This is a genomic window from Amycolatopsis lurida (genome assembly GCF_900105055.1).
Classification (GTDB): Bacteria; Actinomycetota; Actinomycetes; order Mycobacteriales; family Pseudonocardiaceae; genus Amycolatopsis; species Amycolatopsis lurida.
This window is the reverse complement of sequence record NZ_FNTA01000003.1, coordinates 398,546-455,448: the sequence shown is the minus strand read 5'-3', so window position 1 is coordinate 455,448 and position 56,903 is coordinate 398,546. Positions and strand designations below refer to the sequence as shown.

Sequence of the window (56,903 nt, the reverse complement as noted above, 5' to 3'; positions counted from 1 at the left end):
GCGAGCAGGTGAAGACAGGTGTCGATCCCGGCGGTCGCGCCCGCGCCGGTCACGATGTCGCCTTCGTCGACGTACAGCTCCTCGGGGCGCAGCTGCACCGAAGGGAAGCGCTTCCGGAACGTTTCGACCCATTTCCAGTGGGTGGTCGCGGCGCGCCCGTCGAGGATGCCGGCGTCCGCGAGGGCGAAGACCCCGAGGCAGAGTCCGACGACGAGTGCTCCGCGTTCGTGCGCGGCTCGCAGTGCGGCGACAACGGGCGCGGGCGTCGGGGACTCCGGGTCGGACCACCACGGCACGACGACGATGTCGGCCTCGGCGAGCGCGCCGAGCCCGGCGGGAACGTCGATCGAATAGCCGGCACTCGTGGGGAGGCTGCCCGGGACGACGGCGGCGACCGTGATCGGCCACGGTTCCATGTCACCTGCCGGGGATTCGGGGCCCCACACCAGTGACGGCACGGCGAGATGGAACGGGCTGATCCCCTCGAACGCCAGGACGGCCACACTCGGAGCGCTCATCGATCCCTTTCCGCGGATGTCGGCCGATGTCGACCACAGCTGACCCGAAACCATATCTCACTATCGGATCGGGTCAACGATCATGGTGACCGTACCGACCGGAAAGCGAAGGAACACACGATGACCAGCACCACCCTCCGCGAAATCAATACCTTGCCGACGACCCCCGCGACGCTCTCGGACGCGACCGTGATCCTCGTCGACTACCAGAACACCTACACGCGCGACGTGATGGAACTCGACGGCTGGGAAGCGGCGCTGGACGAGGCGGCCACACTCCTGGCGCGCGCTCGTGCCGAGGGGGCGACGGTCATCCACGTCATGCACGACGGCGGCGAGGGCAGCCCGTACGACCTCGGCCAGGACATCGGCCGGATCCACGAGCGTGTCGCCCCCGGCCCGGGCGAGGAGGTCGTGGTGAAGACCGCGCCGAACTCGTTCGTCGGGACCAGGCTGGGTGAGCTGGTCGATGCCGCCGGGCACCAGAACGTCGTCGTGGCTGGGTTCATGACCCATATGTGCGTCACGTTCACCGCGGAGGGCGCGTTCCTGCGCGGGAACGCCCCGACCGTCGTGGCCGGGGCCTGCGCGACCCGCGCGCTTCCCTCTGTCGCCGGTCCAGTGACCGCCGCGGACCAGCACCGCGCGGCGCTCGCCACGATCGGTGACCTCTACGCCGTCGTCGTCGGTTCCTCGGCCGAACTCGGCTAGGACCGGGCGTGCCTTCGAGGTGCGCACTGCGGGCATCGGTCCGGTCTCGTGAGTGGCAAGGACGGTTCTCATAAGGGGCTAGGGCAAAGGTGTCGCGTCGGTGCGGGCGGGGGGTCGTGAGTGATAAGTGTCGTTCTAACGCTCCTTACCACTCACGACCTTGCGCCGAACTGTCCATATGGGCATCAAACGGACATTCGGCGACCAAGAATTGTCCTATGTAGATGCTCGGGATGCAGCGGGCCCGTCAGTCCCGCACGTCGCCACGAAGGCCTCCTTGCGCGTGGTCCCGCCCACGACACCCTTGCCCACCCCTGAATAACCGTCTCTACCACTCACGAGGAACCCGCCCGAGTGACGCGAAAGCCACTTTCGCGACGTCTGGTGTCCCGAAAGTGGCTTTCGCGTCACTCGGGTGGCCGACCGGCGGCCGGTCGGACGGGCGACACGCGAGATCAGCGCGTGCGCCGAGGTCCTTGGTGAGCCCGCTCCCACCGCTGCCACGATCAGGCCATATTCGCCTTACCTCTCACCTGGACCTGCGATGTGGGGCTCGCGCGTGGATCATGGGGTATTCCGCCGCCGAAGCATCGAAGGGGTCGTGATGGCCAAGCCCAACGTCGCCGAGCAGTTCGTCCAAGTCCTGGTGCAGGCCGGGGTGGAACGGATCTACGGCGTGGTCGGGGACAGCCTGAACCCCGTCGTCGACGCGATCCGCCGCACCCCGGGGATCGAATGGGTCCATGTCCGAAACGAGGAGGCAGGTGCCTTCGCCGCGGCCGCCGAGGCCCAGCTGACCGGGCGGCTCGCGGTATGCGCGGGTAGCTGCGGTCCCGGCAACACCCATCTGGTGCAAGGGCTCTACGACGCGCACCGCACCGGCGCCCCGGTGCTCGCGCTCGCTTCGCACATCCCGTCCGGCCAGATCGGGACCGGGTTCTTCCAGGAGACCCATCCCGAACGGCTGTTCGTCGACTGCAGTGGATACTGCGAACAGATCAGCGGGCCCGCTCAGATGCCGAGGGTGCTGCGGATCGCCATGCAGCACGCGGTGTCCCGCGGCGAGGTTTCGGTACTGGTGCTGCCCGGTGACGTCGCGCATCTCGATGCCACCGCCCCCACCGGATTCGGAGCGCCGATCACCGAGCACGGGACGATCGTGCCACCCGAGGCCCAGGTGACACGGCTCGCCGAATTGATCAACGATGCCGAGACCGTCACCTTGTTCGCGGGCGCCGGGGTGCGCGGCGCGCACGCGGAGGTGATGGAGCTGGCCGGGACCGTGCAGGCACCGGTCGGCCACAGCCTGCGCGGCAAGGAATGGATCCAGTACGACAATCCCTACGACGTCGGGATGAGCGGGCTGCTCGGCTACGGCGCCTGCTACCGGGCCATGCACGACGCGGATCTGCTGGTCTTGCTGGGCACCGATTTCCCTTACGACTCCTTCCTGCCTCAGGCACGGACCGTGCAGGTCGACCATGACGCGACCCGCCTTGGCCGACGCACCCCGCTCGAACTGGCGGTGCACGGCGACGTCCGGGAGACCCTGCGGGCCGTGCAGCCGCTCCTGCGCCGCAAGGCCGACCGCACGTTCCTGGACCGCATGCTGCGTGATCACTGCAAAACGCTGGAACAGGTCGTCGACGCCTACACCCGCAACGTCGAGCGGCACGTGCCCATCCATCCGGAGTTCGCCGCGGATCTCCTCGACGAGCTCGCCGCGGACGACGCGATCTTCACCGTCGACACCGGCATGTGCAACGTGTGGGCGGCCAGGTATCTCACCCCCAACGGGCGCCGCCGGGTCATCGGGTCGTTCTTGCACGGCACGATGGCCAACGCCCTGCCGCACGCCATCGGCGCGCAGTTCGCCTATCCGGGACGGCAGGTCGTGTCGATGTCCGGCGACGGAGGGCTGGGCATGCTGCTGGGTGAACTGCTCACCGTCGCCTTGCACGACCTCCCGGTCAAGATCGTGACGTTCAACAACTCCTCGCTGGGCATGGTGAAGCTGGAGATGCTGGTGGACGGGCTGCCCGATTATCAGACCGACCACCGCCCGGTCGATTTCGCCGCCATCGCCAGTGGTGCGGGTCTGCGCGCCGAGCGGGTGACCGATCCGACCCGGCTGCGCGCGGCCCTCAAGGAAGCGCTGAGCCACGACGGCCCGGCGCTGGTGGACGTCGTGACCGACCCGAACGCGCTGTCCGTCCCGCCGCACATCACCGCCGGTCAGCTCGGTGGGTTCGCCTTGGCCGCGGGCAAGGTCGTCCTCGAAGGCGGGGTCGGCCGGATGATCGACCTCGCCCGGGCCAACCTCCGCAACATCCCTCGGCCGTGAGACCGCTCGCTCAGCGCAGCGGGCGGAACGTGGCACGCAGGTCTTCGATCCACGCTTCCGGATGCTCCCACGGCCCGAAATGGCCGCCCTTTTCGTGGACGTTCACCTGCCGCACGTCGGCGTACACGGGACCGGCCGCTTCCTTGAACGCGGCGATACGACGTTCGCGGTCGTGGGCTCCCGGCGGTGCGGCGTCGCCGAGGTGGAAGGTGAACCCGGTCGGCGCCTCGACGGCCGGGGTCCGGTCGTGCGACGGCCGCCACGGATGGCGGTTGACGTTCTTGTAGGCGCGGATCGACGAGCCGATGGCCTGGTTGACCCAGTAGATCGTCGCGTTGGTGAGGATGTGGTCCAGCGGATAGGAATCTTCGAAGACCCCGTTCTGGTCGCTCCACTTCTTCCACCGCTTGAGGATCCACGCGAGCATCCCGATCGGGGAATCGTTCAGGCCGTGCGTGATCGTCTGCGCGTCGAGCATGTGCGTCGCGACATGGGAAGCGTAGGTGTCGGCGAAGTTGACCATGTCGGCGCGCGGGCCCACGGGGAGGTCGTCGATCGGTGCGCCGCCGGTGAGATCCCAGTGGCGCGCGCCCTGGAAGATCGTCAGCGGCATCTCGTTGCCGAGGTGGAGACCGTGGAGCGAGCCGGCGTACTTGTGGCCGAGTTGCGCCCCGACCAGCGCTCCGTAATCGGCCGCGCCGACCCCGAATCGCCGATGGCCGAGCACATCGGTCATCAGCGTGTGGAACCGGTCGGCCATGCTGACGAAGTTCTCCTTGCCGTTCGTCAGCGGAGTCGAGAACGCGAAGCCGGGCAGCGAAGGGACGATGACGTCGAAGGCGTCCGCGGGGTCACCGCCGTACGCGGCCGGGTCGGCGAGCGGTCGGATGACCTTGCTCCAGTCCCAGAAGGTCCACGGCCAGCCGTGCATGAGCAGCAACGGAATCGGCGCGGGGCCCTTCCCCGGCTCGCGGAGGAAGTGCACCGGGGTGCCGTCGACCTCGACGCGATGGTGCGAGTACTCGTTCAACCGGGCTTCGACGGCTCGCCAGTCGAAACCGTCGGCCCAGTACTCCACGATCGGCTTGAGATAGGCGGTACTCAATCCGAAAGCCTCGTCTTCGTTGTCCAGGTCGGGTGCGAACCTGGTTGCTTTCAGCCGCCTCCGGAGATCGTCGAGGACGTCCTGTTCGACGTCGATCACGAACGGTTCGAGAGTCATGGTCGGTTCTCCTTGTCCGGGTGGGTCCAGTCCAGGCGGAGCCTGGTGATACGAAGTTCGGCGATGAGCCAGTGGCCGTCCGACCGGGTGAAGCGCACCCGGTAATGGCCGTAACCGTGCATTTCGCCGTCGTGCGGTGTGGCGACGATGTCCTCCATGGCCCAGACACCGGCCGCCGAATCCTGCGACTCGATGTCGATCTCGCTGGAGAACAGGTGATGTACCAGCACGGAATCGGCTTGGTTGCGGGCTTTGAGCCGGTCGGCGATCTCGTCGCGGCCGGTCATTCGCGCTTGGGTCGATCCGTCCACTGTGGAGGCGATGAACGGAGCGTCGGGCGTGAACAGGGCGGCGAGGTCGTCCCATCGATGATGGTCGGCGCTGTAGACGTAGCGAGCCATCACGCGTCGCACGTCCTCCACCGCCACCAGCCGGGTGAGGTCGTCCATCGGCTTTCCTTCGTTCGGTGAGGTTGACCCGGCCGAGAATGCCGACGAAAAAATGTACCGGCAAGTACAGTCTTGCCAGGCGGGTTCTGTACTTGCTGGTACATTTTCGTGGACCTACGTTGGCCTCATGCACGCGATTCACATCAGCGAGTACGGCGGCCCGGAGGTCATGACCTGGACCGAGTTCCCGGACCCGGTGCCGCGCGCCGGCGAGGTCGGCGTGCTGCTGAGGGTGGCCGGGGTGAACTTCATGGACACCGGCGCCCGCAAGATGCCGCTGCCCACCTGGTCGGTGCCCACCGTGCTGGGTGTCGAAGGAATGGGCGTCGTCGCGGCGCTGGGGCCGGGCGTCGAAGACTTCGCCGTCGGCGATCGGGTCGCTTGGCGTTACCACAAGGGCAGCTACGCCGAACGGCTCGCCATCCCGGCGGCGTCGCTGGTGCGGGTGCCCGATGACATCGACGACGAGATCGCGGCCGCCGTCCTGATGCAGGGTTTGACCGCGAACCATTTCACGACGGAGACGTACGCGATCAAGCCGGGGGACACGGCCGTGGTGCACTCGGCCGCGGGTGGGGTCGGGACCATCCTGACCCAGCTGATCAAGGCTCGCGGCGGCGCCGTGATCGGGCTGGTTTCGCGTGAGGAGAAGATCCCGGTGGCGAAGAAGGCCGGCGCGGACCATGTGCTGGTGTCCGCCGGGAGCGGCTTCGAACGACAGGTCCGGGAGCTGACCGGCGGCGAGGGTGCACAGGTCGTGTACGACGGTGGCGGCTCGGCGACGTTCCACTCGTCCCAGCTGTCGCTGCGCCGTCATGGCGTGCACGCCTACTACGGCGTGGTGAACGGGAATCCCGTGTTCCGTCCCGCGGACCTGCCGAACAGCATCCTGCTGTCCTATCCGTCCGTCGTCGACCACGTTCCCACCCGTGAAGCGCTGGTGCGGCGAACGGACGAGCTGTTCGAGTTCATCCGAAAGGGGCAGGTGGCTCCGTTTATCGGCGGCCGCTACGCCCTCGCCGACGCGGCGCGTGCCCACCGGGACATCGAGTCCCGTCGCACCTCGGGAAAGCTGCTGCTGATGCCGTGACCGCGGCGCGGACCGGACGCGGCACAATGGACCGCCGAGTACATTCCGGGAGGCTTTCGTGCTCACGAAGAAGGGCGCCGCGACGCGGCAGCGGATCATCGAAGCCGCGGCGGACGAGATCCGTGACCACGGCGCCGGGGCCGCGACCCTGGACGACATCTGCCGCCGTAGCGGAACGGGCAAGAGTCAGCTGTTCCACTACTTCCCGGAGGGCAAGGAACAGTTGCTCCTCGCCGTGGCCGAATGGGAGGCCGGGCAGGTGATCGAGGATCAGCAGCCCTACCTCGGGCGGTTGACCACGTGGGAGGCGTGGGAGAAGTGGCGTGACGTGGTGGTCCGGCGCTACCGGCGGCAGGGGGTGCACTGCCCGCTCGGGGTGCTGATCACCGAGATCGGCAGGCACACCCCGGCCGCTCAAGCGGTCACGAGGCAACTGCTGGAGCAATGGCAACGTCAGGTCCAGGCCGGCATCGAGGACATGCGGGAAAGCGGGGACATCGGCCGTGACGTCGACCCGGTCCGCGCCTCGGCCGCGTTGATCGCCGCGATCCAGGGCGGGGTGACGATCCTGATGTCCACCGGATCCGCGGACCACCTCGAAGCGGCACTCGACCTGTACCTGGACTATCTGCGCGGCGGCGTGCCGGTGCCCGGCTGACTCCGTCCACTGTGGATGGTCAGGCCCGGCCGGTACCCATCCCGTGCCACAGCAGGTCGAGCAGGTTCGCGACGTCGCGCCGCCATTCGCCTTTCGGATCGAGATAAAGCAGTCCGCCCAGTCCACGCAGGACGGTCTCCGGCGCCAGGCCCGCGCGGACGGTGCCCGCGTCGATGTTGGCTCGCAGGAGGGTGGCGACCGCGCCGACCATGTCCTGGTAGGCCCCCGCGGGCAGCTCGCCGCGGGCGGAGGTCGCGACGCGCAGAGCGTCGGCCAGACCGCGTTTGGTCATCATGTAGTGCGCCAGGTGGTCGGTCGTCCACACGCGGAACGCCTGCTCCGGCGGGTACTTCTCGAGCAGGCTCGGCACGATCTCGACGAGCTGGCGCACCTCGCGCCGGTACACCGCCAGGATGAGGGCTTCCGGCGTGGGGAAGTGCCGGTACACCGTGCCGACGCCGACCTCGGCCTCCTTCGCTATGGCGTTGAAGGAGACCTCGCCGGAACAGGCCAGCGACTTCGCCGCGGTGGCGAGGATGCGCTCGTGGTTGCGGCGGGTGTCCGCACGCCGGGGATTGACCGATCCCGTCGTCATGGTCCCTCCTGTCCGCCGACCCGTTCTCCGGAGAATGTAGCCGAGCAATCCGTCGGACCTGGAGCGACTCCAGGGCGAGTATCGACCTTGCCGAGCGGATTGTATTCCGCTAACTTGAAAATCGAAGCGGATGAATATCCGTTTCGCCTCGCGAACAGACTCCCCACCACCTCAACCTACGCCGTCGGGCCCCGGCCCGGACGATCTGCGGAAAGAGATCCAGTGGACATCTCACTCGAAGTCAATGGCAGGACGGAACATCTCGGTGTCGATCCCGGGGTGACCCTGCTGGACGCGCTGCGGGAGCGGCTCGCCGTCACAGGCCCGAAGAAGGGCTGTGACAGAGGGCAGTGCGGCGCCTGCACGGTGCACGTCGGCGGACGGCCGGTGCTCTCCTGCTTGACCCTGGCGGCCACCGTGAAGCAGCCGGTGACCACGGTCGAAGCACTGTCCACTGAGGACGGTTTGCATCCGGTTCAGCAGGCGTTCGTCGATCAGGACGCCCTGCAGTGCGGATTCTGCACGTCCGGGCAGATCATGTCGGCCGTGGCCGCCATCGAGCAAGGCGTCGAGGACGTCCGCGAGTTCATGTCCGGCAATCTGTGCCGATGCGCGGCGTATCCGAACATCGTCGCCGCGGTCGAGCAGGCGAGGAGGGTCGATGCGTCCCTTTGAGCTGCTCGCCCCCGAGACCGTCGAAGACGCGGTCGGCTCGTCCGGCACGTTCCTGGCGGGCGGGACCACACTCGTCGACCTGATGAAACTCAATGTCCTGACACCGCAGCGGGTTCTGGACATCAACGCGGTACCGCTGCGCGGCATCGACACCACCGACGGGCTCCGTTTCGGCGCGCTGGAGCGGATGGCGGACATCGCCGGGCATCCCGGGGTGTACCCGGCGATCTCCCGTGCGCTGCTGCTCAGCGCCTCCCAGCAGATCCGGAACATGGCGAGCATCGGCGGCAACCTCCTGCAGCGCACGCGCTGCTCGTACTTCCGCGACGTCGCCGTGCCGTGCAATCGGCGAGCCCCCGGCAGCGGCTGCCCGGCGATCTCGGGTGCCAACCGGATGCACGCGGTGCTGGGCACGAGCGATTCGTGCGTGGCGACCCACGCCAGCGACGTCGCCGTCGCCTTGGTCGCCCTCGACGCGCGGCTCCGCCTGGTCAGCGAGACCGGAAGCCGCACCGTCGAGCTGGGCTCTTTTTATCGCCTGCCCGGCGACACTCCCGAGGTCGAGAACGATCTGCGGTCCGGCGAACTGATCGCCGAGGTCGTGGTCCCGCGGCTGGACTGGGCGTCGAACTCCACCTACGTCAAGGTGCGGGACAGGCAGTCCTACGAGTTCGCGTTGTGCTCCGCGGCGGTAGCGCTGCGAGTGGAAGGCTCGCGCGTCGTCGACGCCCGCGTCGCGGCCGGCGGCGTCGCCACCGTGCCGTGGCGGCTGCCCGCGGTCGAGGAGGCCTTGCGGGGTGCGCCCGCGACGGTCGCCGCCTTCGAAGACGCCGCGGCGCTCGCCGGCGAGGGAGCGCGCCCGCTGGCCGCGAACGGATTCAAGCCGTCGTTGCTGCGGCGGACCATCGTCCGCGCGCTGCTCGAACTGACCGAGGGGAGCCGCTCATGAGCAGCAGGGTGGACGGGCCGCTGAAGGTCACCGGCCGGGCCGAGTACGGGGCGGACCACACCTTCCCCGGACTGGTCCACGGTTACGTCGTGCTCAGCACGATCGCCCACGGCGAAATCGACACCATGGACGTCACGGCGGCGAAGGGCGCGCCCGGCGTGATCGGCGTGTACACGCCCTTCGATCCGCTGGAGCTGCGCACTCCGACCACGCCGTTCATGGGTGAGACCTGGGTTCCTTTGCAGGACAAGGAAGTCACGTACTACGGCCAGCCGATCGGATTCGTGGTCGCCGAGACCTACGAGCAGGCGCGCGACGCGGCGATGCTGGTGGAGGTCTCCTACCTGACCCGGCCCGCGCGGACTTCGCTCCAGGAGGGCCTCGCGTCGGCCGAGGACGCACCGGAATCGCGGGGCGTGCCGTCTGCCCTCGCCGTCCTCGCTGAGGGCGTCGAGTCCATCGAGGACGCGCTCGCCGAGAGCCCGGTGGTCGTCGAGGCCACGTACACCACCGCGCCTCAGCACCACGCCGCGATGGAACCGCATTCCGCGGTCGCGGTGTGGGGCCCCGAGGGCTTGACGGTCCACAGCGGCAACCAGGGTTCGAACCTCCAGGCAGCGGAACTGGCGATGGCGCTGGGCGCGGAGCCGTCCGAGGTGCACGCGGTGAATCCCTTCGTCGGAGGTGCGTTCGGGGGCAAGGGCCGCACGTCCACCCCGGCGTTCCTCGCCGCGGCGGCGGCCAGGGTGCTGGGCAGGCCGGTGAAAGCCGTGCTCAGCCGGGAGCAGGTCTTCACCGCGACCGCCGGCCGCGCCGCGACGGTGCAGAAGATCGCCCTCGGCGCGGAGCACGACGGCACGCTGAACGCGCTGCGGCACGATTCGTGGTGCAGCACGCCCATGGACCGGTCGTTCGTCGAGCCGACGTCACACGGCACGTCGCGCGAGTGGTACGCCACGCGGAACCTGGCCATCAGCCAGAAGATGGTGCCGCTCAACATCCCGCCGACCACCTTCATGCGGGCGCCGGGCGAAGCACCGGGATCCTTCGCGCTGGAGAGCGCGATCGACGAACTCGCCGTCACGCTGGGTATGGACCCGATCGAGCTACGGCAGCGGAACAATTCCACCGCTCCGCCGGGCAAGGATCTGCAGTGGTCGAGCAAACACCTCGACGAATGCTTCCGCATCGGCGCGGCGCGGTTCGGCTGGGCGGAGCGCGCACCCCAAGGGCGCACTGACGGCGACTGGCTCGTCGGCATGGGCACGGCCACCGCGATGTTCCCCGCACTGCGGTTCCCGGCCACGGTCGGGATCACCCTGCTGCCCGACGACACGGCCGTCGTCGCGACCAGCGGGGCGGATCCTGGGACGGGTCTGCTGACCGTGCTTTCCCTGGTGGGCGGAGAGTCGCTGGACATCCCGTCGGATCGGGTGCTGCCGCGGCTCGGCGACTCGGCGCTGCCGCCGGGAGGGATGTCCGGTGGGTCCACGGCGACCGCGAGCACGGGCACGGCCATCATGGTCGCCGCGGCCAGTGCGATCGATGAGCTGCTCGCACTGGCGTCGGCGCCGGGCGCGCCGTTCGACGGCATGGACGTCTCCTATGCGGACGGCCGGGTGCTGGCGGGAGACCGGACGATGTCCTTCGGGGAACTGTTGCGGGCATTGGACCGCCCGTCGTTGTCCGTGACCGGCTCCTCGGCGCCCGGCGAGGAACTGACGAAACATTCGTTCAGCTCGTTCGGTGCGCAGTTCTGCGAAGTCCGCGTGCACAAGTGGACCCGCGAGATCCGGGTGTCCCGCATGCTCGGGGTGTTCGACGCGGGCCGGATCATCAACCCGGTGGCGGCGCGCAGCCAGATCCTCGGAGGCATGATCTGGGGTGTTTCGGCCGCCCTGCACGAGGGGTTGGAGGTCGAGGAGAACGGGCGGCTCGCCAACGGTGACCTCGCGAGCTACCTGATCCCGGTGAACGCGGACGTCCCCGAGGTCGACGTCCACTTCGTCGAGTACCCGGACACCCTGCACAACTCTGTCGGTGCGAAGGGGCTGGGCGAGATCGGCATCGTCGGGATGGCGGCGGCCGTCGCGAACGCCGTGCACAACGCCACCGGTATCCGGGTCCGGCACATCCCCATCCTGATCGAGGACCTCCTCGACGAGTCCTAGGGGATCGTGGGGATTCGGGACACTTGCCCCGAATCCCCACGGTCGCCTCCGCCGTACGGCATCATGTCCGCTGACGGCGGTTCGTTCCTACGGAATCGGGAATCAGCGTGAGCGGCTTCGGCAAGTGGAATCTCGGCATCGGCGCCGTCCTGATGAGTGCGGCCGTGCTGTGCTCCGTGCTCGACCTGATCCCCGCCGCGGTGATCACCGGCATCCTGGGCCTGCTCGGGCTGGGCATCGCGGGGTACGACCTGATCGACGGCTGGGCGGAACGCGCCGACCTGCGCCGCCGAGAGGCGCGCGTTCTCCGCGAACGTGAAGAGCGCCAGGGCCGCTGAGCCCCGTCACATCGGGCATGTCCGCGGTATCTGGGCGACCGCGCCGTAGCCGTCCGGGGAGGACACCTCCACCGGAATCGACGGCGGCCGGTCGAACGTCCGGATCCAGACCGAGTCGATCCACTCGGCGACCGTGTCGACGAGGACGTCCGCCGAGATCCCGTGCGGGAGTGGCGGTACGTCGGGTTCCCAGCCTGTTTCATGGTGGACGACGCCGAACAAGTGGCGGTGGTCGTCGATCGGCTTGTTGAGGACGTAGGAATCCGGGCCCTCGAAGCGGGCCCAGACGTCGAAGGTGCCCTCGCCGTCCTGGTCGGGGAAGACCTCGATCTGCAGGCTCTCGACGTTTTCACCGATCGCCTCGACGATCGCCCTCAACCGCGTGGCGACGTCTTCGGAATGCGCGCCGAGGACGTCGCGAAGTCGGCGGCGATACTCATCTTGGTCCACACAGGACAATCTAGCGGGATCGGTCAATGCGCCGTTTCCCGATGCCGCCCGTAAGGCTTGGCGTCGAGAAGCGTGACGCGCACCGCCCCGCCGCTGGGCACGCCGTACTCCCGCGTGTCGCCCGGTCGCGCCCCGTTAAGCGCGCGGCCGAGCGGGGATTCGGGGGAGTAGACCTCGAGTGCGCCGTGGCCTGCCTCATCCCGCGTGCCGAGCAGGAAGGTCTCGGTGTCGCCGTCGTCGTACCGGACGGTGAGCACCATGCCGGGCTCGGCGATCCCGTCGTCGGGCGGATCCTGTCCGACGACGGCGCCGCGCAGCATGTTCTCGATCTGGCGGATCCGGGCCTGCCGGTGGATGTTGTGCGCGATTTCGTCGTCGCCGTACCGGTCGGCGGTGCCGGGGCGCCGCAACGTCGCGAGTTCCCGCACCAGCCGCGTGTGCGCTTCCTTGGTCAGCCAAGGGCCTGACATGGTGATGATCGCCTTTCGGTGGATACGTCCGCGGGGGCCGGGCGCGGAAAGGACCCGACCCCCACAGACCTTCGGGGAGTCCCGCGTCGGTCAGCGGGACTCGGGTTCGTGGGACCGCCGCCGGAAGACGCCCGCGTCGGTGGCGAACCCGATCGCGGCCTTCAGGAGAAGGTCCTTCTCGGTGCGCAGCAGGGCGTTCTCGGCGCGGAGACGGTCCACTTCGGACTGCTCGTCGAATGAGGTTTCGTCGTCCGGAGTCATCGGCGCAGGGGGTCGAACGGGCGCAGGGCTTCCGGTTGCTTGCCGGTGGTGATGTGTTCGGCCAGGAGCCTTCCGGTGATCGGACCGTGGGTCAGTCCCCACATCCCGTGCCCGCCCGCGACGTAGAGCCCGGGTGTGCTCGTCACGCCGATCACGTGCCGCCCGTCGGTGGTGACCGGGCGGGAGCCCACCCATTCGTCGATGCGCCCGTCCCAATCCAGGCCGGTGAGGAAGGGCCGTGCCGACGCGATGATCGAAGCGACCCGCGCCGGATCCAGCGGCGCGTCCGGTTTCCGGAACTCCATGGTCCCGGCGACGCGGAGGCCTCCTCGGTACGGCGTGCACGCCACGCGGATGTCCGGCAGGTAGAGCGGGCCTGGCACCGGACGGTCGGTCGGCACGGTGAAGGAGTAGCCCCGTCCGGCGCGGACGGGGACCTTGACTCCCCACCTCCGGCCCAGATCGCCCAGCCAGGCACCGGTCGCCAGCACGACCGCGTTGGCGTTCACCGTCTGACCGGTCTTCGAGCGCACGCTCAACGCGTGCGGGTACGCGCGCAGGGAAGCGACGTCGAACTTGTGGCGGATCGTGCCGCCCCGGCCGACCACCGCCCGTGCCAGCGACTCGACGAACCGGCCCGGGTCCACGTAGCGCTGCCCGTCGATCCGGACGGCTGTGCCGAGCCGGGCCGTGGCCTGGGGAAACCGCTCGGCGAGTTCGGCCGCGGTGAGCTGTGTCCAGGAGATGTCCTGTCCGGTTTCCGCGATGCGTCGCAGTTCGGTGATCAGCCCCGCGGCTTGGTCCGCGGTCTCGAAAGCCGCGGTGATCGGCGCTTCGATGGTCGGTGCGTCCACCCCGTTCGCGGTGAGGACGTCGAAGGCTTCCAGGCACTCGTCGTTCAGCGGCGAATTCGCTTCGACCGCGCGGGTCCACGAGCGTCCGGTGCAGTTCGCGGCGAAGCGGGCGAGGAACGACCACAGCCGCGGATCGGGGGACGGCGGGACGTGCAGCGGTGCCTGCCGGTCGAGCAGTGTCCGGAGTCCGTAGCGCAGGACGCCGGGTTCGTTGAGCGGGATCGCGAGGCCGGGGGAGAGCCAGCCGGCGTTGCCCCACGACGCTCCCGCCGCGATGCCTTCGCGATCCAGCACCGTGACTCCGACCCCGCGTTCCTGCAGGAACCACGCCGTCGACAGGCCGACCACGCCGGCTCCGATCACGATCGCCGAACGCGGGCCGCCGTCGATCCGGTCGAGCTCGCCCATGAATTCCTCCGCTGCACGAGTGGTGCTGTCGCGGTCAGGATGGCTCGGATCCGGGCGGCGGAGATTGTCCGGATCCGACAATCCGGGCGGATCGTTTTGGCCGGAACGGTCAAGGGGCCGGATCGGACACGGCCAGCTCGATGATCATCGCCAGCCGTTTCGCGGGCTGGTCGAGGCCGAGTTCGGTCACCTCCGCCATCTTCCGGAGCCGGTAGCGGATCGTGTTGGGGTGCACTTCCAGCCGCTCGGCGGCCTCCGCGAGATCTCCCTGCGCCTCGAGCCAGGCTCGCAACGTCGCGACGTAGCTGGTGGCGTTGGCGCTGTCGTGCCGCCGCAACTCGGTGATCGGGCCGCGGGCCGGCGCCCTGCCGGACGCCGCGGCGGCCCGCAGCCGTTGCACGAGGATGTCGTCCCAGGCCTCGTCGTAGGCGATCGCGGACTTCGTGCCCGGCCGTACGGCGTGCAATGCGAGACATTCGTCGGCTTCCAACCTGCTGGCCGGCAGCTCCGCCGACGCCGCGCCCGCGCCGATCCCGGCCAGCATCGTCACCTGCCGGGGCAGTGCCTCGCGGATCGAACGCACCCACGCCCTGGCCGCGTCGACGTCGTCCCCGGGCAGGACGGTGTAGACGGTGTTGCTGAACAACGTGCTGCGGCCCGGCCGTGACCAGCCGAAACCGGTGGTCGCCCGCTCGAACGCGAGCAGGAGCGCGGCGTGGCGTTCGTCGCCGATGTGGGCCTGCAGGGCGATCACCCGGAACCGGCCGGGAGGCAGGCCGAGCCTGCTGAGCACGGCCGCCGCGTCCGGCGTTCCCTCCACCAGCCGGATCACGAGATCGGATTCGACCTGCCGCTCCAGGTCCGCGCTCGCCCGGGAGCGCAGGAGGTGCAGGCCGACCGTGCGCGAGCTGTCCCGCAGGACGGCGCGCAGGACGTCGGTCAGTGGCCGGTCGCATTCCACCCAGATCGAACCCAGCATCTCCCGGCCCGCGCGAACGGCGACGACCATGCGCCCAGTCAACCCGTGTTCGGGATCGGCTTCGACGAACAGCGGCTCGTCGGATGCCGCCAGGTGGCCGAACACGCCCCGCCGTTCGAACAGGTCGCGGACCGGTTCCGGGACACGCCTGCCGAGGATCGTCTCCAGCCGCGCCCGGTCGGCCAGGTGCTGCCTGCTGGAGTACGCCAGGACCCGGGAGAGCCGGTCCTCGATGGTCACCGCGCTGCCGAGCGCGTCCGCCAGACTGTCGGCCAGCGCGAACAGGTCGGTCGGACCGCGGCCCGATTCGGTCTCGCGGCCTTCCAGGACGAGCCCGTAGACCACGCCGGCGAGCTGACCCCAGGACACGTCCGGGTCCACCAGCAGCACGGCGACGTCGCCGGTCTCGGCGCGCTCGTCCGGCGCCGATCCGCGGACCAGGACGACCGAGGCGTGTGCCGCGACGGCCAGGTCGACGGCTGTCGCGATCGAGTCCGTCCCGACGGCGAGGAAGACGTCTCCGCGCAGGTCGCGGGGGTCCGCGGCGTCGTGCATCACCACGTCGCGCAAGGCCGTCTCGCGCGACACCGGGCAGCACCACAGCCGCGCCCCGTATCCACCCAGGACGTTCACGAGCCGATCCAGCGTCACCATGGCCGCGACCCTGCCATCGAATGGTGCCGGGCACGACGCGTTCCCCCGTTGACTGTGAGTTAAAGAACCTTTTACACTGCGATCGTTAGGAAACTTACTTAACTAAGCGACTCCGGCTGACAGTCGCCGCCCACCGCCGGTACTCGCCGACTCCGCAACGTCGAGGAGTTCGCATGAAACGGAGAACACCCCTGGCCGGTGTCGCGGTGGCGACGCTGGCCCTGCTGGGCCAGACCTTGATCTCTTCGGGTACCGCCGCGCAAGCGGAATCACTGCTGTCCGCCGGCAGACCGACCACGACCTCGTCGGTCGAGGCCACCGAGTTCGGCGGCGCCAACGCCGTCGACGGCAACACCACGACCCGGTGGGCGAGCGAGGAGATGGTCGATCCGCAGTGGATCGCCGTCGACCTCGGCGGTACCTCGACCATCACCAAGGTCAAACTGAACTGGGAAGTCGCCTACGCCAAGACTTACACGATCCAAGGCTCGGCCGACGGCAGGACCTGGACGGACATCAAGGCGGTCGTCGGCGGCGACGGCGGTATCGACGAGCATGCGGGCCTCAACGCCACCGCGCGCCATATCCGCGTCCACGGTACGGCGCGCGGCACGACCTACGGTTATTCGTTGTGGGAGCTGGAAGTCTACGGTGACCGCGTCGGCGGTGGCGACACGCAGGCGCCGACGGTGCCCACGGGTCTCTCCGCGACCGCCACCACGACGGACAGCGTCACCCTCGGCTGGACCGCCTCCACCGACAACGTCGGGGTCACCGAGTACGAGGTGCTCCGCGACGGGAACGTCGTCGGAACCTCGGCGACGACCACCTACACCGACAGCGGCCTGGCGTCCGGAGTGGAGTTCGGCTACTCCGTGCGGGCACGGGACGCGGCGGGCAACGTGTCCGCGGCGAGTCCGGCGATCAGGGCCGCGACCCAGCCGGGCGGCACCGGCCCCGTCACCCTCGCGCTGGCGGGTGACATCGCCAACCCGGAGCTCTTCTCCACGCACCAGGGGACCGCGAACCAGGTCGCCAGGATCAACCCGAAGTACGTGCTGACCGTGGGCGACAACCAGTACCACAAGGGCACCATCTCGGAATACCGCTCGCACTACGACAAGACGTGGGGCAAGTTCAAGAGCATCACCAAGCCCACGACGGGCAACCACGAATGGGACGACCAGCTCCGGGGCTACAAGGAGTACTTCGGCTCGATCGCGTACCCGCAGGGCTTGCCGTACTACAGCTACGACATCGGTGACTTCCACTTCGTCGCGATGGACTCGAACCCGATCTACACCGGCGGCGGGTCCGATCAGGTGACCTGGCTGCGCAACGACCTGGCGAAGAACACCAAGTCCTGCGTCATCGGATACTGGCACCACCCGCGTTTCAACTCGGGGAACTCCGGGGACAAGAAGCAGATGGCGCCGCTGTGGAACGAGATGGCCAGGGTGAAGGCGGACATGGTGATCACCGGTCACGACCACCATTACGAGCGGACGAAGCCGCTGAACGTCGACGGCCACGTCGACGAGGCCAACGGCGTGCGGTCGGTCATCGCCGGCATCGGTGGCGACTACCTCTACACGGACTACAGGGCACGTGAAGGGGTGGAGAAGATCCTCGCCAAGCACGGGGTGATGAAGCTGACGCTGAACGGGAAGTCCTACTCCTGGGAAATCCACGACACCAACGGGAATGTGCTCGACAAGGCGGGTCCGTACACCTGCCGCTGACGGCCGGGGTCCGGTGCCGCACCGCCTGCGGGCATCAATGGAGGTCATGAGTGATAACGACGGTAGAGAGGTAGGGCAAACGTGGCGTGTCGCCTGCCGAGGGCTCGCCTGCTGGACCTGACGCGCCCATGACTGTCCACAAAGGATGCCAATTCCACCATTTGTGTCTGATTTGGGTGCTTTGCGCGGGGGTCGTGAGTGGTAATGGTCGTTCTAACCCTCTTTACCATTCACGACCCCTGCGAGAACCGGTCATCGAGACATCAACCGGGCGGACATCGACGTAAATTGTCCCTTGTGGACACTTCAGGTCGGAGTGAGCCCGCAAACCGATCCGGAACCCTGCTGTCCAGGGTGGCCCATCTCATCGCGAAGTCGACGAAGACGGCCTGTGCGACAGGGATCCGATCACACGACTCATTGCTTACCCCTCGACATCCACGACGACGTAGGTCCATTCAGGAGTATCAGGTGAAGCGAATGGTGAAGCCGGGCACCGCCGCGATCGCGGCGATCGTCCTGCTCGCTCAGCCCGTGACGGCTTCCAACGCCACGGCGGAATCCCTGCTGTCGGTCAACAAACGGACCACGACCTCCACCGTGGAGAGCGAGGGTTTCGGTGGCGCGCTCGCCGTCGACGGCGATTCGACGACCCGATGGGCGAGCCTGGAGGGTGATCCACAGTGGATCGCCGTCGACCTCGGCGGTCCGGCGGACATCAGCCGGATCAAGGTCTTCTGGGAATCGGCCCACGCGAAGGACTATCAGGTCCAAGCATCCGACGACGGCCAGAACTGGCGGGACGTGAAAACCGTCGTGGGCGGCGACGGCGGCCTCGACGAGTTCACCGGTCTGAACACCTCCGCCCGGCACGTCCGGATCCACGGCACAGCACGGGCGACCGTTTACGGGTACTCACTGTGGGAACTGGAGGTCTACGGCGTCCGGACCGGGGACGGCGACATCCAGCCACCGTCGGTGCCGACCGGGCTCCGGCAGGCGTCGTCCACCACCGAGAGCATCACGCTCGGCTGGACCGCGTCCACCGACAACGTCGGGGTCACCGAATACGAAGTCCTGCGCAACGGCAACGTGATCGGCCGGTCCGCGACGCCTTCCTACACCGACACGTCCCTGGCGTCGGGATTCGACTTCCAGTACGCGGTGCGGGCACGGGACGCGGCGGGGAACCTGTCCGGGTCGACCACGCCGGTGAAGGCGTCCACCCGGCCGGCGGCGTCCGACGGCATCGTCATCGCGCTCGCCGGTGACATCGCCAAGGCGGAGCTGCCGTCGGAACACCAACGGACGGCGGAACTGGTCCGCAAGATCAACCCCCGGTACGTGCTGACGGTCGGCGACAACCAATACGTCGACGGCACGATCGAGGAGTTCCGGTCCTACTACGACAAGACGTGGGGCAAGTTCAAGAACATCACCAAACCCACGCCGGGCAACCACGAGTGGAACAACGAGCTGGCGGGATACAAGCAGTACTTCGGGAAGATCGCGACCCCGAAGGGTAAGCCGTACTACAGCTTCGACGTCGGCGCGTTCCACTTCGTCGCGCTCGATTCGGACCCGGTGTACAACGGCGGCGGCGCCGAGCAGGTGGCATGGCTGCGCAAGGACCTGGCGAAAACGAAGAAGTCCTGTATCGCCGGGTACTGGCACCACCCACGTTTCAACTCGGGGAACTCCGGCGACGCGAAGAGCATCGCGCCGTTGTGGAACGAGCTGGCCAGGGCCAAGGCGGACGTCGTGTTCGCCGGCCACGATCACCATTACGAGCGGACGAAGCCGCTGGACGTCAACGGGCATGTCGACGAGGCCAACGGTGTGCGGTCGGTCATCGCCGGTATCGGCGGCGACAGCCTCTATCTCGATTACAAGGCCCGTGAAGGTGTCGAAAAGATCCTGGGCAAGCACGGGGTGATGAAGCTGGTGCTCAAGGGGAAGACCTACTCCTGGGAGATCATCGGCACCAACGGGGAACTGCTCGACAAAGCGGGCCCGTACACCTGCCGGTGACGAGGAAAGGGGACGGGGTGAAGCTCCCGGTGAAGTTCATCGTGGCGCTGGCGGGTGTCGCCGCGCTCGCGGCCGCCTCGGTGGTGTACGTGGTGCAGGCGAAGGCGAACAGCCCCGAGCGGCGGACGGCCGACGCGGCGGTCGCGGTGGATGCCTCGGGGCCGGTGGTACTGGGGGAGCCGGGAAGACTGCTGTTCCGCAACGGCGCGCCGGGGCCGGGGTACGGGAATGTCGCGTCGGTCCCCGTTTTCGAACCCGGGGGCCCGCGGCGGATCAGTTCGCTCGGTTGCGAACGGTTCTACACGTCGGTGGACGGCGGCCTGTGCCTGGCGAAGGAACCCACTCCGCTGCCGGGGGCGGTCGCCAAATTCGTCGACTCCGCGCTCGGCGAGGTCAAGCGCGTCGACGTCCCCGGCATCCCCAACCGCGCGAAGCTCTCACCCGGTGGCCGGATGGGCAGCTGGACCACGTTCGTCACCGGAGACTCGTACTCGACGCCCGGCACCTTCTCGACGCGTACGGCCATCATGGATCGCGAACGGAACGAGCTCTCGAGCAACATCGAGGGCATCCCGCTGCGGATCGGGGACGCGGTCCACCGGGGCGAGGACGTCAACTACTGGGGCGTCACGTTCGCCGCCGACGAGCGGACGTTCTTCGCCACGGTCGCCACCGGCGGGCGGACCTATCTCGTGGAGGGCGACAACGAGGCGTGGAAGGCGCGCACCCTGCGGGAGAACGCGGAATGCCCGTCATTGTCGCCGGACGGCACGAAACTCGCGTTCAAGAAGCGGGTGGCCGACGGCGACGTCCGGCCCTGGCGGGAGCATGTGCTGGACCTGACCACGATGCGGGAAACCCCGCTCGCGGAGGCGCGCAGCATCGACGACCAAGTGGTCTGGCTCGACAACGACACGATCGCCTACGGCCTGCCGCGCGCGGACGGCAAGGAAAGCGACATCTGGTCCGTGCCCGCCGACGGCACCGGATCGCCGCGCCTGCTGGTTCCCCTGGCGTCGTCGCCGTCGGTCACGACGGCTCGTCGATGACGGCGAACCTGCCGTCCTCCCGGTACAGCCAGTACCGGCGCAGCATGCGCAACACCACGGAGACCTGCAGGGCGGTGATCCCGGGCAAGGGGGCGAGGTCCCTGGTGAGGAAGTCGGCCATTTCGTCCTCGTTCCGGAACACGCCCTGGTGGATGACCGAAGCGGTGCCGGCGACGATCGACACGTACCGCGCCGACGGATGCCGCGCCAGTTCCGCGGCCACGGCCTGGATGGCGCCCGGAGTGATGGTCAGCGCGATGACCGCCTCCAGTTCGTAGCCGAGCTGCGCGGGTTCCACCTCGACGCGTGGCCGGACGATACCGCGCCGCAACGTCGACTGGATCAGCCGATACGCGGTGGACTGGCTGATGCCGAGGCTCCGGCCCGCTTCGGCCGCGGTGATCCGCCCGTTCCCGGCCAGGAGCCCGATGAGCCGTCGTTCGTCCGGCCCCACGTCGTCGGCGTCGAAGCCGTCCGGCGCGGCAGGCACCACCTGTTCGCGGGACAAGATCCTCTGCTGGTCTTCGCTCAGCCGGTGCAGCCGCCAGGAATCGGCCCTGGTCAGTGCCCGCAGCACCAGCTCCGAGTGGGTCCCCGCCACGCCCGGAACCCCGGGGATGCGCTCGGCGAGCAGTTCGCGCGCCTCGGCTCGGTCCGGAACGTGCACGGCCAGGTAGACGTCCGACCGGCCCGCCGTCTCCGCCGCGAGCTGGACCTCGGGAAACCGTGCGAGCGCCTTCGCCGCCGAACCGGACGCGCCCGGTTCGGTCGTGACCCAGACATGCCGCGGGTTCCCGCGCGCCCTTGCGGTCCACTCGACCTGGCCGATCACCCGGAGGATCCGCTGTTCCTCGAGGCGGACCAGTCGTCGTCCCACCGTGCTGGCGGAGACGTCGAGCGCCTCGGCGAGCGTCGCGACCGAGGCGCGCGGGGCGATCTGGAGCGCCGCGATCAGGTCGAGGTCGGGTTCGGCCAGCATCTAGTGAATGTATCAGTCACGTGAAGGTACTACATGACTGATCCGTGCAGAATTCAGTTCAGGGTTGCACTATTCGTTCGTTTGAGTTTGTAATGGGCCTCCGATCAGGAAGGAGCCGCGCCGGTGAGTTCCAGCCAGGCCAGAACGACCTCACGTCCTATGAACCTCCTGCTGCGCGCGCTCGACGGCGTCGAGCGGCTCGGCAACAAGCTGCCGCACCCGTTCTGGCTCTTCGTCATCCTGAGCGCGGTGCTGGCACTGGCCAGCTGGGGACTCAGCGCGGCCGGGGTGTCGGCGGTGAACCCCGCCACGGGCAAACCGGTCGAGGCCAAGAACCTGCTGTCCGCCGACGGCGTGCGGATGATGGTGACCGACGCGGTCAAGAGCTACACGTCGTTCCCCCCGCTGGGCACCATCCTCGTGGTGATGCTCGGTGTGGCGGTCGCCGAGCGATCCGGTCTGCTCGCGGCCGTGCTCCGGTCCGGCGTTTCGAAGGTTTCGCCGCGATGGGTGACCTTCGCGCTGGCGTTCACCGGAATGGTGTCGCACGTCGCGTCCGACGCGGCCTACGTGGTGCTGATCCCGTTGGGAGCCCTGGCCTTCCGTGCGGTGGGGCGCAGCCCGATCCTGGGCATCGTGGTCGCGTTCGTATCCATCTCCGCCGGATACGACGCGAGCCCGCTGGTCACGCCGACCGACGCCATCCTGTCCGGGCTGACCACGGCGGCGGCACAGACGATCGATCCGGCCTATTCGGTCACCCCGCTGGCCAACTACTTCTTCTCGCTCGCCTCGTCGATCGTGCTGGCCGCCGTGATCACGCTCGTGACCGAGAAGGTCCTCGCGCGGCGTGCCGAAGCGATGCCGGTCGATGACGACGCACAGGAGGACGATCTGGGCTCGCTGCAGCTCAGCCGTCAGGAACGACGGGGCCTGGTCGCCGCGCTCATCGCGCTGGCCGTCTTCGTCGTCGCCCTGGTGCTGGCGGTGCTGCCCGCCTCGTCGCCCTTGCGCGGCAAGGGCGGAAGCATCATCGAGTCACCGTTGCTGACGTCCATCTCGATCTTCCTCGCGCTCGGCTTCCTGGCGGCGGGCTGGGCCTACGGCAAGGTCGCCGGGACGGTGACCAGCAGCCGCGACATCCCGGGGTTCATGGCACACGGATTCCGTGAGATGGCGCCGATCCTGGTGCTGTTCTTCGCCATCTCCCAGTTCCTGGCCTACTTCAAATGGACCGGTATCGGCGAGATCACCGCGATCAACGGCGCCGGTCTGCTCAAATCCGCCGGCGTCTCCGGGCCGGTCATCATGCTGGGCATCCTTGTCGTGGTGACCTTGGTGAACCTGATCGTCACCAGCGGCTCCGCCCAATGGGCGCTGATCGGCCCGGTGTTCGTGCCGATGCTGATGCTGCTGGACATCCCGCCGGAGACCACGCAGGCGCTGTATCGCATCGCGGACTCGTGCACTAACGCGATCACCCCGATGAGCCCGTACTTCGTGATGGCGCTGGGTTTCCTGCAGCGCTACCGGCGTTCGGCGGGGATCGGCACGCTCTTCTCGATGACGGTCCCGCTCGCGTTCACCCTGCTGGTGGTGTGGACGTTGCTGTTCTTCGTGTTCTGGGTGTTCGGCATCCCGCTCGGACCCGGCGCCCCCGTTCGCTAGGAAGGAATTCCCTTGTCACACACGGATTGGGCCCGGCAGGCACTGCCCGCCATGCTCGACGATCTGCGGACCATCGTCGAACTGGAGACGCACAGCTACGACAAGCCGATGCTGGACAAAGGCGTCGACACCCTCCGGTCCTGGGTCTTCGGCTGTCTCGGCGCTCCCGGCACCGAGTCCCGGCACACCGACACGGTTCGTGGTGACGTGCTGGAACTGAGCTATGCGGGGACGGTGCCGGGAACGGTGCTGCTGCTGAGTCACTACGACACGGTCTGGCCGACCGGCACACTCGCCGGGTGGCCGTACGCCGACGTGGACGGCCGCGTCACCGGGCCGGGCGCGTTCGACATGAAACTCGGTCTGGTGCAGTCGGTCTGGGCGCTGCGTGGCCTCCGCGAACTCGGCCTTCCGCATCCGTCGGTCAAGTTCCTCTTCAACGGTGACGAGGAGATCGGCAGCCCCCACTCGCGGCCGTACATCGAAGCGGCCAGTGAAGGCGCGCTGGCCACCCTCGTCTTCGAGGCGTCGCTGGACGGGAAGCTCAAGACCGCGCGCAAGGGGGTCGGCCTGTTCGACGTGACCGCCACCGGCGTCGAGGCGCACGCGGGCCTGGACCCGTACGCGGGAGCGAGCGCGATCCATGCGCTCGCCGCGATCGTCGGAGAGCTGGCGTCCGCGGGTTCGCGCGAACTCGGGACCACGGTCAACGTCGGCACCATTTCCGGCGGTACCGGCCGCAACGTCACCGCGGGTGGCGCGAGCTGCGGCGTCGACGTCCGCGTCGCCGAACTGTCCGAAATGGACCGGATCGACAAGGTGTTCGCCGGTCTGGAAGGCGGCGATCCTCGCGTGACCGTCTCGGTCGAAGGGGAGTGGAACCGACCGCCGATGACACCGAACGACCCGTCACGGGCGCTGTTCGCGACCGCGCGGAAGGTGGCCGCCGACGAGGGCTGGGAGCTGGAGGAGACCGCCGTGGGAGGCGCGAGCGACGGCAACTTCGTGTCCGCGCTGGGCCGTCCGGTGCTCGACGGGCTCGGCGCCGTCGGAGGCGGCGCCCACGCACGCGACGAACACATCCTCGTGCGGCACATCCCGGAACGGACGGCGCTGGCCATCGGACTGATCGCGGCGCTCGCCTGACGAGCATCGGTCGTCTTTCGCGCGGGTGGAGACGAGGAGGTCCTCTCGCTGCTCGAGGTTTCGGTGACCGCCGCACGTGGTAGTACTGGCGGTGTCAGGGCGCGCGGAGCTGGGAGTGACGCCATGACGGTTCCGGTCTCCGCCAGGCTCGTGGTCTTCGCGCAGGGACCGGGAAGCTCGCGGCACAGCAGCCGAAGAACCGGGAGCGTCGGGCCGAAGCCGGGGTGACCGGCAGGACGTGAGCAGTGATGTCAGCACCGGAATCCACAATGGACAAGGGAGCCGTCGTCGCGGGCTACGACGGCTCCGAAGAAGCACGGAAGGCCGTGCGCTGGGCCGCGGGGGAAGCCGCTGCTCGCGGCCGCGGATTGGTCGTCGCCCAGGTCGTCGGGTTCCCGCCCGTGCCCGAGGCGGTCCCGGGCGGGGCGTGGCCGAGACCGGGGTTCCTCGTAGCCGGTCAAGAAACAGCACAGCGGCGCGCCGAAGCCATGCTCGGTGACATCGCGCAGGAATGCCGCCGGGCCTGGCCGGATCTGGCCGTTTCGACCAGGCTGTTGTCCGGCCGCGCACCCGACGCGCTGGCCGGCGCCGCGGAAAACGCGGAGCTGCTGGTCGTCGGGTCGTCGGGGCTCACCGCGCTGCCCAGGCTTCTGGTCGGCTCGACGGCCGACGAGCTCCTGCACGAGTACCACCGGCCCATCGTGGTGGTACGCGCCGGTGACGAACCGCCGGCGGACGACGATCGCAAGGTCGTGGTCGGCGTCGACGGATCCGAGACCAGCAGGGAAGCCATCGGGTTCGCCTACGACTTCGCCGACCGGCACGGCTGCGCGCTGGTGGCCTTGCATGTCTGGTCAGATCTTCCGCTCGAAGCGATGGCGGTGACTCCTACCGAGCACGACAGGGAGATCATCGAGGAACGGGGAAAGCCCCTGATCGACGAATCGCTGGCCGGATTTCGGGAACGGTATCCGGACGTCCGCGTCCACCGGGTGATCGCCGTCGACCGGCCCGCCCATGCGCTGGCGGAGCAAGCCGAGGGTGCCGCGCTGCTCGTCGTCGGCAGTCACGGACGCGGGCCGCTCCGCCGCGCTTTGCTGGGATCGGTCAGCCGAGCCATGGTCCACCACGCGCCCTGTCCCGTCGCCGTGGTTCGTCGCCACAAGGGCTGAGGCCGTGGTCAGGGCTCGGAACCACTTCGATCCGCGGAGTGGGCCGGCTTCGTCCGGAACGTGTTGTGCGTCCACACGAGTGCGCTCGCGGCGGCGACTCCGCCCAGGAACACGAGGCCACTGTCGCTGAAGAGACCCACCATGATCATGAGGATCGCGGTGACGTCGGCGACGACGAGCACGACCCACCAGGCCTGGAGGCTCGCGGGTGGCTTCACCTGGTCGAAGGCGGCCACGAGGTCGGGATCGCTCGCGGTCAGGTCTTCCTCGATTTTCTGCAGGACGCGGCGGTCTCGGCGTAGCACGATGCCTCCTTTGTCGTCGTGTACCGCGCTTACCCGCCGGGGCCTGGGGCAAACGGTCGGTTCGCGGCGCCCGCTGCCTGATTCATTCACCGCGACCACACCGACGCCGTCCGTCCGCCGCATCGGCTCCGGTCTGTCGTCGGCTCAACCAGCGGTCGGCCCGGTGCCAGATGAGTCGCGCATCGACGCCGGTGGTGTGCCAGGTCGTAGCGCGGGTGGTGCCGAGCTCGCGGTACTCACGCATGATCGCGACGTGTGCCGGCAACCCGACGAAACCGCGCAAGCCGTCATGGTCGCGCCACACGGAGACCGAGCCCAGTCGCCGACGCAGCGGTTCGGCCCACAGCCACTGGCCGACCGCGCCGGGCAGCCGGGGCCACTCGCGGCTGAGCAGGTGACCCGCCCGGTAGGCGCCCGGCGTGCTCCGGAAGCCGTCGAGTGTCAACGCGGTGACGCTGACCAGCACGTCTCCGGAGAAGTCCGCGTCCTGGCCGGGGATCCACTTGCTCTTGATCATGTCCGCTCCTCGCGTCAGCGCTTATGATACGCATATGCTTACGATCGCGGATCGCGCCCACTACCCGAAGATGCGCGGATGAATCCCGCGCGACCGGGTGAACGACCAAGTACACGCTTCCCGGTGGCAGGGCCCCGGTGACGTTGCCGACCGCGTGATCCCGTCCACAGAATCGGTCATGAAGTTCATGTACCGTCTCATGATCCTCGTCGTGGCCATGGCACTCGTCGCGTCGCCTCCGGCCATCGCGATCGGCACGCCACAGCTGCTCATCGAACAGGACTTCCCGGACCCCGACATCGTCAAGACCGACTCCGGCTACTTCGCCTTCTCGACGAGCACCGGTGCGGTGAGAGTGCCCTACGCGCACGCTCCGGCGCCGGAAGGTCCGTGGCGGGTAGTCGGCGACGCTCTCGCGTCCGTACCGAAGTGGGCGAAGCCGGACGGCGGGTTCTGGGCTCCCGATGTGACCCGGCTTTCCGACGGGACGTTCCTGCTCTACTTTTCGGTGGCGGTGGCGCCCGGCGGCGAGATGTGCATCGGTGTCGCGACCGCCGCGAAGGTCGAAGGGCCGTACACGCCTGCCGGTGACGGCCCACTGATCTGTGTCCCCGGAGACGGCGGTGACATCGACCCGCAGACCTTCGTGGACTCGGACGGCTCGCGATACCTGCTCTACAAGAGCGACGGCGCGGCGGTCGGTCCTCCGGCCGCGATCTGGTCGCAGAAGCTGCGCTCCGACGGACGGACACCGGACGGCGCGCGGATCGAGCTCCTGCGTGCCGATCTCGCGTCGGAGAACGCGGTCGTCGAGGCACCATCGGTGGTGAAGACACCGAGCCGGTACTTCCTGTTCTACTCCGCCGATACGTTTCAGAGTTCCGGCTACCACACGGGATATGCCTCCGCGCCCGCGTTGAGTGGGCCGTTCGTGAAAGCCGGCGCCCCGTTGCTGTCCACCGATCTGCTCGGCGGCAAGGTCGACGCGCCGGGTGGGGCCGACGTCGTCGACGGCCATATCCACTTCCACGGCTGGCTCGGCGGTGGCCGCACCGCTCGCGGGATGTACCAGCTGCCCATCGCATTCCCGGACGATCGTCCGCAACTCGGCTGACAGGGTTTCGACGCTCGCGTTCGGGTATCCGCAGGATGAGACCGACCGAAGGAGTATCGGCGATGACAGCCCAGCCGCCCGACCCGGAACCCGAGAAAACCCGTCGCGAACCTGGAGGTGGTGTCTCGCCGGGTGACACGCCGCCCGACTCGGCTCAGACGTCAGGGCTTTCGCACCCGCAACCGATGCCCTCCAAGGCGATGCCCATCGCCTGGCTGATCCTCATCGGTGTTCTCGTCGTCCTGGCGAGCGGATTCGTCGTCGCGCTCGCGTTGGGATGGCTCAAGCTGGGCTGATCACGGGCAGGCATTCGTCGAGCAGCCCGACGACGTCGCGCCACGCCCGTTCCGCGTGCCGCGCGTGGTAGGCCACTCCCGGGAGCACGGCGTGGTCGACCGTGGGGTGGTGGAAGGCGTGCTGGGCGCCGCCGTAGACCACGAGCCGCCAGTCGACGCCGGCTTCCTGCATTTCGGCGGTGAACGCCTCCCGCTGCGCGGGTGGCATGATCGGGTCTTCGGAGCCGACTCCGGCCCAGACCGGGCAGCGGATGCGCGCCGCTTCGCCCGGACGGCCCGTGGTCAGCGCGTTGACCGTCCCGATCGCACGCAGGTCGACGCCGTCCCTGCCGAGTTCCAGCGCGATCGCGCCGCCGGTGCCGTAGCCGATGGCGGCGATCCGCTCCGGGTCTGTCCGCGGCTCCGACCGCAGTACGCCGAGGGCCGCGTGGCCGATCTCCCGCATCCGGTCCGGGTCGGCGAGCAGAGGCATCGCATACGCCAGCATTTCGTCGGGGTCCGAGAACCAGCGTCCGCCGTTGATGTCGAAGGCCAGCGCCACGTACCCCAACTCGGCCAAGGCGTCGGCCCGGCGTCGCTGGAAGTCGTTCAATCCCGGCCCTTCCGGCCCGATCAGCACCGCGGGACGGCGGTCGGTGCCTTCCGGGAGCGCGAGGTGCCCGACCATCGTCAGTCCGTCGGCGGGGTACTCGACCGTGCGTGTGGTGACCGGCATGAATCGGACTCTAATGATCGTCGAGCCCCGCCGGGCGGGTGTTCACGGACAGCGGAACCGCGTCGCGGTCGCGGGGTCCGTCCACTGTGGATTCCACCGCACGGGACGGGATCAGGCGGAACAAGGCCATCGCGCTGATCATGCTGACACCGCAGATCGCGGCCAGATACCAGGTGATGCCGGTGGTCGAGCCGGTGGCGTTGAGCACCGCGGTGGCGATCATCGGGGCGAGCCCGCCGCCGAGGATCGCGCCGCCCTGCAGAAGGAGTGACATACCGGAGAACCGGACGTTGACCGGGAAGGTGTCCGCGATGATCGCGCCCTGTACGCAGTGGGTGATCGGGACGACCAGGCCCATGCCGGCCAGTGCGAGCATCGCGAGCCCGGTGTTCCCGGTGTTCAGCAACGGGAAGAACGCGAGGCACCACAGCAGGAGCGCGGCCGACCCGGCGACGAACATGGTGCGCCTGCCGTGGCGGTCGGCGATCCTTGTCCAGATGGGAATGGTGGCGAACCACAGCGCGGCCGATCCGGTCACCGACAGGATCAGGAACTGCCGGTCGTAGTGCAGGTTCTGGGTTCCGTAGGACAGGGTGAAGACCATGAACACATAGGCGACCGCCGAGTTCGCGACGCCGACCAGCAGGGTCAGCGCGAGTCTGCCGAAGCCGACCTTGAGCGCCGCGCCGAGCGGGAACCGGACCACCTTGTCTTCCTGAGCCGCGCGGGTGAACGACGGTGATTCGGTGATCCGCAGCCGGATCATCAGGCCGATCGCGACCAGCACGAAGCTCAGGAGGAACGGAATCCGCCAGCCCCACGCGGCGAACGCGCTCGCGGGCATCACCGCGCTGCTGCCGAGGAACAGCAGATTCGCCAGCACCAGACCGGCGGGTGTGCCCATCTGCGGGAACCCGGCGTACCGGTTCCGTTGATCGGCGGGCGCGTGTTCCATCGACATCAGGGTCGCTCCAGCGCCCTCTCCGCCGAGCCCGATACCCTGCACGATCCGCATCGCGACCAGCAGGATCGGCGCCCAGATGCCGATCGCCTGGAAGTTCGGGATCAACCCGATCAACGTGGAGCCGACGCCCATCAGCATCAGCGACACCACCAGCGTGGACTTGCGGCCGATCCGGTCGCCGAAGTGGCCGAAAACCAGACCGCCCAGCGGGCGGGCGATGAACCCGACGGCGAAGGTGCTGAACGCGGCGAGGGTGCCGACCGTGGGGCTCAGCGAGGGGAAGAACTGCTTGTTGAAGATCAGCGCGGACGCGGTGCCGTAGAGGAAGAAGTCGTACCACTCGAGGGTGGTCCCGGCGAGCGTGGCGGCGGCGATTCTGCGGGGCGCGGGTGCATTCATCTGCGAAAACCCAATCGACTCGGGCGACAGCCGATCGCGGCTGCTGGCGATTGGGCAGAAGCCTGACACCGTGAGGCATAGGCCACAAATGCCGAATTGTCGGTCTGCCATGCCTGAACAGGTATAGCTCAACGAGACTGGATGGACGACACGTGTGACTGGATGGACGACACGCGTGATCAGACGGACGACACGCGTGACTGAATGGACGGCACACGCGGTGCCGGCTCCAGCCGCGTGTCGTCCGTCGAATCACGCGTGTCGTCCGTCTGATCACGCGAGTTCCCCTTTGCGGCCTGGGAACGCACGCCAGGAGATCCACTCCGGTATGCCTTTCTGGATATAGCTAACGAGCGGATACGCATTTGTTCCGCATGGCGCGGCCCGCCAGAGTGAACGGCATGACGCAGTCAGTGCGGTGGATCCGCAACTTCGTGGACGGTGAGTTCGCCGATCCGGACGGGCCGGGGTTCCCGGCGGTCGATCCGGCGACCGGCGCGGAGTTCGCCCGGGTGCACGAGGCCGACCGGGAGCTGGTGCACCGCGCGGTCACCGGCGCCCGCGCCGCGTTGCACAACGGCTGGGCGGACACTCCGGTGCGCGAGCGGACCGCGTTGCTGCGCCGGGCGGCCGATCGGATCGAGGCCCGGTTCGAGGAGTTCGTCGCGGCCGAGGTCGCGGACACCGGAAAGCCCGTCACTCAGGCTCGCGAACTGGACGTGGCCCGCGCGGTGGCGAACTTCCGCACGTTCGCCGACCTGATCGCGGCGGCCGGACAGGAATCGTTCGTCACCGATCTGCCCGGCGGAGCTCAGGCACTGAACTACGCGGTGCGCAAGCCGCTCGGCGTGGTCGCGGTGATCGTGCCGTGGAATCTGCCGCTGCTGTTGCTGACCTGGAAGGTCGCGCCCGCCCTCGGCTGCGGCAACGCGGTCGTGGTCAAGCCGAGCGACCAGACCCCTTCCACCGCGACCCTGCTGGCCGAGGTATTGGCCGAGGTCGGTTTGCCCGCGGGTGTCTACAACGTCGTGCACGGGTTCGGCGGAGATTCGGCGGGACAGTACCTGACCGAGCACCCCGGCATCGACGGGGTGACGTTCACCGGCTCGTCGGCGACGGGAACCCAGGTGATGCGCACGGTCGCGCCCCGGGTCCGGCCGGTGTCGTTCGAACTCGGCGGGAAGAACGCCGCCATCGTGTTCGGGGATGCCGACCTCGACGAGACGCTCGCCGGGCTGACCCGGTCGGTGTTCGCGAACACCGGGCAGGTGTGCCTGTGCACCGAGCGGGTGTACGTGCAGCGCTCGGTGTTCGAAGACGTGGCGGCCGGGCTGGTGGAACGGGCGCGCGGACTGCGGCTCGGCGACCCCTCGGCGGAGCGGACCAACACCGGCCCGCTGATCTCGCCGGAGCACCGGCGCAAGGTGCTGGACTACCTCGCGCTGGCCGAGGAGGCCGGCGCCGAAACCCTGACCGGCGGCGGGATTCCCGAGCTCGGCCCGGAACTCGATGGTGGCTCATGGCTGGAGCCGACCCTGTGGACCGGCCTGACCAACAAGGACCGGCCCGTGCGCGAGGAGATCTTCGGCCCCGTGGCCGCGCTGATCCCGTTCGACACCGAGGACGAGGCGATCGCGTTGGCCAACGACACCGAATACGGGCTCGCGTCCTCGGTGTGGACCCAAGACCTGCGCCGGGGACATCGCGTCGCGCAGGCCATGCATGTCGGCATGTCCTGGGTGAACACCTGGTTCCTGCGCGACCTGCGCTCGCCGTTCGGCGGGATGGGGCTTTCCGGGATCGGCCGGGAGGGTGGCGCGTCTTCGCTGCACTTCTACACCGAGCCGACGAATGTGTGCGTGCGGCTGTGACCGCGGCGATCGAGGCGGCCGCCGATCGGCTCGCGACGGCGGCGAGCACCGCGACCCCTTGCCCGCCGGTGCGGGAATTCCTGGGCGCACAAGATGTCGACGCAGCCTACGCGGTGCAGCGAAGGCTGCGTGACCAGCGGGTTGAGGCAGACGCCAGGGTGGCCGGGGCGAAGATCGGGCTGACCGCGCCTTCGGTGCAGCGGCAGTTCGGCGTGTACCAGCCGGACTTCGGTGTGCTCTTCGACGACATGCTGTACGCGCACACCGAACCCGTTCCGTACCGGCGGCTCCTGCAGCCTCGTGCGGAGGGTGAGATCGCGTTCGTGCTCGGCCGCGATCTGGACGTGCCGGGCGCCTCGGTCGCCGACGTGCTGCGGGCGACGGAGTTCGTGCTGCCCGCGATCGAGATCGTCGACTCGCGCATCGGCGCCTGGGATCTCTCCATTGTGGACACGGTGGCGGACAACGCGTCCAGCGGCGCGGTGGTACTGGGCTGCACGCCGTTCTCGCTGACCGGCCGGGATCTCGCCGCGACCGGGATGACCTTGGAGCTGGACGGTGAACCGGTCTCGTTCGGCGCGGGCCACGCCTGCCTCGGCTCGCCGGTGGCCGCGGTCGCCTGGCTTGCCCGTGAGCTGGCCGCCCGTGAGCAGCCGTTGCGCGCGGGCGACGTGGTGATGTCCGGGGCGCTCGGCCCGATGGTGCCGGTCACGGGCGCGGGCCGGTTCCGGCTTCGCCTGGACGGACTCGGCGAGGTCGACGCGGTGATCGAGGAGGAGACTCAGTGACAGCAACGGTTCCGGTCGCCGTCATCGGCTCCGGCAACATCGGCACCGATCTGATGATCAAGGTGCTGCGGTTGTCGAAGACGCTGCGGATGGCCGCGATGGCGGGTATCGACCCGGCCTCGGACGGGCTGGCCAGGGCGGCCAGGCTCAAGGTGGCCACCACCCACGGCGGTATCGACGGCCTCGCCGGGCTGCCGGAGTTCGCCGACGTGCGGGTGCTCTTCGACGCGACCTCGGCCGGTGCGCACCGGCGGCACGCCGAGGTGGCCGAGGCGCACGGCAAGCTGATGATCGACCTGACCCCGGCCGCGCTCGGCCCGTTCGTGGTGCCGCCGGTGAACCTGGACGAGCATCTCGCCGCGCCGAACGTGAACATGGTGACCTGCGGCGGACAGGCCACGATCCCGGTCGTGGCCGCGGTGTCCTCGGTCGCCCCGGTCGCGTACGCGGAGATCGTCGCGTCGATTTCGTCCCGTTCGGCAGGGCCCGGGACCAGGGCGAACATCGACGAGTTCACCGAAACCACCGCGGCCGCCATCCGCGAGGTTGGCGGCGCCGCGATGGGCAAGGCGATCATCGTGCTGAACCCGGCCGACCCGCCGATCGTCATGCGGGACACGGTGTACTGCCTGGTCGAGGGCGAGCCGGACCGGGAGAAGATCGCGGCGTCGGTCCGGCAGATGGCCGACCGGGTGCGCGAGTACGTGCCGGGCTACACGCTGAAACAGGAAGTGCAGTTCGACCCGGTGACCCGGCAGTGGGTACCCGAGCTCGGCCGGGAGATCTCCGGGCTCAAGGTCTCGGTGTTCCTCGAAGTGCTCGGCGCTGCCCACTACCTGCCGGATTACGCGGGAAATCTCGACATCATGACCTCGGCGGCGCTGCGCACGGCCGAGCGGATCGCCGAACTGAGGGGATGGCTCGGATGAAGGTCTATCTCCAGGACGTGACCTTGCGCGACGGCATGCACGCGATGGGGCATGCGTACACAGTGGACCAGGTCCGGCGGATCGTGTCCGCCGTGGACAAGGCGGGCGTGGCGGCGATCGAGGTCGCGCACGGCGATGGGATCGGCGGGTCCAGCGCGACGTACGGATTCGGCGCGCACACCGACGAAGAGTGGATCTCCGCGGCCGCGGAGGTGATCGAGAACGCCACGCTGACCACGTTGCTGCTGCCCGGTATCGGCACGATCGGACAGCTGCGCCGCGTCCGCGACCTCGGGGTGCGCAGCGTGCGGATCGCCACCCACTGCACCGAGGCCGACGTGGCCGCGCAGCACATCGCCTGGGCACGCGAGCACGGCATGGACGTGTCCGGATTCCTGATGATGAGCCACCTCTCCACGCCGGCCGCGCTCGCCGAACAGGCCAGGCTGATGGAGTCCTACGGCGCGCACTGCGTGTACGTCACCGATTCCGGCGGTCGGTTGACGATGAACGGGGTCGCCGAACGGATCGACGCGTACCGGCAGGTGCTCGACGAGCGGACCGAGATCGGCATCCACGCGCACGAGAACCTCTCCCTTTCGGTGGCGAACAGCGTGACCGCGGTCGAGCACGGCGCCTACCGGGTGGACGTCGCGCTGGCCGGGCAGGGCGCGGGGGCGGGCAACTGCCCGGCCGAACCCTTCGTCGCGGTCGCCGACTTGCTCGGCTGGGAGCACGGCGCGGACCTGTTCGCGTTGCAGGACGCGGCGGACGACCTGGTGCGCCCGCTGCGTGAGCGGCCGGTCCAGGTGGACCGGGAGACGCTGACCCTCGGTTACGCCGGGGTCTACTCGAGTTTCCTGCTGCACGCCGAGCGCGCGGCCGCCCGCTACGGACTGGACACCCGGCGGATTCTCACCGAGGTCGGCAGGCGGAAGCTGGTCGGCGGGCAGGAGGACATGATCGTGGACATCGCACTCGACCTGGTACGGAGCGGCACATGATGGCCCCCGAGGAGATCTCGGCGCTCGCCGATCGGCTGGACACCGCGCAGACGTCGCGGGTGGACACGCTGAGCCTCGCCGACGATCACGCGTTCGACATCGCCGACGCGTACGCCATTCAGGCCGAGCTGCTGGCCCGCCGCGAGAGTCGTGGGGAGCGGGTGCTCGGGGTCAAGCTGGGGCTGACCAGCAAGGCGAAGATGGCGCAGATGGGCGTGTCCGAGGTGATCGCCGGCAGGCTCACCGACGCGATGAGGATCGCCGACGGCGGCGAAGTCTCGCTGGCGGGCTTCATCCATCCCAAGGTGGAGCCGGAGGTCGCGTACCGGCTGGCGCGCGACATCGATCTCGCCGACCCGGCGTTCGACGTGGAGTCCGCGGTGGACGCGATGGCCCCGGCGATCGAGATCATCGACTCCCGATACCGGGATTTCCGGTTCACCCACACCGACGTGGTCGCCGACAACACTTCGGCTGCCGGGTTCGTGCTCGGCCCGTGGCGCGCGTTCGGCGAGGTGGCGAACCGGGCGGTGCGGCTGCGCTCCGGGGACCGCGAGGTGATCGGCTCGACGTCGGCGATCCTCGGCGATCCGGTGCGCGCGCTGCACGCGCTGGTCGAGCTGTGCCGGAAACGGGACATCCCGCTGCGGGCCGGGCAGGTCGTGCTGGCCGGAGCGGCGACCGAAGCGGTGCCGTTCGTGCCCGGAGTCGCCGAGGCGGACATCGCCGGGCTCGGCCGGGTTTCGGTGCGGGGGCTGGCATGAGCGGGCGGGTGATCTCCGGGCTGGCCAAGCCGAGGGGCCGGTTCCCGCATGTGAAGGTCGCGGGAGACCTGATCTTCGTGTCCGGGACGAGTTCTCGACGCCCGGACAACACGTTCGCCGGCGTCGAGGTGGACGAACTCGGCACCACGAACCTGGACATCCGGACGCAGACCCGCGCGGTGATCGAGAACATCCGCGGCATCCTGCACGAGGTCGGCGCCGACCTCACCGACATCACCCAGATCACCACCTTCCTGGTTTCGATGAACGATTTCGGCGGCTACAACGAGATCTACGGCGAATACTTCGACGAAACGGGCCCTGCCCGCACCACGGTCGCCGTGCATCAGCTGCCGCATCCGCACCTGCTGATCGAAATCCAGGCGATCGCCCAACTACCGAAATACACGGAGGTTCCGCGATGACCGGCATTCCCGAGGTCGTCAATTTCCAGGCCTGGATCGCCGAGCACGAGCATCTGCTCAAACCGCCGGTGAACAACCGGACGATGGCGCTGGGCAAGGATTTCATCGTGCAGATCGTCGGTGGGCCGAACCAGCGCACCGACTTCCACGTCGACCCCTACGAGGAATGGTTCTACCAGCTCAGGGGCAACATGCACGTGAACGTCATGACCGACGAAGGCCAGAAGACCGTTCACATCTCCGAGGGCGACACGTGGCTGCTGCCGGGCGACATCCCGCACTCGCCGCAGCGTCCGGAAGCCGACTCGATCGGCCTGGTCATCGAACGTGTCCGTGAGGAGGGCACGCTGGAGAAGTTCCAGTGGTACTGCCTCGAATGCGCCTCGCTGGTGCACGAGGTGGAACTCCAGGTGCGCGACATCGTCGAGGATCTGCCGCCGGTCTTCACCGCCTTCTACGGTGACGAGCAGGCCCGCACGTGCGGTGGCTGCGGTGCCCTTCACCCCGGGAAGGGCTGAGATGACCGGACTGATCGACATCCACACGCATTACGTGCCGAACGGCTGGCCGGATCTGCGCGCGGACGCCGGGCCGGACGCACCGTGGCTGCGCGCGGAGACCGAGTCCGAGGCGATGATCATGATGGGGGACAAGGAGTTCCGCCGGATCGCCGCGGACTGCTGGGACGCGGAGACCCGGCTGCTGGACATGGACGCCGACGGCGTGCGCACCCAGGTGGTCTCCCCGACACCCGCGTTCTTCAACTACGGCCGGACCGGCGAGCAGGCGGGCCGGATCGCCCGGATCTTCAACGATCTGGCGCTGGAGATCGTCGCGCCGGCGCCGGACCGGCTGATCCCGTTCTGCCAGGTCCCGTTGCAGGACACCGACGCGGCGTGCCGCGAACTGGAACGCTGCCTGGCCGCGGGGCATCGCGGGGTGGAGATCGGCAACCACGTCGGCGACCAGGACCTCGACAGCGCCGGGGTGGAGACCTTCCTGCAGCACTGCGCGTCGCTCGGGGTCCCGGTGTTCGTGCACCCATGGGACATGGCCGATTCGCCCCGGCTGGACCGATGGATGGCGCGGTGGCTGACCGCGATGCCCGCGGAAACGCATCTGTCGATCCTGGCGCTGGTGCTCGGCGGGGTCTTCGACCGGATCGACGCGAGCCTGAAGATCTGCTTCGCCCACGGTGGCGGGTCGTTCGCGTTCTGGCTCGGCCGGATGGAGAACGCCTGGCATCGGCGGAACGACGTGATCGGCACCTCGGAGTTCCCGCCTTCGCACTACCTCGACCGATTCCACGTCGACTCGGTGGTCTTCGACGAGCGGGCGCTGCGACTGCTCGTGGACACGCTCGGTGCCGAGCGGGTGATGGTCGGCAGCGACTACCCGTATCCGCTCGGCGAACGTCCGGTCGGCGAGGTGGTGCGCAAAAGCGGCTTCCTGAGCGAGACCGAGCGGCAGCTGATCACCAGCGGGAACGCCGAGCGCTTCCTGTCCCTGTCGTGACCGTCCTAATCGGACATGCCGGTGGCGACGTCGGTCAAGCTGCGGATCAGCGCGTCCACCGACGGGCTGAGTGTGCGCTGGGCGGGCAGGGTCAGTCCGACGCTGTGCCCGATCGGCTCCAGCGCCAGCGCGACCCTCGTGATCCTCGGGTCGTCCTTGGTGATCAGGCTGGGCAGCGCGGCGATCACGTCGGTCTCCAGCAGCAGCTGCCGCACGGTGAGGAACGACGTGGTCTCCACCCGGTTCGCGGGCAGTGGGAAGCCGTTGCGGGTGAACAACTGCTCCAGCTCGCGGCGCAGCGCGGTCTCCGCTCCGGGCAGAATCCACGGGTACTCGGCGAGGTCGGCCAGCTCGACGCCGGTCGCGCCGGCCAGGGGATGTGCGGTGCGCACCACCAGATCCACCGACTCGTCGTACAGTTTGCGCCGCTCGATCCGCTCGTCCGAAGGCGCTGTCAGCCTGCCGATGATCAGATCGACCCGGCCTGCCTCCAGTTCCACCAGCAGGGCTTCGGGAGAACCCTCCCGGACCACGATCGTCAGGTACGGCCGCTCGGTCTTGATCGCCGCGATCGCGCGCGGCAACAGCATGTTCGACCCCGCGAGATGGGTGCCGACCACCACCGTGCCGCGTTCGGCGTCGGCCAGCTCGGCGACGTGCCGCCCGGCCTGCTCGAGCTGGGCGAGCACCGCGCGGGCGTGCCCGGTGAACGCCTCGCCGAACACGGTCGGGGTGATGCCGCGCGGGCCGCGCTCGAACAACCGCACGTCGAGGATCTCTTCGAGTTCGTGCAGACTTCGGGTCGCCACCGGCTGCGTCACGTGCAACTCGGCGGCGGCCCCGACCACGGTGCCCTGCCTGGCCAGCGCGTCGAGCAGGACGAGGTGGCGGAACTTCAGTCGGCCGTCCAGCAGGCGAGGCAAGATCACCAGCCGATCCTACCCGCGAGGTGTGTATGACCACGATTGTCCGAACCGGACCGATTCGCTATGCCACAGCGGCGCGGTTCGCGCCGCCGGTCGCCGTTTCGGAGCAAACGCCGTCCAGCGGGGAGATCAGCCCGCAACCGCCGTCCCGGCTGGACCGGGTGATGGGACCGCCGGGCGATCGCCTGCCGCAGGGCGAGGACTGTCTCAACCTGACGATCAGCACCCCGGGTCTGGATGACGGACGCAGGCCGGTGCTCGTGTGGCTGCACGGCGGCGGATTCTCCAGCGGCGGTGGGTTGCTGAACTGGTACGACGGCGGTGCGCTGGCGGCCGAGGGCGACCTGGTGGTGGTCGGCGTCAACTACCGGCTCGGCGCGCTCGGTTACCTGTACTTGGACGGCGTCAGCCCCGGCAACCTCGGGCTGGCCGACCAGCTCGAGGCGCTGCGCTGGGTGCGGGCCAACATCGCGGCCTACGGCGGTGACCCGGACAACGTGACGGTCGCCGGGCAGTCGGCGGGCGGCATTTCCATCCGCCTTCTGATGGACCTGCCCGAGGCTCGCGGTCTGTTCGGGCGGGCGATCCTGCAGAGCGCGCCGCTCGGCCTCGGCGCCCGACCGCCCGGGCAGGCGGAGAAACTCGGCGAGGTGTTCGCCGACGCGCTCGGCAGCGACCCGCGCACAGCCGGCATCACGGAAATCCTCTCCGCGCAGAAGGAAACCGCGCTGACGAACCTGCGGCTCACCGGCGACCCGATGGAGCCCGCGTTCATTCCGGTGGACACGCTGGACAAGGCGTCCTTCCCGGACAACGTGTGCGATCTCGACGTGCTGTACGGCTGGAACGCCGACGACATGACCGCGTTCCCCGGCGCCGCGGGCACCGACGAGATCTACGTCGAACCGCTGGCCGCTTTCGGCGACCGGCTGCGTTCGGCCGGCGCCGGCGTCTGGTCGTACCGCCTCGACTGGCGGCCCGAAGGGTCCGAATTCGGCGCCACCCACTGCCTGGAACTGCCTCTGCTGCTCGGCACCGAGCAGGCCTGGCAGGACAGTCCGATGCTCGGCAAGGTCCCGTGGCCGGAGGTCGATGCCTTCGGCACCGCCCTCCGCGCCGTCTGGGCGACCTTCGCCCGCACCGGCACCCTCGACCCCACCCCGGTCGCGGGCCACCCCATCGGCTTCAACCCCGAACACGCGTGATCAGAGGCGCAACTCGCGTGATTGAAGGCGTAACTCGCGCATCGCGTGTGTTACGGCTCCAGACACGCGAGTTCCGTCTCCGATCACGCGAGTTACGGTTCTACGCACATGCACAGGCCTGGTGAAAAGGGCCTGACAGTAGAGGTGGGAGCGCGCCCGGTCAAGACGTTGTGCTGACCGGGCGCGCAGTCCTATCGTGTCCATCGAAGCGCTTCGACAGTTCGGATCACCGCGGATTCCGAGGGAGGCCACGATGGCCGGCGGGTATCACCGACTTCTCTGGAGGGACCTCTGATGTCGAAGCGAGTAGTGGCTGCCGCGATGGTCGCGATGCTGGCCATCGCGGGCTGCGGGTCCGGATCCGGCAGCGGTGACCCGAAAACCCTGAAGTTGTGGCACTACGAGGCGCCGGACAGCGCGATGGGCGTGGCCTGGGCCGAGGCGATCAAGCAGTTCGAAGCGAGCCACCCCGGCGTCAAGGTCGCCTTCGAGGAGAAGGGCTTCGAACAGATCCAGAAGACGGCGCCGATGGTGCTCAACTCGGGCGACGCGCCGGACGTCTTGGAATACAACAAGGGCAATGCCACGGCGGGACTGTTGTCCAAGCAGGGACTTCTGACCGACATCAGCGAAGAGGTCACCGAACGCGGCTGGGACAAGCAGCTCACCCCGGCGCTCCAGACCACCGCCCGTTACGACGAGAACGGCGTGATGGGATCCGGGAACTGGTACGGCGTCCCGAACTACGCCGAGTACTTGAAGGTCTTCTACAACAAGGACATGTTCGCGCAGCAGGGGCTCGAAGAGCCGAGGACCATCGAGCAGCTGACCGCGGCCATGGACAAGTTCACCGCCGCCGGGATCACCCCGCTGGCCGTCGGCGGGTCGGAGTACCCGGCACACCAGATCCTGTACCAGCTCGCCCTCACCAAGGCCGACCGCGGCTGGGTGGACCGCTACCAGCGCTACACCGGCAAGGTGGACTTCCACGACGCCGCGTGGTCCTACGGCGCGACGACCTTCGCCGACTGGGTGAAGAAGGGGTACATCAGCAAGGAATCGGCCGGGGTGGACACCGAGGGCATGGGCACGTCGTTCATGCAGGGCAAGTACCCGATCATGATCAGCGGGAGCTGGTGGTACGGCAGGCTGGTGCAGAGCATCAAGAACTTCCAGTGGGGTTCTGTGCCCTGGCCGGGGATGACCGCGGGTTCCGGGGGCAACATGTGGGTCATCCCCAAGGGAGCGAAGAACCGGGACCTCGCGCTCGACTTCATCGCGATCACGATGTCCCAGCCGATCCAGGACAAGCTGCGGGAGGCCGGTGGGGTCCCGGTGGTGAACAGCCCCACGCCGCCTGCCGATCCGCGGCTGAAGGATCTGGTCGAGGACTTCACCGCTCTGTCCGCACAGGACAAGCTCGCGTTCTATCCCGATTGGCCGGCTCCCGGGTACTACGACGTCCATGTCTCGGCGACGCAGAAGCTCATCACCTCGAGCGCCTCGCCGTCACAGGTGCTCGACGAGCTCGCCAAGCCCTACGAGGAGAACCTGGCGAACGTCGGCAAATGACCAGGGGACGGGGCAACTACCTGCTCTTCCTGATCCCCGGCGCGCTGCTGCTGATCGCGGTGATCCTGGTGCCGTTCGCGATGAACATCGGCATCAGCTTCACCCAGTGGTCCGGCGCCGGCGATCCGAAGTGGACAGGACTGGACAATTACCGGCGATTGTTCGCGGACGACGTCTTCTGGGCGTCGTTCCGCCACAACGTCGGGCTCGTGGTGGCGATGGCCATCGTGCCGACCGTGACGGGACTGGTGATCGCGGCCGCGCTGTTCGATTTCGTGGCCAAACGGTTCGGGACGCGGGCGGCCGGCGTGCTGCGGGCCTGCGTGTACCTGCCACAGGTGCTGCCGATCGCGGTCGCCGGCATCGTGTGGAGCTGGATACTGGCGCCCGAGGGCGCGGTGAACGAACTCCTCTCCGCCGTCGGGCTCGGCTCGCTCGCCCAGAACTGGCTGGGCGATCCGGATCTCGCCCTGTGGAGCGTGATGGGCGTGATGGTGTGGATCCAGGTCGGCTATCCGGTGGTCATCTTCATGGCCGGGATGCAGCGCGCCGACCCCTCGCTGCACGAGGCGGCGGAGCTGGACGGCGCGTCGTGGTGGGGCCGGTTCTGGCATGTGACGGTGCCCCAGCTGCGGCCCGAGGTCTTCGTGGTCCTGCTGACCTGCACCATCGCCGCGTTGAAGGTCTTCGGGCCGATCTACGTGCTGACCAGGGGAGGGCCCGGCGGGTCCACCAACGTGCCGTCGTACTACTCGTTCCAGAACTTCTTCGAGAAGACGCAGGTCGGCTACGGCGCGGCGATCGCGACCGTGCTCACGGTGCTGATCCTCGTGCTCACCACGGTGTTCCTCCGGATCCAGAGGCGGGGTGAGCACGCGTGAAACGGCATGTGACGCTCTGGTCGTTGATCGTGCTCGCGATCGTGATGCTGGCGCCGTTCCTGGTCGTGGCGCTGAACGCGCTGAAGTCCCCGGCCGAGTACGCGTCCGATGGCCCACTGTCCTTTCCGGACGGCGTGTACCTGCAGGGGCTGATCGACTTCTGGGTCCGGGTCGGGTTCGGGCAGAAGCTGCTCAACAGCGTCGTGATCAGCGGGTCGGTCGCGGTGCTCGCGGTGGTGATCTCGGTGCTGAACGCCTACGCGCTGGGCATCGGCCGGGTCCGCGGCAGGACGTGGATCCTGGTCGCGTTCCTCATCGCGAACACGTTGCCGCAGGAAGCCTTGGCGTACCCGCTGTACTTCCTCGCCAACGAGACCGGTCTCTACGACACCCAGCTCGGCGTGATCATCATCTTCACGATCATCCAGGCCGCGTTCGGCACTTATCTGCTGTCCTCGACGTACGTCGGGTTTCCGCGCGAGCTGCTCGAGGCCGCCTATCTCGACGGCGCGAACAAAGGGCAGACCCTGGTGCGGATCGTGGTGCCGATCAGCAGGCCGACCCTCGGTGTGCTGTTCGTCTTCTTCTTCATCTGGACGTGGAACGAGTTCTTCCTCCCGCTGATCCTGCTGATCTCCAACGACACCCAGACCGTCCCGGTCGCCTTGGGTGTGCTGCAGGGCCAGCGGATGATGGACGCGACCATGACCAGTGCCTCGGCGTTGCTCGGGGTCATCCCGGCGATCGCCTTCTTCCTGATCTTCCAGCGGACGTTGACACGTGGCATCACGGCAGGGGCGGTCAAATGAAGTTCAGCAACGGATACTGGCTGCTGCGCGACGGAGTACAGGCGGCACATCCGGTGGAGGTGTACGACCTCACCGCGGGGGACGGCCGGATCGTGGTGCACGCGCCGACCCATCGCATCCGCCACCGCGGCGACCTGTTGAAGGGACCGGTGGCGACGGTCGGATTCTCCTCGCCGATGCCGGACGTGATCGGGGTGAGCGTCACGCATTTCGAGGGCGGGCTGCCGCGAGAACCCCGCTTCGAGCTGTCGGCCGTCGACGAGGAGGCGAAAGTCTCCGAGGACGGGCACACGCTCACCGCCGGCGCGTTGTCGGTGCGGCTCCACCGCGGCGAAGGATGGAAGGTCGACTTCGTCGCGGAGGGCAAGGTGCTCACCACCAGCGGGGCCAAGGGGATGGGCTTCATGAGCCTCGACGGCGAGCACCATGTCCGCGACCAGCTCGACCTCGGCGTGGGAGCCCAGGTCTACGGGCTCGGCGAGCGATTCGGGCCACTGGTGCGCAACGGGCAGGTCGTCGACATCTGGAACGCCGATGCCGGCACGAGCAGCGAACAGGCTTACAAGAACGTCCCGTTCTACCTGACCAACGCCGGCTACGGCGTGTTCGTCAATCATCCGGGGCACGTGTCCTTCGAGGTGGCCTCGGAAGCGGTGTCACGGGTGCAGTTCAGCGTCGCGGGCCAGTCGCTGGAGTACTTCGTCATCTACGGCCCGAGCCCGAAGGAGATCCTGCGCAAGTACACGGCGCTGACCGGCAGACCGGCGCTCCCGCCCGCGTGGTCGTTCGGGCTGTGGCTGTCGACGTCGTTCACCACGTCCTACGACGAGGAGACCGTGTCGGGATTCGTCGACGGCATGATCGAACGCGATCTGCCGCTGAGCGTGTTCCATTTCGACTGCTTCTGGATGCGCGAATTCAACTGGTGCGACTTCGAATGGGATCCGCGGACGTTCACGGACCCCGTCGGCATGCTGGAGCGGCTGAAAGCGCGGGACCTGCGCATCTCGGTGTGGATCAACCCGTATGTGGCGCAACGGTCACCGCTGTTCGCCGAGGGCGTCGCGGGCGGATACCTGCTGCGGAAACCGAACGGTGACGTGTGGCAGTGGGATCTCTGGCAGCCGGGAATGGCTCTGGTCGACTTCACCAATCCCGCCGCGCGCGCGTGGTACGCGGCCAAACTGGACGCTTTGCTCGAACAGGGCGTGGACTGTTTCAAGACCGACTTCGGCGAGCGGGTGCCGACGGACGTCGTCTACTTCGACGGATCCGATCCCGAGCGGATGCACAACTACTACACCTACCTGTACAACCAGACCGTCTTCGACGTGCTCCGCAAAGGGCGCGGGGAGGGCGAGGCCGTGGTGTTCGCGCGCTCGGCGACCGCGGGTTCGCAGCAGTTCCCGGTGCATTGGGGCGGCGACTGCGAATCGACGTACGAGTCGATGGCCGAGAGCCTGCGCGGCGGCCTTTCCCTCGGTCTGTCCGGTTTCGGGTATTGGAGCCACGACATCGGCGGCTTCGAAGGCACCCCGGATCCGGCTTTGTTCAAACGCTGGATCGCGTTCGGGATGTTGTCGTCGCACAGCAGGTTGCACGGCAGTTCGTCCTACCGGGTGCCCTGGCTGTTCGACGAGGAAGCTGTCGACGTCCTGCGGGTGTTCTCCAAGCTCAAGGCGCGGCTGATGCCGTACCTGTGGCAAGCGGCGGCACAGGCCGCGGCCGAGGGCACGCCGATGATGCGGGCGATGGCGCTGGAGTTCCCGGCCGATCCGGCGTGCGCCCACCTGGAGCGGCAGTACATGCTGGGTGACTCGCTCCTGGTGGCACCGGTGTTCTCGGACGAGGGCGAAGTGACCTACTACGTCCCGGAAGGCGTGTGGACCGACTTCTTCACCGGCGACGAGATCCAGGGCCCGCGGTGGGTGAGCACCGTCTGCGACATGCTCACCGTCCCGTTGCTGGTGCGTCCCGACACCGTTCTGCCGCTAGGGGCTGTCGACGACCGGCCGGACTACGACTACGCCGACGGCGTCACACTGCGGCTGTACCGGCTGGAGGACGGCGGCAGGATCACCACCACCGTCGGCGGCTCGACGTTCCGCACCCGCCGGGAGGGCGACAGCGTCCACATCGACGTCGACGCCGCGCCTGATGGCTGGCAGGTGGCCTTTCCCGGAGGTGACGAGACGATCGTGGCGACGGGAAGCGCGTTGACGATTCGCGGCGCTGTCTCCCCGGATGGCCGCGCGTTCAGTGCGCCCCGTCCGTGAAGGCCTCCTTGAGGGACCCAGAGTCCCTCAAGGAGGCCTTCACGGACTCGGGTGGGCAGGGAGCATCGGTACCGAGCCGGATCTTCAGGTCGTTGGAACGACTTGAAACACTCACGAAGGCGCGGGGCCGGTGCTGCCCCGTTCGGTCAATCGGGGTGACAGCAGCCGGACCTCGGCCTGACCTCCGTCGTCGAGGCGGCGCATCGCCATCTCGACGGCGAGGCTGCCGAGTTCGGCGGCGGGGATGGCGATCGAGGTGAGCTGGACCGACTGCGCTTCGGCCATGTCCTCCGGGCAGACGGCCAGCACCGAGATGTCCTGGGGAATCTGCTTGCCGCGACGGTTCAGCTCGGACAGCAGCGGGCCGAGGATGGCCTCGTTGTGCACGACCAGCCCGGTGACGCCGGGGTGTTCGGCGAACACGTCGTCGAGGCAGGCACGGAGCGCGTCGTAGGAAGGCGCGCACGGGAACGAACCGGCCCGCACCTTGCGCTTCGTCGCCGTCTGGCGGAAGCCGCGCAGGAAGCGACCCGCGTAGCTCGTGCCGCGTTTGTAGACCGCGGGGGAGGGGCCGATCAGCGCGATCTCGCGATGGCCGAGGTCGGCCAGATGCGTGACGCTCGCGGCGCCTGCCGCGGTGAAGTCGAGATCGACGCAGGTCAGGTCGCCGGGGTCGGCGGGAACTCCGATCAGCACCACCGGCCGGTGCAAGGATCTCAGCACCGGGAGACGCGGCTCGGAGGTTTCGACGTCCATCACGATCAGCGCGTCAGCGATGGCGGACGCGGCGATCCGGCGCAGGCCGTCCGGGCCTTCGTTCTTGGTCAGCAAAAGCACGTCATGGTCGTAGGTCCGCGCCTCGGTGACGGTGGCCGCGACGAACTGCATGACCACCGGGACGTTGAGATCCGTCCGCAGCGGGACGACGAGCGCGAGCACGTTGGTGCGGCTGCTGGCCAGCGCGCGGGCGCCCGCGTTCGGGTGGTAACCGAGTTCGCTGATGCTGTGCTGAACGCGGCGGCGGGTGTCCTCCGAGATCGAACGCCGTCCGGACAGCACGTAGGACACGGTGCTCGGGGAGACCCCGGCTGCCCGGGCGACGTCTGCGATGGTGACCATCAGTCGATGATAGTGCGAGTCGAATCGATTCGACGGGCTCAGCCCTTGCTCAGTTCGATCAAGCGTGGCAACGCGTCGGTGGGCAGCTCGACACCCCGATACGCCATGAGTTTGGCGAACTGGCGCATCGGCATCGAAGCGACCATGCGCATCCAGTCCACGCTGCTATCGACCCGATTGCTCTGGCCGGCGAGCAACTTGCCCAGCTCCGGCCCCACGATCGGGTGGCCGAACCACTGTTGGACCGTCGAGTCGATCGACAGGACCGGGATGATGACGTCACCGGCGAGGGTGACCGGCGCTTCGGCGACGATCTGCGCGGCGCTCCGGCCGATCTGGACGGTGTAGTCGCCGGGCGAGACCACCCATCGGCTCAGTTCGATGTCGTACCAGGCGAAAGCGCGGCGATCGAGGGTGAGCTCGACGCGACGGGTCTCACCCGGTTCGAGCGAGATCTTGGCGAACGCGCGGAGCTCCCGTGCCGGGCTGCGAACAGGAGCGGCGTTGGTGGCGACGTAGACCTGGACGACGTGTTTACCGGTGCGGGATCCGGTGTTGGTGACGGTCACGGCGACGGCGGCGGAGTCGTCGCCCGTCGCCGTGACCGTCAGTTCGCCGGCCTCGAAAGTCGTGTAGGACAGGCCGTGGCCGAACGGGTAGCGGACCGCGACCTCGGCGGTTTCGTAGTACCGGTAGCCGACCATGACTCCCTCGCCGTACCGGACGTGGCCCGATTCGCCGGGGAAGTTGAGATAGCTGGGGTTGTCCTGCAAACGAAGCGGAATGCTCTCGGCGAGGTGACCTGACGGGTTGGTGACGCCGAAGAGGAGGTCGGCGAGCGCGCTGCCGCCTGCCTGACCGAGCAGCCAGCCGTCGAGAATGGCGTCGACGTCGTCGTGCCAGCCCTCCAGCGACACCACGCCGCCGTGGGAGAGGACGACCACGGTGCGCCTGCTCGCCGCCGCGACCGCCTTGAGGAGCTCGACCTGTGCCGCGGGGAGGTCGATGGTGTCGCGGTCGAATCCCTCGGATTCGTCCTTTTCGCCCAGACCGGCGAACACCACCGCGACGTCGGCTTCACGGGCGATCTCGATCGCGTTGTCGGCCAGGCCGCGCGCGTAGGTCACGGATTCCCCGAGTTCGCGGATCGCGTCGAGCGCGGTGTCCACCCGGGTGGGATTGACGTGGGAGCTGCCGCCACCCTGGAAGCGGGGGTTCGCGGCGAACTCGCCGATGACCGCCACCGCCGATCGCGTGGTCAGGGGCAACGTGTCCCGGTCGTTCTTCAGCAGGACCGCGCAGTCGGCGGCGACTTCTTTCGCCACCCGGTGCTGCTCGTCGGGATCCACGTCGCCGCTCGGCGGCAGTGCCCGGCCGGTGAGGGCGAGGACGCGACGGACACTCCTGTCGACGACGGCTTCGTCCAGTTCTCCGCTTCGGACCGCCGCCACGATCTCGGCGTCGCCGCTGCCGCCGGTGCCCGGCATCTCGAGGTCCAGTCCCGACGCGAGCGCGGCGACCCGGTCGTTCACCGCGCCCCAGTCCGAGACGACGGCGCCCTCGAAACCCCATTCGTCACGCAGGACGTCGGTGAGCAGACGGCGGTTCTGGGCGGCGTAGACGCCGTTGACCCGGTTGTACGAGCACATCACCGTCGCCGGGTGCGCTTCGGACACGACGCGTTCGAACGCCGGGAAGTAGATCTCGCGCAGGGTCCGTTCGTCGACCTCCGCGCTGACCCGCATCCGGTCGGTCTCCTGGTTGTTGGCCGCGAAATGCTTCACCGACGCGCCCGCGCCTTCGGCCTGCATGGCCCGCACGTAGGCGCTGGCGAGGACGCCGCTCAGCAACGGGTCCTCCGAGTAGTACTCGAAATTACGGCCGCACAACGGGGAACGCTTGATGTTCACGCCCGGGCCGAGTACCACGGAGACCCCGGCCGCGCGGGCCTCCCTGCCGATGGCCGCGCCGATTCGCGCGGCGACCTCCGGATCCCAGCTGGAGCCCACCGCGACCGACGGCGGGAAACAGGTGGCGGACACACTGTCGTGCACACCGAGATTGTCGGCCTGGTCGTCCTGTCGTCGCAGGCCGTGCGGGCCGTCGGAGAGCATGATCGACGGGATTCCCGCCGCCTCGATCGCCTCGGTGTGCCAGAAGTCGCGGCCGGACAGCAGTGACGCCTTCTGTTCGAGCGTGAGGCCGACGGGTTCGATCTGGGAGGTCAACGGGATTCCTTCCGGCCGGCAACTGTCCACTGTGTTCGAGAGTGCCAGACGAATCCGTCCTTGCTCGGGTGGACGCGGGCCTAGCGACGCTAGGAAAGCTAGCGGTACTAAAGGTCCCTTGCTCCCTTTTCGGGCCTGCTCGCGCCAGGCCTCGTTCCACTGGCGGAGGCGATCGAGGAGCCATTGTCTCGTCGTGTCCGGTCCGCTAACATCGCCGTAACGCGACTGTCGAATCGATTCGACACTCGGATCTTCCGCTCGATCCCCACCGCTCGAAACTCGCCGAATATCGCCGCCCGGGTCGTCGAAGCGCTTCGATTGTTTGCGATGGAGTCTTCATGAGCAGAGCAACTCTCCCTGTCCGCCTCCGCAGGATCGGCATGGTCGTCACGACGATCACCCTGGTGCTGGGGCTGGCCTCACCCGCGGTCGCGGACGAACTGAACGCTCTTCCATTCCGCGATCCCGGCCTCCCGCTGACCACGCGGGTGGACGATCTGGTGCGGCGGTTGACCCTCGCGGAGAAAGTGTCGTTGCTGCACCAGTTCCAGCCGGCGATCCCGCGGCTGGGCATCCCCGAATTCAAAACGGGAACCGAGGCATTGCACGGTCTCGGCTGGACGACCGAACGCGAGAACGGCGCCGTCGTGACCGCGAACGCCACCGTCTTCCCGCAGGCGATCGGGCTCGCCTCCACGTGGAATCCCGCGTTGATCAAGCAGGTCGGCGCGGTCGTCGGCGACGAGGCACGGGGTTACCACTCGCAGGATCCCGGATTCTGGGGGCTCCAGCTGTGGGCGCCCGTGGTGAACCTGCTGCGTGATCCGCGATGGGGACGCAACGAGGAGGGCTACTCCGAAGATCCCTTCCTGACCGGGGCGATCTCGACGGCGTACGGCAAGGGGATGACCGGCGACCATCCCGAGTACCTCAAGACCGCTCCGGTACTGAAGCACTACCTGGCCAACAACAACGAGATCCGCCGCGACACCACGTCGTCCAACCTGCGACCGCGCGTGCTGCGCGAATACGACGAACAGGCGTTCAAACCGGCTATCGCGGCCGACGCGGCGACCGGCGTGATGGGGTCGTACAACCTCGTCAACGGACGGCCCGCGACGGTCAACCCCGACCTTCACGAGGTCGTGCGGACGTGGACCGGCAAGACGCTCTACAACGTCAGCGACGCTTCCGCCCCGTACAACCTGACAGGCTCCGAGAAGTACTACGGGACCGATGAGGAGGGTTTCGCGGCCACCCTCAAAGCCGGTTTGGACGGCTTCACCGTCGACAACCAGAACCCCGGCCCCACCATCAAGATCATCACGTCCGCGCTGGCCAAGGGACTGCTCGCCGAGGCCGACATCGACAGGGCGGTGAAGCACGTCCTGAGCGTGCGCTTCCGGCTCGGCGACTTCGATCCGGACGGTGGCCCGTACGCCAAGATCGGCAAGGACGTGGTCAACAGCCCGGCGCACCGGCAGCTCGCCCGCAAGTCGGCGGGCGAGGCCATGGTGCTGCTGAAGAACGACCGCGGCGCTCTGCCGCTGGACCCGAAGCGCGGTGTCGCGGTCATCGGGCCGCTGGAGAAGACCCTGTACACAGACTGGTATTCCGGCGGACTGCCGTACAAGGTGACCCCGGTCGACGGGATCCGCGCGCGGCTCGGCGGCGGGGCACAGGTCACCGACACCGAGGCCGTCGACCGGATCGCCTTGCGCGATGCCGCCACCGGCAGGTACCTCAGTGGCGGCGCGGGTGATGCGGGTGCGGTGCTCAAGACCGGCGCCACCAGCGTTGGGGCCACGGAGCAGTTCGACGCGTTCGAGTGGGGCGACGGCGTGCTGACCTTGCGCAGTGTCGCGAACGGAAGGTACGTCGAGCGGCAGAACCTCGCCGATGCCACCAGTCCGTTCCTCAACCAGGCACCGCAGCCGCGGGACTGGTTCGTCCACCAGCAATTCAAGCTTGAGGACGCGGGTGACGGCACGGTCGTGATCCGGTACGCCGGTTACGAGGTCCCTAACGACTGGGACGGGCCGAACAGCTATCTCACCGCCGCGGCCGACGGCACGCTGACCTTGGGCTCGCCGAACGCGGCGGGGGCGACCAAGTTCCGCAAGGAGCAGCTCAGCTCGGGGATCGACAGCGCGGTGAAGGCGGCACGATCGGCCGAAACGGCGGTCGTGGTCGTGGGCAGCATGCCGTTCATCAACGGCCGGGAGGACCACGACCGCACCACGACGGCACTGGCGGCGAGCCAGAGCGAGCTGATCAAGGCCGTGCGCGAGGCGAATCCGAACACCGTCGTGGTGGTCGAGAACAGCTATCCCACGACCTTGAACTGGGAACAGGAGAACATCCCGGCGATCGTGTGGACGTCACACGCCGGCCAGGAGACCGGCAACGCGCTCGCCGACGTGCTGTACGGCGACGTCAACCCGGCGGGACGGCTCACCCAGACCTGGTACCGCTCGGACGCCGATCTCCCGGACATCCTCGACTACGACATCATGAAACGCGGCAGCACCTACCAGTACTTCACGGGTGATCCGCTGTACGCCTTCGGCCACGGCCTGTCCTACACGAACTTCCGTTACAGCGACCTGCGCCTCGGGAAACCTGGTCCACAAGGGACGTTCGAAGCGACGGTGAAGGTGACCAACACCGGGAAACGCGCCGGTGACGAAGTGGTGCAGCTCTACACCCATCAGCTCGTCTCCCGCGACAAGCAACCGAATCAGCGGCTCCGCGACTTCGAGCGGGTGCACCTGGAGCCGGGGCAGACCAAGACGGTGCGCCTGTCGGTGCCCGACCTGCGGCATTGGGACGTCACCCGGGGCAAATGGGTGCTGGAATCATCCGTCCACGAGGTGATGGTCGGTGCGTCCGCTGCCGACATCCGGCTGCGCTCGGCGCTCCCCGTTCGTGGTGAGCAGATCCCGCCGCGCGATCTGACCCGGGACACCAGGGCGATCGACTTCGACGACTACTCCGGCGTCGAACTGGTCGACGAGAGCAAGGTCCGCGGTGACGCGGTCGGTGTCGGGGCGGGAGACTGGCTGCGCTTCAGCGACGTGGACTTCCGTTCGGGGGCAAGGACCTTCACCGCCAGAACGGCCCGCGCCGAACCGGGGACGTCCACTGTGGAAATCCGGCTCGGCGGACCGCGCGGCAGGCCTGCCGGAACCGCTCGGATCGCCAGTACCGGCGACAAATACACGTACTCGACGACCACTGCGACGTTGTCCGGGCTGAGCGGGCGGCACGACGTCTACCTCGTCTTCACCTCCGATTCGAGAATCAGCACGTTCTCTCTGCGGTAGCGGTCCATTTGGTGAGAAGACACGGAAGGAACCCGGCTATGCGTAGGCAAGCACGATCCTTGATGAGCGTTGTCGTCCTGGCGTTGGTCGCCATGCTGGTGACAGGAGGGACGGCGCAGGCCGCGACCTGGAGCTCTTCGGACAAGTGGGGGAGTTGGCCGAACGGCGGCTATACCGTCCGCAACAACGTCTGGGGCGGTGGCTCCGGCCCGCAGTCGATCTGGGCGAACTCCTACAGCAATTTCGGCGTCTGGGCGAACCACCCGAATACCGGTGGGGTGAAGTCGTATCCGCATTCGGCGAAGAACGTCGGCCGCCAGTTGAGCGGACTGCGAAGCCTTTCCAGCAGCTTCAACGTCTCCAGGCCGGGTGGCGGCGCCTACGCGACGGCGTACGACATCTGGGCGAACAACAACGCCTACGAGATCATGCTGTGGATGAACAAGCAGGGTGCCGTGGGCGCGATCGGATCGAAGGAGACCACGGTGTCCGTCGGCGGCCACACCTGGGATGTCTACCGGGGGAGCAACGGCGCCAACGCGGTGTTCTCCTTCCTGCGTACCTCCAACACGAACGCGGGTACGGTCGACGTGCTCGCCGTGCTGAACTGGATCAAGAACCGCGGCTGGTACGGCGACGTGACGGTCGGCGAAGTGCAGTTCGGCTTCGAGATCACGTCGTCCAGCGGCGGCATGAACTTCTCGGCGAACAGCTACTCGGTTTCGTCTTCCTGATCGGTTGCCGACTGCGCCCCCCTCGTGAGCGGGGCCTTTCGCACCACGCATGAACGCCCTAGATCAGGTCCGCACCGGCGGAGATGCCCAGGTGAGGAGCGGCCGCTGACGATGGGGACATGGACATTCCCCTCGCGTCCGCCGCCGGATCGGGCCGTCGGGCGGCGCGAAACGCGCGGGCCCCACGCCTGCCGTCGCTGACAGGAATGCGCTTCGTCGCCGCGCTCATGGTCTTTCTCTCCCATCTCACCCTTCAGGACTTGTTCGCCGACGACGGCGTCCAGCAGTCCCTGACGGCGACGTTCATCCAGGGCGGCTTCACCGGAGTCGGATTCTTCTTCGTGCTCAGCGGTTTCGTGCTGGCCTGGTCCGCGCGGGAGAAGGACACGGCGCGGACGTTCTGGCGACGGCGGTTCTTCAAGATCTACCCGAACGATGTCGTCACGTTCATCGCGGCGGCGTTGCTGCTGGGGTTCGTCGCGAACGAGACCTTCGACTTCGGGACCGCGGCGCTGAACCTCTCGCTGGTGCAGGCCTGGGCGCCGGTCGACGGCGGCTTCAACATCGTCTCGTGGTCCCTGTCCTGCGAAGTGCTGTTCTATCTGTCGTTCCCCTTGCTGTTCCGGTACATCCGCCGGATCCGGCCGGACCGGCTGTGGCTTTGGGCCGGCGTGGTCGTCGCGATGATCCTGCTGGTCCCGCTCGCGGCGACCTCGCTGCCGAACGAGCCTTATCTCTGGTACGCGGAGACCTCGGTGCCGCGGTTCTGGTTCGTCTACGCGTTCGCCCCGGTACGGCTGCTCGACTTCGTGTTCGGCATTCTGCTGGCCCGTGTCGTGCTGGAAGGGCGCCGCCTGCCGCTGGGGCTCGGCTGGGCCGCGGTCCTCTCGGTGGCCGCGTACGCGGTGGCGCCGTTGTTCCCGATGACCTACAAACTCACGGCAATCACGGTGGTTCCCCTCGGCCTGCTCATCGCGGCGGGCGCGGTGGCCGACCGTGACGGACGGCGACCCTTCTTGGCCGGCCGCCGGATGGTGTGGCTCGGTGAAGTCTCCTTCGCCTTCTACATGGTGCATTGGCTGGTGCTCACCTTCGGCGTGCGCTGGCTCGGGAACCAGTGGGGCACTCCGGCGGGGCTGGGGGTGGCTGCCCTGCTGTTCGGCGTGACGCTCGCCTTGTCGTGGCTGCTCCACGCGGGCGTGGAACGGCCCATCATGCGGCGGTTCTCCCTTCGGCGCAGACCGCGGCTCGTTCTGTATCGGCAAGAACCGGCATCCGCGAAGGCCGCGGCACCGGAACCCACGGTGAGGATGGAAGACCATGGCTGAAGAACTCGACAGTTTCCCGTTCCCCTTGGGCCCGCGCGGCCGTCCTGTCGACGACTACGAACGCCGTCTGCGGGAATGTCCGCTCGGCAACGTACGGCTGCAGAGTGGCGACGTCGCCAGGCTCGCGGTCCGGTACGACGACGTGGTCAAGGTGCTCAGCGATCAGCGATTCAGCCGGAACCTCACGTACGAGGGGGCGCCGAGGCAGGCCGACGGTCTCGATTTCACCGTCGACCCGGACATCATCATGAACATGGACCCGCCCCGTCACACCCGGCTGCGCCGTCTGCTGGCGGGGACCCTGACCCCGCGCAAGGTCGAGGAGTGGCGGCCCAGGGTGCGCACCATGGCCAACAAGATGATCGACGGACTCGCAGGTCCCGTCGTCGATGTGGTGAGCACGATCGCGTTCCCGTTCGCCGTCGAGGTGATCAGCGAGGTGATGGGGGTACCGGGGATCGACGCCGAGCGGATCCGGCACTGGTCGGATCTCCTGCTTCCTTCCGGCGGTCTCGGGATCGAAGAGCAGACCGCGGCGCTGATGGAGTTCGCGGCGTACTGCGTCGAACTGATCGAACAGGTCCGCCACCTGCCGGGCGACGGCGTGCTCCAGACGATGATCCAAGCGCGGTACGAAGGCGACCGGCTCACCGACGACGAGCTGGTGCGCAACACCATCGGGATGTTCCTCGCCGGACACGAGACGACCGGATCGGTGCTGTCCCGTGCGTTCCTGCGGCTGCTGGCCCCGCGTGAGCATTACGACCGCCTGGTCGCCGAGCCCGGTCTGATCCCCGGCGCGGTCGAGGAACTGCTGCGCGTCGAGGTACCGGGGGACGGCGCCCCGCTCCGGGTCGCGTTGGAGGACGTCGAGCTGGCGTCCGGGACGATCCGCAAGGGGGAAGCGGTCGTCGCGTCCTTCGTCGGGCCGAACTACGACCCGTCGATCTACGACGCCCCGCGAGAGCTGCGCCTCGACCGGGACGAGAAGGCCCATCTGACCTTCGGCCGCGGGGTGCACTTCTGCCTCGGCGCGAATCTGGCCCGGATGGAGATGCAGGAACTGATCGCCGCCTTCGTCGACCGGCATCCGCGACTCTCGCTCGCCGAGGACCCGGACGAGGTCGAGTGGACCGACAGCGCCTTCAAGCGACCGTCCCGGCTGCTGCTGAACCTGCGCTGAACAAGCCCGAAGCGGGCTTTCCCCGCGTGCTGGTGGACAAGTGGCGGTGGCCTCGGTGATCTTCCCTCGTCAAGTCCGTGAAGGCCTCCTTAGCTGCATTTCAACTTAGGTTCCCAAACTCATGAACGGAACCCAAGCAGATCAGGGTGCTGGACCTGCGGAAACGCGGGTCCAGCACTGCATCAAACCCCCTGTGTTGTGTGGCTCGTCGGCTAGGCTTGACTTGCACATACAGGGGTCCAATGGCGACCACCGCCCGGCGACATGCTGGGGGTTTGTTCGTGGGTAAGGCACTGAACCGCAAGCTGGCGCGGTCGATCACAGGGGAGCTTCCGCCGCTGTTCGCGGTGATCTACGCCAGGGCATCGAACGAGACGAAGGCCCGGAAGGTCGCGGTGTCGACGCAGATCGCGGTCGGCCGCAAGTTCTGCGAGGACAACGGCATCACGGTCGTGGCGGTCCTGGTGGACAACAACCTGTCGGCGTCGCGGTACGCGACCGAGGAGCGGCAGGACTACACCGAGGCGTTGCGCCTGTTGTCGACGGGGCGGGCGAATCTGCTGTGGACGTGGGAGAACTCGCGGGCTCAGCGGAATCTGTCGATGTTCGCCCGGCTGCGGGAGATCCTGGAGAAGGTCGGCGGCTACTGGGCCTATGACGACCGGATCTATGACATGAACGATCCGGACGACCGGATCGACACCGCCGAGGACGCCGTCGACGCGGAGAGGGAGTCGGAGAAGATCCGCAAGCGGACCCGCCGAGGTGTCGAGGCTCGCGCGCTGGAAGGGCTGTGGGCTGGTCCGCTGGGCTACGGATACCGGATCGTCTATGACCAGCGCACGGGTGAGGCGCACCGCGAGGTCGATCCGGAGACGGCGCCGATCGCGGAGGCGATCGTGGACCGGCTGATCGAGGAACCGAACGCGTCGGTGCTGGTGCGGGAGTTGATCGAGGCGGGTGTGCCGTGCGCTCGCGGTCACGTGTGGCGGGCGGATCACGTGAAGAAGCTGCAACACGTGTCGAAGGACCCGCACGGCTGGGCGAAGCTCATCGACTCGCTATCTCCTGAGCAGCAGGAAGCGGCGTATGAGGCGCTGGTGCGGGTGCGGGAAGACACGCCGTCGCAGGTCGCGCAGCAGATGAACCGGGAACAGTGGGTGCATCCGCTGCCTGGGGAGTGGAATGTGTCCAAGGTCCGCAACATCGCGCTCAGCCCCGTGATCGCAGGGTTGCGGGTGTTCCGAAAGAAGATCGTCGGTAAGGGTGTCTGGCAGCCGATCATCAGCGATCGGAAACGCGCTCTGATCGTGGCCCGCCTGGGTGATCCGAGTCGCAGCTCGGTGCGCGACGGAACGCGGGTCAAGTACTTGCAGACCGGCATTCTGTTGTGTGGGATCTGCGAGACACCGACCCGTTCCACCCCGCTGCACCGGGCGCGGCCCGGCTACCGCTGCCCCCATGGGCATCTCATGCGGGACATGGAACGCACGGACGCCTATGTGGTGGAGGCGGTGCTGACCCGGCTGGAGTCCGAGGACGCGCGGGAGCTGTTCCGCTACGAGGACCAGGCCGACGAGCTGACGAAGGCCGTGGCGACCGCGCGGGAACTGCGCGCCCGGCTGGACGGGTTCACCGACTCGGCCGCCAGCGGCGGGATCGGGCCGGAACGGCTGTCGCGGATCGAGGCGAAGCTGGTGCCGCAGATCGAGGCGGCCGAGGAGCGCGTGCGCCAGATTGGGGTGTCGCCGGTGGTCGCGGACTTTCTCGGCGCGGACGCCAGGACAGTGTGGGCGGGGCTGTCGCTGTCGCAACAGCGGGAGGTTCTGCGGGCGGTGGTCACTCCCCGCCTGCTGCCCACGAAGGGCGGGCGCGCACCGTTCAACCCGGACGACATCATGCTGACCTGGCTGGGCGCACCGGCAGCCATACCGGGAGTGGACGACTCGTTCGACGACGAAGTGCTGGCCGAGGTCAGCTAAGACGGGGTGGTGCGTGGCCCCGGCATCCTGGAGGGTGCCGGGGCCACGTGCTGTCAGCCGACTGCCTTGTTCAGGTGGACCCGGCGCACGGTCGGGCCGAAGATGCAGGAGAGCCGGTCACGTTGCGCCGTGGTGAACGGCGGCG

Annotated in this window: 52 protein-coding genes (2 of these 52 running past the window's edge); 34 read left to right on the top strand and 18 right to left on the bottom strand. The window is 68.2% G+C overall.

The window, feature by feature from the left end; genetic code table 11:
- Positions 1–518, bottom strand: partial view of a helix-turn-helix domain-containing protein gene (locus BLW75_RS04440; RefSeq protein ID WP_034317615.1) — the 5' portion only. It extends 454 nt beyond the left edge of the window; only the first 518 of its 972 coding nucleotides appear in the window; the start codon lies at positions 516–518; the stop codon falls past the left edge of the window.
- A gap of 120 nt (positions 519–638) precedes the next feature.
- Here BLW75_RS04440 and BLW75_RS04435 point away from each other — a divergent pair, with 120 nt between their 5' ends.
- Positions 639–1,229: an isochorismatase family protein gene (locus tag BLW75_RS04435; RefSeq protein WP_034317385.1), complete on the top strand. Its 591-nt coding sequence runs from the start codon at positions 639–641 to the stop codon at positions 1,227–1,229.
- A 604-nt stretch (positions 1,230–1,833) separates the two neighbouring features.
- On the top strand, positions 1,834–3,573 hold the full coding sequence (locus tag BLW75_RS04430) for a pyruvate dehydrogenase (RefSeq protein WP_034317388.1): 1,740 nt from the start codon (positions 1,834–1,836) through the stop codon (positions 3,571–3,573).
- A gap of 10 nt (positions 3,574–3,583) precedes the next feature.
- On the opposite strand, the gene BLW75_RS04425 is transcribed toward BLW75_RS04430, so the two are convergent.
- Both BLW75_RS04425 and BLW75_RS04420 read right to left on the bottom strand, forming a co-directional pair.
- A complete protein-coding gene (locus BLW75_RS04425) occupies positions 3,584–4,795 on the bottom strand; it encodes an epoxide hydrolase family protein (protein ID WP_034317393.1) in 1,212 nt (403 codons plus the stop codon).
- Entirely contained in the window at positions 4,792–5,244 is a 453-nt protein-coding gene (locus tag BLW75_RS04420) for a nuclear transport factor 2 family protein (RefSeq protein ID WP_034317395.1), read from the bottom strand. Before BLW75_RS04420 ends, BLW75_RS04425 begins: the two co-directional genes overlap by 4 nt.
- Before the next feature lie 127 nt (positions 5,245–5,371).
- Between BLW75_RS04420 and BLW75_RS04415 the strand changes: the two genes are divergently transcribed.
- Together BLW75_RS04415 and BLW75_RS04410 are read left to right on the top strand one after the other, a co-directional pair.
- On the top strand, positions 5,372–6,334 hold the full coding sequence (locus BLW75_RS04415; RefSeq protein ID WP_034317398.1) for a quinone oxidoreductase family protein: 963 nt from the start codon (positions 5,372–5,374) through the stop codon (positions 6,332–6,334).
- A 58-nt stretch (positions 6,335–6,392) separates the two neighbouring features.
- Positions 6,393–6,992 (top strand): TetR/AcrR family transcriptional regulator, encoded by a 600-nt coding sequence (locus BLW75_RS04410; protein ID WP_034317401.1) that lies wholly within the window; start codon positions 6,393–6,395, stop codon positions 6,990–6,992.
- Between the two features lie 19 nt (positions 6,993–7,011).
- On the opposite strand, the gene BLW75_RS04405 is transcribed toward BLW75_RS04410, so the two are convergent.
- Positions 7,012–7,587 (bottom strand): TetR/AcrR family transcriptional regulator, encoded by a 576-nt coding sequence (locus tag BLW75_RS04405; protein ID WP_034317404.1) that lies wholly within the window; start codon positions 7,585–7,587, stop codon positions 7,012–7,014.
- A gap of 222 nt (positions 7,588–7,809) precedes the next feature.
- Here BLW75_RS04405 and BLW75_RS04400 point away from each other — a divergent pair, with 222 nt between their 5' ends.
- The 4 genes from BLW75_RS04400 to BLW75_RS04385 all read left to right on the top strand — a co-directional run bounded on the left by BLW75_RS04400 (position 7,810) and on the right by BLW75_RS04385 (position 11,720).
- On the top strand, positions 7,810–8,262 hold the full coding sequence (locus BLW75_RS04400) for a (2Fe-2S)-binding protein (RefSeq protein ID WP_034317407.1): 453 nt from the start codon (positions 7,810–7,812) through the stop codon (positions 8,260–8,262).
- Entirely contained in the window at positions 8,249–9,211 is a 963-nt protein-coding gene (locus BLW75_RS04395) for an FAD binding domain-containing protein (RefSeq protein WP_034317410.1), read from the top strand. Before BLW75_RS04400 ends, BLW75_RS04395 begins: the two co-directional genes overlap by 14 nt.
- The gene (locus BLW75_RS04390) at positions 9,208–11,382 is read left to right on the top strand and encodes a xanthine dehydrogenase family protein molybdopterin-binding subunit (protein WP_034317413.1); all 2,175 of its coding nucleotides are present in this window, start codon (positions 9,208–9,210) and stop codon (positions 11,380–11,382) included. The genes BLW75_RS04395 and BLW75_RS04390 overlap by 4 nt, the downstream gene beginning before the upstream one ends.
- A gap of 107 nt (positions 11,383–11,489) precedes the next feature.
- The gene (locus BLW75_RS04385; RefSeq protein ID WP_034317416.1) at positions 11,490–11,720 is read left to right on the top strand and encodes a hypothetical protein; all 231 of its coding nucleotides are present in this window, start codon (positions 11,490–11,492) and stop codon (positions 11,718–11,720) included.
- A gap of 6 nt (positions 11,721–11,726) precedes the next feature.
- Here BLW75_RS04385 and BLW75_RS04380 read toward each other — a convergent pair whose 3' ends face one another.
- The 5 genes from BLW75_RS04380 to BLW75_RS04365 all read right to left on the bottom strand — a co-directional run bounded on the left by BLW75_RS04380 (position 11,727) and on the right by BLW75_RS04365 (position 15,796).
- Positions 11,727–12,170 (bottom strand): DUF6389 family protein, encoded by a 444-nt coding sequence (locus tag BLW75_RS04380; protein WP_034317419.1) that lies wholly within the window; start codon positions 12,168–12,170, stop codon positions 11,727–11,729.
- A 23-nt stretch (positions 12,171–12,193) separates the two neighbouring features.
- Positions 12,194–12,640: a GreA/GreB family elongation factor gene (locus BLW75_RS04375; RefSeq protein ID WP_034317421.1), complete on the bottom strand. Its 447-nt coding sequence runs from the start codon at positions 12,638–12,640 to the stop codon at positions 12,194–12,196.
- 90 nt (positions 12,641–12,730) lie between these two features.
- Positions 12,731–12,901, bottom strand: coding sequence for a hypothetical protein (locus BLW75_RS42700; protein ID WP_034317424.1), 171 nt, complete (start codon positions 12,899–12,901; stop codon positions 12,731–12,733).
- Complete coding sequence (locus tag BLW75_RS04370; RefSeq protein ID WP_034317427.1) at positions 12,898–14,163, bottom strand: NAD(P)/FAD-dependent oxidoreductase; 1,266 nt, start codon at positions 14,161–14,163, stop codon at positions 12,898–12,900. The genes BLW75_RS42700 and BLW75_RS04370 overlap by 4 nt, the downstream gene beginning before the upstream one ends.
- A gap of 109 nt (positions 14,164–14,272) precedes the next feature.
- A complete protein-coding gene (locus tag BLW75_RS04365) occupies positions 14,273–15,796 on the bottom strand; it encodes a PucR family transcriptional regulator (protein ID WP_034317430.1) in 1,524 nt (507 codons plus the stop codon).
- 173 nt (positions 15,797–15,969) lie between these two features.
- On the opposite strand from BLW75_RS04365, the gene BLW75_RS04360 reads away from it, so the two are divergent.
- The 3 genes from BLW75_RS04360 to BLW75_RS04350 all read left to right on the top strand — a co-directional run bounded on the left by BLW75_RS04360 (position 15,970) and on the right by BLW75_RS04350 (position 20,618).
- A complete protein-coding gene (locus tag BLW75_RS04360) occupies positions 15,970–17,538 on the top strand; it encodes a discoidin domain-containing protein (protein ID WP_034317434.1) in 1,569 nt (522 codons plus the stop codon).
- Positions 17,539–18,018: 480 nt separating this feature from the next.
- On the top strand, positions 18,019–19,569 hold the full coding sequence (locus BLW75_RS04355; protein ID WP_034317438.1) for a discoidin domain-containing protein: 1,551 nt from the start codon (positions 18,019–18,021) through the stop codon (positions 19,567–19,569).
- Between the two features lie 17 nt (positions 19,570–19,586).
- On the top strand, positions 19,587–20,618 hold the full coding sequence (locus tag BLW75_RS04350) for a TolB-like translocation protein (protein ID WP_034317441.1): 1,032 nt from the start codon (positions 19,587–19,589) through the stop codon (positions 20,616–20,618).
- Here BLW75_RS04350 and BLW75_RS04345 read toward each other — a convergent pair.
- Entirely contained in the window at positions 20,599–21,597 is a 999-nt protein-coding gene (locus tag BLW75_RS04345) for an Lrp/AsnC family transcriptional regulator (RefSeq protein ID WP_034317444.1), read from the bottom strand. The genes BLW75_RS04350 and BLW75_RS04345 overlap by 20 nt on opposite strands.
- 159 nt (positions 21,598–21,756) lie before the next feature.
- On the opposite strand from BLW75_RS04345, the gene BLW75_RS04340 reads away from it, so the two are divergent.
- From BLW75_RS04340 to BLW75_RS04330, 3 genes are all read left to right on the top strand, one after another.
- A complete protein-coding gene (locus BLW75_RS04340) occupies positions 21,757–23,265 on the top strand; it encodes an AbgT family transporter (RefSeq protein ID WP_034317447.1) in 1,509 nt (502 codons plus the stop codon).
- Positions 23,266–23,316: 51 nt separating this feature from the next.
- Entirely contained in the window at positions 23,317–24,411 is a 1,095-nt protein-coding gene (locus tag BLW75_RS04335) for a M20 family metallopeptidase (protein WP_091596779.1), read from the top strand.
- A 248-nt stretch (positions 24,412–24,659) separates the two neighbouring features.
- Positions 24,660–25,583: a universal stress protein gene (locus BLW75_RS04330; protein WP_034317453.1), complete on the top strand. Its 924-nt coding sequence runs from the start codon at positions 24,660–24,662 to the stop codon at positions 25,581–25,583.
- Between the two features lie 8 nt (positions 25,584–25,591).
- Here BLW75_RS04330 and BLW75_RS04325 read toward each other — a convergent pair whose 3' ends face one another.
- The gene (locus tag BLW75_RS04325; RefSeq protein ID WP_158005396.1) at positions 25,592–25,888 is read right to left on the bottom strand and encodes a DUF3040 domain-containing protein; all 297 of its coding nucleotides are present in this window, start codon (positions 25,886–25,888) and stop codon (positions 25,592–25,594) included.
- A gap of 82 nt (positions 25,889–25,970) precedes the next feature.
- Positions 25,971–26,405, bottom strand: a complete 435-nt coding sequence (locus BLW75_RS04320; RefSeq protein WP_091596770.1) for a hypothetical protein — start codon at positions 26,403–26,405, stop codon at positions 25,971–25,973.
- 178 nt (positions 26,406–26,583) lie between these two features.
- On the opposite strand from BLW75_RS04320, the gene BLW75_RS04315 reads away from it, so the two are divergent.
- Both BLW75_RS04315 and BLW75_RS04310 read left to right on the top strand, forming a co-directional pair.
- A complete protein-coding gene (locus tag BLW75_RS04315) occupies positions 26,584–27,519 on the top strand; it encodes a glycoside hydrolase family 43 protein (protein WP_034317623.1) in 936 nt (311 codons plus the stop codon).
- A 62-nt stretch (positions 27,520–27,581) separates the two neighbouring features.
- Positions 27,582–27,815: a DUF6480 family protein gene (locus BLW75_RS04310; protein WP_034317456.1), complete on the top strand. Its 234-nt coding sequence runs from the start codon at positions 27,582–27,584 to the stop codon at positions 27,813–27,815.
- Here BLW75_RS04310 and BLW75_RS04305 read toward each other — a convergent pair.
- Positions 27,802–28,530 (bottom strand): dienelactone hydrolase family protein, encoded by a 729-nt coding sequence (locus BLW75_RS04305; RefSeq protein ID WP_034317458.1) that lies wholly within the window; start codon positions 28,528–28,530, stop codon positions 27,802–27,804. The genes BLW75_RS04310 and BLW75_RS04305 overlap by 14 nt on opposite strands.
- Before the next feature lie 10 nt (positions 28,531–28,540).
- A complete protein-coding gene (locus tag BLW75_RS04300; RefSeq protein ID WP_034317460.1) occupies positions 28,541–29,893 on the bottom strand; it encodes an MFS transporter in 1,353 nt (450 codons plus the stop codon).
- A gap of 401 nt (positions 29,894–30,294) precedes the next feature.
- Here BLW75_RS04300 and BLW75_RS04295 point away from each other — a divergent pair, with 401 nt between their 5' ends.
- The 8 genes from BLW75_RS04295 to BLW75_RS04260 are packed head-to-tail and all read left to right on the top strand — an operon-like array spanning position 30,295 to position 37,189.
- Positions 30,295–31,764 carry a 2-hydroxymuconic semialdehyde dehydrogenase gene (locus BLW75_RS04295; RefSeq protein ID WP_034317626.1) on the top strand — a complete coding sequence of 490 codons (1,470 nt, stop codon included), beginning with the start codon at positions 30,295–30,297 and terminating at the stop codon, positions 31,762–31,764.
- Positions 31,761–32,552 carry a 2-keto-4-pentenoate hydratase gene (locus BLW75_RS04290; RefSeq protein WP_034317463.1) on the top strand — a complete coding sequence of 264 codons (792 nt, stop codon included), beginning with the start codon at positions 31,761–31,763 and terminating at the stop codon, positions 32,550–32,552. The genes BLW75_RS04295 and BLW75_RS04290 overlap by 4 nt, the downstream gene beginning before the upstream one ends.
- Positions 32,549–33,481: an acetaldehyde dehydrogenase (acetylating) gene (locus BLW75_RS04285; RefSeq protein ID WP_034317466.1), complete on the top strand. Its 933-nt coding sequence runs from the start codon at positions 32,549–32,551 to the stop codon at positions 33,479–33,481. The genes BLW75_RS04290 and BLW75_RS04285 overlap by 4 nt, the downstream gene beginning before the upstream one ends.
- Positions 33,478–34,485, top strand: a complete 1,008-nt coding sequence (gene dmpG / locus BLW75_RS04280; protein WP_034317469.1) for a 4-hydroxy-2-oxovalerate aldolase — start codon at positions 33,478–33,480, stop codon at positions 34,483–34,485. Before BLW75_RS04285 ends, dmpG begins: the two co-directional genes overlap by 4 nt.
- Complete coding sequence (locus BLW75_RS04275; protein ID WP_034317472.1) at positions 34,482–35,249, top strand: 2-keto-4-pentenoate hydratase; 768 nt, start codon at positions 34,482–34,484, stop codon at positions 35,247–35,249. Before dmpG ends, BLW75_RS04275 begins: the two co-directional genes overlap by 4 nt.
- Complete coding sequence (locus BLW75_RS04270; RefSeq protein WP_034317475.1) at positions 35,246–35,674, top strand: RidA family protein; 429 nt, start codon at positions 35,246–35,248, stop codon at positions 35,672–35,674. The genes BLW75_RS04275 and BLW75_RS04270 overlap by 4 nt, the downstream gene beginning before the upstream one ends.
- Positions 35,671–36,192: a 3-hydroxyanthranilate 3,4-dioxygenase gene (locus BLW75_RS04265; RefSeq protein ID WP_034317479.1), complete on the top strand. Its 522-nt coding sequence runs from the start codon at positions 35,671–35,673 to the stop codon at positions 36,190–36,192. Before BLW75_RS04270 ends, BLW75_RS04265 begins: the two co-directional genes overlap by 4 nt.
- 1 nt (position 36,193) lies before the next feature.
- Positions 36,194–37,189, top strand: coding sequence for an amidohydrolase family protein (locus BLW75_RS04260; protein WP_034317482.1), 996 nt, complete (start codon positions 36,194–36,196; stop codon positions 37,187–37,189).
- A gap of 5 nt (positions 37,190–37,194) precedes the next feature.
- Here BLW75_RS04260 and BLW75_RS04255 read toward each other — a convergent pair whose 3' ends face one another.
- Positions 37,195–38,118: a LysR substrate-binding domain-containing protein gene (locus BLW75_RS04255; RefSeq protein ID WP_034317485.1), complete on the bottom strand. Its 924-nt coding sequence runs from the start codon at positions 38,116–38,118 to the stop codon at positions 37,195–37,197.
- Between the two features lie 26 nt (positions 38,119–38,144).
- Between BLW75_RS04255 and BLW75_RS04250 the strand changes: the two genes are divergently transcribed.
- The 5 genes from BLW75_RS04250 (at position 38,145) to yicI (ending at position 44,858) form a co-directional block, all read left to right on the top strand.
- Positions 38,145–39,320 (top strand): carboxylesterase family protein, encoded by a 1,176-nt coding sequence (locus BLW75_RS04250; protein WP_034317487.1) that lies wholly within the window; start codon positions 38,145–38,147, stop codon positions 39,318–39,320.
- 294 nt (positions 39,321–39,614) lie between these two features.
- Positions 39,615–40,892 (top strand): ABC transporter substrate-binding protein, encoded by a 1,278-nt coding sequence (locus BLW75_RS04245; protein WP_034317489.1) that lies wholly within the window; start codon positions 39,615–39,617, stop codon positions 40,890–40,892.
- Positions 40,889–41,773: a carbohydrate ABC transporter permease gene (locus tag BLW75_RS04240; protein ID WP_034317491.1), complete on the top strand. Its 885-nt coding sequence runs from the start codon at positions 40,889–40,891 to the stop codon at positions 41,771–41,773. Before BLW75_RS04245 ends, BLW75_RS04240 begins: the two co-directional genes overlap by 4 nt.
- Positions 41,770–42,582, top strand: coding sequence for a carbohydrate ABC transporter permease (locus BLW75_RS04235; protein ID WP_034317493.1), 813 nt, complete (start codon positions 41,770–41,772; stop codon positions 42,580–42,582). Before BLW75_RS04240 ends, BLW75_RS04235 begins: the two co-directional genes overlap by 4 nt.
- Positions 42,579–44,858 (top strand): alpha-xylosidase, encoded by a 2,280-nt coding sequence (gene yicI, locus BLW75_RS04230; RefSeq protein WP_091596767.1) that lies wholly within the window; start codon positions 42,579–42,581, stop codon positions 44,856–44,858. The genes BLW75_RS04235 and yicI overlap by 4 nt, the downstream gene beginning before the upstream one ends.
- A gap of 111 nt (positions 44,859–44,969) precedes the next feature.
- Here yicI and BLW75_RS04225 read toward each other — a convergent pair whose 3' ends face one another.
- A complete protein-coding gene (locus tag BLW75_RS04225; RefSeq protein WP_034317496.1) occupies positions 44,970–45,977 on the bottom strand; it encodes a LacI family DNA-binding transcriptional regulator in 1,008 nt (335 codons plus the stop codon).
- A gap of 38 nt (positions 45,978–46,015) precedes the next feature.
- Positions 46,016–48,205: a glycoside hydrolase family 3 C-terminal domain-containing protein gene (locus BLW75_RS04220; RefSeq protein WP_241783863.1), complete on the bottom strand. Its 2,190-nt coding sequence runs from the start codon at positions 48,203–48,205 to the stop codon at positions 46,016–46,018.
- A gap of 338 nt (positions 48,206–48,543) precedes the next feature.
- Between BLW75_RS04220 and BLW75_RS04215 the strand changes: the two genes are divergently transcribed.
- The 5 genes from BLW75_RS04215 to BLW75_RS04195 all read left to right on the top strand — a co-directional run bounded on the left by BLW75_RS04215 (position 48,544) and on the right by BLW75_RS04195 (position 56,758).
- Positions 48,544–51,531, top strand: a complete 2,988-nt coding sequence (locus BLW75_RS04215; RefSeq protein WP_241783865.1) for a glycoside hydrolase family 3 protein — start codon at positions 48,544–48,546, stop codon at positions 51,529–51,531.
- Positions 51,532–51,569: 38 nt separating this feature from the next.
- Positions 51,570–52,265: a glycoside hydrolase family 12 protein gene (locus BLW75_RS04210; RefSeq protein ID WP_034317499.1), complete on the top strand. Its 696-nt coding sequence runs from the start codon at positions 51,570–51,572 to the stop codon at positions 52,263–52,265.
- Positions 52,266–52,384: 119 nt separating this feature from the next.
- Complete coding sequence (locus BLW75_RS04205; RefSeq protein ID WP_091596764.1) at positions 52,385–53,593, top strand: acyltransferase family protein; 1,209 nt, start codon at positions 52,385–52,387, stop codon at positions 53,591–53,593.
- Complete coding sequence (locus BLW75_RS04200; protein WP_034317500.1) at positions 53,586–54,776, top strand: cytochrome P450; 1,191 nt, start codon at positions 53,586–53,588, stop codon at positions 54,774–54,776. Before BLW75_RS04205 ends, BLW75_RS04200 begins: the two co-directional genes overlap by 8 nt.
- Before the next feature lie 281 nt (positions 54,777–55,057).
- Complete coding sequence (locus tag BLW75_RS04195; RefSeq protein ID WP_158005397.1) at positions 55,058–56,758, top strand: recombinase family protein; 1,701 nt, start codon at positions 55,058–55,060, stop codon at positions 56,756–56,758.
- A gap of 53 nt (positions 56,759–56,811) precedes the next feature.
- Here BLW75_RS04195 and BLW75_RS04190 read toward each other — a convergent pair whose 3' ends face one another.
- Positions 56,812–56,903, bottom strand: the end of a protein-coding gene (locus BLW75_RS04190; RefSeq protein WP_034317509.1) for a hypothetical protein. Its footprint extends 94 nt past the window's final position; the window shows 92 of its 186 coding nt (coding positions 95–186); the start codon falls outside the window, past its right edge; it ends in the stop codon at positions 56,812–56,814.

Bases quoted from the DNA above. Each gene is read 5' to 3' on its own strand.
- BLW75_RS04315 (WP_034317623.1), top strand. From the start codon at position 26,584: ATGAAGTTCATGTACCGTCTCATGATCCTCGTCGTGGCCATGGCACTC.
- BLW75_RS04310 (WP_034317456.1), top strand. From the start codon at position 27,582: ATGACAGCCCAGCCGCCCGACCCGGAACCCGAGAAAACCCGTCGCGAA.
- BLW75_RS04215 (WP_241783865.1), top strand. From the start codon at position 48,544: ATGAGCAGAGCAACTCTCCCTGTCCGCCTCCGCAGGATCGGCATGGTC.
- BLW75_RS04260 (WP_034317482.1), top strand. From the start codon at position 36,194: ATGACCGGACTGATCGACATCCACACGCATTACGTGCCGAACGGCTGG.
- BLW75_RS04365 (WP_034317430.1), bottom strand. From the start codon at position 15,796: ATGGTGACGCTGGATCGGCTCGTGAACGTCCTGGGTGGATACGGGGCG.
- BLW75_RS04245 (WP_034317489.1), top strand. From the start codon at position 39,615: ATGTCGAAGCGAGTAGTGGCTGCCGCGATGGTCGCGATGCTGGCCATC.
- BLW75_RS04345 (WP_034317444.1), bottom strand. From the start codon at position 21,597: ATGCTGGCCGAACCCGACCTCGACCTGATCGCGGCGCTCCAGATCGCC.
- dmpG (WP_034317469.1), top strand. From the start codon at position 33,478: ATGAAGGTCTATCTCCAGGACGTGACCTTGCGCGACGGCATGCACGCG.
- BLW75_RS04275 (WP_034317472.1), top strand. From the start codon at position 34,482: ATGATGGCCCCCGAGGAGATCTCGGCGCTCGCCGATCGGCTGGACACC.
- BLW75_RS04225 (WP_034317496.1), bottom strand. From the start codon at position 45,977: ATGGTCACCATCGCAGACGTCGCCCGGGCAGCCGGGGTCTCCCCGAGC.
- BLW75_RS04360 (WP_034317434.1), top strand. From the start codon at position 15,970: ATGAAACGGAGAACACCCCTGGCCGGTGTCGCGGTGGCGACGCTGGCC.
- BLW75_RS04415 (WP_034317398.1), top strand. From the start codon at position 5,372: ATGCACGCGATTCACATCAGCGAGTACGGCGGCCCGGAGGTCATGACC.
- BLW75_RS04370 (WP_034317427.1), bottom strand. From the start codon at position 14,163: ATGGGCGAGCTCGACCGGATCGACGGCGGCCCGCGTTCGGCGATCGTG.
- BLW75_RS04405 (WP_034317404.1), bottom strand. From the start codon at position 7,587: ATGACGACGGGATCGGTCAATCCCCGGCGTGCGGACACCCGCCGCAAC.
- BLW75_RS04425 (WP_034317393.1), bottom strand. From the start codon at position 4,795: ATGACTCTCGAACCGTTCGTGATCGACGTCGAACAGGACGTCCTCGAC.
- BLW75_RS04435 (WP_034317385.1), top strand. From the start codon at position 639: ATGACCAGCACCACCCTCCGCGAAATCAATACCTTGCCGACGACCCCC.
- BLW75_RS04210 (WP_034317499.1), top strand. From the start codon at position 51,570: ATGCGTAGGCAAGCACGATCCTTGATGAGCGTTGTCGTCCTGGCGTTG.
- BLW75_RS04295 (WP_034317626.1), top strand. From the start codon at position 30,295: ATGACGCAGTCAGTGCGGTGGATCCGCAACTTCGTGGACGGTGAGTTC.
- BLW75_RS04270 (WP_034317475.1), top strand. From the start codon at position 35,246: ATGAGCGGGCGGGTGATCTCCGGGCTGGCCAAGCCGAGGGGCCGGTTC.
- BLW75_RS04420 (WP_034317395.1), bottom strand. From the start codon at position 5,244: ATGGACGACCTCACCCGGCTGGTGGCGGTGGAGGACGTGCGACGCGTG.
- BLW75_RS04200 (WP_034317500.1), top strand. From the start codon at position 53,586: ATGGCTGAAGAACTCGACAGTTTCCCGTTCCCCTTGGGCCCGCGCGGC.
- BLW75_RS04395 (WP_034317410.1), top strand. From the start codon at position 8,249: ATGCGTCCCTTTGAGCTGCTCGCCCCCGAGACCGTCGAAGACGCGGTC.
- BLW75_RS04430 (WP_034317388.1), top strand. From the start codon at position 1,834: ATGGCCAAGCCCAACGTCGCCGAGCAGTTCGTCCAAGTCCTGGTGCAG.
- BLW75_RS04205 (WP_091596764.1), top strand. From the start codon at position 52,385: ATGGACATTCCCCTCGCGTCCGCCGCCGGATCGGGCCGTCGGGCGGCG.
- BLW75_RS04355 (WP_034317438.1), top strand. From the start codon at position 18,019: ATGGTGAAGCCGGGCACCGCCGCGATCGCGGCGATCGTCCTGCTCGCT.
- BLW75_RS04330 (WP_034317453.1), top strand. From the start codon at position 24,660: ATGTCAGCACCGGAATCCACAATGGACAAGGGAGCCGTCGTCGCGGGC.
- BLW75_RS04300 (WP_034317460.1), bottom strand. From the start codon at position 29,893: ATGAATGCACCCGCGCCCCGCAGAATCGCCGCCGCCACGCTCGCCGGG.
- BLW75_RS04320 (WP_091596770.1), bottom strand. From the start codon at position 26,405: ATGATCAAGAGCAAGTGGATCCCCGGCCAGGACGCGGACTTCTCCGGA.
- yicI (WP_091596767.1), top strand. From the start codon at position 42,579: ATGAAGTTCAGCAACGGATACTGGCTGCTGCGCGACGGAGTACAGGCG.
- BLW75_RS04250 (WP_034317487.1), top strand. From the start codon at position 38,145: ATGACCACGATTGTCCGAACCGGACCGATTCGCTATGCCACAGCGGCG.
- BLW75_RS04305 (WP_034317458.1), bottom strand. From the start codon at position 28,530: ATGCCGGTCACCACACGCACGGTCGAGTACCCCGCCGACGGACTGACG.
- BLW75_RS04335 (WP_091596779.1), top strand. From the start codon at position 23,317: ATGCTCGACGATCTGCGGACCATCGTCGAACTGGAGACGCACAGCTAC.
- BLW75_RS04265 (WP_034317479.1), top strand. From the start codon at position 35,671: ATGACCGGCATTCCCGAGGTCGTCAATTTCCAGGCCTGGATCGCCGAG.
- BLW75_RS04390 (WP_034317413.1), top strand. From the start codon at position 9,208: ATGAGCAGCAGGGTGGACGGGCCGCTGAAGGTCACCGGCCGGGCCGAG.
- BLW75_RS42700 (WP_034317424.1), bottom strand. From the start codon at position 12,901: ATGACTCCGGACGACGAAACCTCATTCGACGAGCAGTCCGAAGTGGAC.
- BLW75_RS04240 (WP_034317491.1), top strand. From the start codon at position 40,889: ATGACCAGGGGACGGGGCAACTACCTGCTCTTCCTGATCCCCGGCGCG.
- BLW75_RS04340 (WP_034317447.1), top strand. From the start codon at position 21,757: ATGAACCTCCTGCTGCGCGCGCTCGACGGCGTCGAGCGGCTCGGCAAC.
- BLW75_RS04375 (WP_034317421.1), bottom strand. From the start codon at position 12,640: ATGTCAGGCCCTTGGCTGACCAAGGAAGCGCACACGCGGCTGGTGCGG.